Source organism: Streptomyces sp. NPDC001787 (assembly GCF_040297465.1).
In the GTDB taxonomy this organism is placed as follows: domain Bacteria; phylum Actinomycetota; class Actinomycetes; order Streptomycetales; family Streptomycetaceae; genus Streptomyces.
Genome location: NZ_JBEOZE010000044.1, coordinates 1 through 56,960, shown reverse-complemented (window position 1 = coordinate 56,960; position 56,960 = coordinate 1). Strand labels below are relative to the sequence as shown.

Annotated in this window: 52 protein-coding genes and 3 pseudogenes (1 of these 55 running past the window's edge); 16 read left to right on the top strand and 39 right to left on the bottom strand. The window is 69.6% G+C overall.

Annotation, left to right across the window (positions count from 1 at the left end):
- From ABT170_RS37200 to ABT170_RS37155, 10 genes are all read right to left on the bottom strand, one after another.
- Positions 1–945, bottom strand: partial view of a Scr1 family TA system antitoxin-like transcriptional regulator gene (locus ABT170_RS37200; RefSeq protein ID WP_351875055.1) — the 5' portion only. It extends 96 nt beyond the left edge of the window; 945 of the gene's 1,041 nt are visible here — the first part of the coding sequence; the start codon lies at positions 943–945; its stop codon lies off the left edge, out of view.
- Positions 946–1,140: 195 nt separating this feature from the next.
- Entirely contained in the window at positions 1,141–1,992 is an 852-nt protein-coding gene (locus ABT170_RS37195; protein ID WP_351875100.1) for an SAM-dependent methyltransferase, read from the bottom strand.
- Between the two features lie 150 nt (positions 1,993–2,142).
- Entirely contained in the window at positions 2,143–2,940 is a 798-nt protein-coding gene (locus ABT170_RS37190) for a helix-turn-helix domain-containing protein (RefSeq protein WP_351875052.1), read from the bottom strand.
- Positions 2,937–3,389, bottom strand: a complete 453-nt coding sequence (locus tag ABT170_RS37185; RefSeq protein WP_351875049.1) for a GntR family transcriptional regulator — start codon at positions 3,387–3,389, stop codon at positions 2,937–2,939. The genes ABT170_RS37190 and ABT170_RS37185 overlap by 4 nt, the downstream gene beginning before the upstream one ends.
- A 131-nt stretch (positions 3,390–3,520) precedes the next feature.
- Positions 3,521–4,810, bottom strand: a complete 1,290-nt coding sequence (locus ABT170_RS37180) for an acyl-CoA dehydrogenase family protein (RefSeq protein WP_351875046.1) — start codon at positions 4,808–4,810, stop codon at positions 3,521–3,523.
- Between the two features lie 53 nt (positions 4,811–4,863).
- Complete coding sequence (locus ABT170_RS37175) at positions 4,864–5,412, bottom strand: GAF domain-containing protein (protein WP_351875043.1); 549 nt, start codon at positions 5,410–5,412, stop codon at positions 4,864–4,866.
- Positions 5,409–6,026, bottom strand: coding sequence for a GTP-binding protein (locus tag ABT170_RS37170; RefSeq protein ID WP_351875040.1), 618 nt, complete (start codon positions 6,024–6,026; stop codon positions 5,409–5,411). Before ABT170_RS37170 ends, ABT170_RS37175 begins: the two co-directional genes overlap by 4 nt.
- The gene (locus ABT170_RS37165; protein ID WP_351875037.1) at positions 6,016–6,396 is read right to left on the bottom strand and encodes a DUF742 domain-containing protein; all 381 of its coding nucleotides are present in this window, start codon (positions 6,394–6,396) and stop codon (positions 6,016–6,018) included. Before ABT170_RS37165 ends, ABT170_RS37170 begins: the two co-directional genes overlap by 11 nt.
- 1 nt (position 6,397) lies before the next feature.
- On the bottom strand, positions 6,398–6,901 hold the full coding sequence (locus tag ABT170_RS37160; RefSeq protein ID WP_351875034.1) for a roadblock/LC7 domain-containing protein: 504 nt from the start codon (positions 6,899–6,901) through the stop codon (positions 6,398–6,400).
- Positions 6,902–6,965: 64 nt separating this feature from the next.
- Positions 6,966–8,417, bottom strand: a complete 1,452-nt coding sequence (locus ABT170_RS37155; protein WP_351875031.1) for an ATP-binding protein — start codon at positions 8,415–8,417, stop codon at positions 6,966–6,968.
- Between the two features lie 205 nt (positions 8,418–8,622).
- On the opposite strand from ABT170_RS37155, the pseudogene ABT170_RS37150 reads away from it, so the two are divergent.
- Together ABT170_RS37150 and ABT170_RS37145 are read left to right on the top strand one after the other, a co-directional pair.
- Positions 8,623–9,069 (top strand): annotated as a pseudogene (locus tag ABT170_RS37150) (NsdA family TPR-like regulatory protein); the annotation flags it as partial.
- 144 nt (positions 9,070–9,213) lie between these two features.
- Positions 9,214–9,636, top strand: coding sequence for a TrmO family methyltransferase domain-containing protein (locus ABT170_RS37145; protein WP_351875097.1), 423 nt, complete (start codon positions 9,214–9,216; stop codon positions 9,634–9,636).
- Between the two features lie 857 nt (positions 9,637–10,493).
- On the opposite strand, the gene ABT170_RS37140 is transcribed toward ABT170_RS37145, so the two are convergent.
- Complete coding sequence (locus tag ABT170_RS37140; RefSeq protein ID WP_351875025.1) at positions 10,494–11,267, bottom strand: TauD/TfdA family dioxygenase; 774 nt, start codon at positions 11,265–11,267, stop codon at positions 10,494–10,496.
- Positions 11,268–11,444: 177 nt separating this feature from the next.
- On the opposite strand from ABT170_RS37140, the gene ABT170_RS37135 reads away from it, so the two are divergent.
- The 8 genes from ABT170_RS37135 (at position 11,445) to ABT170_RS37100 (ending at position 21,307) form a co-directional block, all read left to right on the top strand.
- Entirely contained in the window at positions 11,445–11,885 is a 441-nt protein-coding gene (locus ABT170_RS37135) for an NUDIX hydrolase (protein WP_351875022.1), read from the top strand.
- Positions 11,886–12,029: 144 nt separating this feature from the next.
- Positions 12,030–13,073 (top strand): hypothetical protein, encoded by a 1,044-nt coding sequence (locus ABT170_RS37130; RefSeq protein ID WP_502970625.1) that lies wholly within the window; start codon positions 12,030–12,032, stop codon positions 13,071–13,073.
- Positions 13,074–13,446: 373 nt separating this feature from the next.
- On the top strand, positions 13,447–14,940 hold the full coding sequence (locus ABT170_RS37125) for a helix-turn-helix domain-containing protein (protein ID WP_351875016.1): 1,494 nt from the start codon (positions 13,447–13,449) through the stop codon (positions 14,938–14,940).
- Complete coding sequence (locus ABT170_RS37120; protein ID WP_351875013.1) at positions 14,937–15,638, top strand: HAD family hydrolase; 702 nt, start codon at positions 14,937–14,939, stop codon at positions 15,636–15,638. Before ABT170_RS37125 ends, ABT170_RS37120 begins: the two co-directional genes overlap by 4 nt.
- 229 nt (positions 15,639–15,867) lie before the next feature.
- Positions 15,868–17,145: a helix-turn-helix domain-containing protein gene (locus tag ABT170_RS37115; RefSeq protein ID WP_351875011.1), complete on the top strand. Its 1,278-nt coding sequence runs from the start codon at positions 15,868–15,870 to the stop codon at positions 17,143–17,145.
- A complete protein-coding gene (locus ABT170_RS37110) occupies positions 17,142–18,011 on the top strand; it encodes a phosphotransferase family protein (RefSeq protein ID WP_351875008.1) in 870 nt (289 codons plus the stop codon). The genes ABT170_RS37115 and ABT170_RS37110 overlap by 4 nt, the downstream gene beginning before the upstream one ends.
- 602 nt (positions 18,012–18,613) lie before the next feature.
- Positions 18,614–19,555, top strand: coding sequence for an rRNA adenine N-6-methyltransferase family protein (locus ABT170_RS37105; protein WP_351875006.1), 942 nt, complete (start codon positions 18,614–18,616; stop codon positions 19,553–19,555).
- A gap of 150 nt (positions 19,556–19,705) precedes the next feature.
- A complete protein-coding gene (locus ABT170_RS37100) occupies positions 19,706–21,307 on the top strand; it encodes an ISL3 family transposase (RefSeq protein ID WP_351875003.1) in 1,602 nt (533 codons plus the stop codon).
- Between the two features lie 54 nt (positions 21,308–21,361).
- Here ABT170_RS37100 and ABT170_RS37095 read toward each other — a convergent pair whose 3' ends face one another.
- The gene (locus tag ABT170_RS37095; protein WP_329940808.1) at positions 21,362–21,886 is read right to left on the bottom strand and encodes a DUF1877 domain-containing protein; all 525 of its coding nucleotides are present in this window, start codon (positions 21,884–21,886) and stop codon (positions 21,362–21,364) included.
- Between the two features lie 74 nt (positions 21,887–21,960).
- Here ABT170_RS37095 and ABT170_RS37090 point away from each other — a divergent pair.
- Positions 21,961–22,713 (top strand): annotated as a pseudogene (locus ABT170_RS37090) (IS701 family transposase); the annotation flags it as partial.
- Between the two features lie 175 nt (positions 22,714–22,888).
- Here the strand turns inward: ABT170_RS37090 and ABT170_RS37085 are convergent.
- The gene (locus ABT170_RS37085) at positions 22,889–23,926 is read right to left on the bottom strand and encodes a PhlD (RefSeq protein ID WP_351874994.1); all 1,038 of its coding nucleotides are present in this window, start codon (positions 23,924–23,926) and stop codon (positions 22,889–22,891) included.
- 290 nt (positions 23,927–24,216) lie between these two features.
- A complete protein-coding gene (locus ABT170_RS37080) occupies positions 24,217–24,924 on the bottom strand; it encodes a prepilin peptidase (protein ID WP_351874991.1) in 708 nt (235 codons plus the stop codon).
- 298 nt (positions 24,925–25,222) lie between these two features.
- Between ABT170_RS37080 and ABT170_RS37075 the strand changes: the two genes are divergently transcribed.
- Positions 25,223–26,572 carry a DUF2637 domain-containing protein gene (locus tag ABT170_RS37075; protein ID WP_351874988.1) on the top strand — a complete coding sequence of 450 codons (1,350 nt, stop codon included), beginning with the start codon at positions 25,223–25,225 and terminating at the stop codon, positions 26,570–26,572.
- Between the two features lie 36 nt (positions 26,573–26,608).
- Here the strand turns inward: ABT170_RS37075 and ABT170_RS37070 are convergent, their stop codons facing one another.
- The 3 genes from ABT170_RS37070 to ABT170_RS37060 form a co-directional block, all read right to left on the bottom strand.
- Positions 26,609–26,998 carry a hypothetical protein gene (locus tag ABT170_RS37070; RefSeq protein ID WP_351874985.1) on the bottom strand — a complete coding sequence of 130 codons (390 nt, stop codon included), beginning with the start codon at positions 26,996–26,998 and terminating at the stop codon, positions 26,609–26,611.
- A gap of 223 nt (positions 26,999–27,221) precedes the next feature.
- On the bottom strand, positions 27,222–28,463 hold the full coding sequence (locus ABT170_RS37065) for a competence protein CoiA family protein (RefSeq protein ID WP_351874982.1): 1,242 nt from the start codon (positions 28,461–28,463) through the stop codon (positions 27,222–27,224).
- Between the two features lie 150 nt (positions 28,464–28,613).
- Positions 28,614–32,390, bottom strand: coding sequence for a hypothetical protein (locus tag ABT170_RS37060; RefSeq protein WP_351874979.1), 3,777 nt, complete (start codon positions 32,388–32,390; stop codon positions 28,614–28,616).
- Between the two features lie 256 nt (positions 32,391–32,646).
- Between ABT170_RS37060 and ABT170_RS37055 the strand changes: the two genes are divergently transcribed.
- On the top strand, positions 32,647–32,787 hold the full coding sequence (locus ABT170_RS37055; protein ID WP_351874976.1) for a hypothetical protein: 141 nt from the start codon (positions 32,647–32,649) through the stop codon (positions 32,785–32,787).
- A gap of 39 nt (positions 32,788–32,826) precedes the next feature.
- On the opposite strand, the gene ABT170_RS37050 is transcribed toward ABT170_RS37055, so the two are convergent.
- The 19 genes and pseudogenes from ABT170_RS37050 to ABT170_RS36960 form a co-directional block, all read right to left on the bottom strand.
- A complete protein-coding gene (locus tag ABT170_RS37050) occupies positions 32,827–33,156 on the bottom strand; it encodes a hypothetical protein (RefSeq protein WP_351874973.1) in 330 nt (109 codons plus the stop codon).
- A gap of 497 nt (positions 33,157–33,653) precedes the next feature.
- Positions 33,654–34,274 (bottom strand): hypothetical protein, encoded by a 621-nt coding sequence (locus ABT170_RS37045; RefSeq protein ID WP_351874970.1) that lies wholly within the window; start codon positions 34,272–34,274, stop codon positions 33,654–33,656.
- Between the two features lie 83 nt (positions 34,275–34,357).
- Positions 34,358–34,957, bottom strand: a pseudogene (gene rpoA, locus ABT170_RS37040) (DNA-directed RNA polymerase subunit alpha); the annotation flags it as partial.
- 338 nt (positions 34,958–35,295) lie between these two features.
- Entirely contained in the window at positions 35,296–36,108 is an 813-nt protein-coding gene (locus ABT170_RS37035) for a CPBP family intramembrane glutamic endopeptidase (RefSeq protein ID WP_351874967.1), read from the bottom strand.
- Between the two features lie 511 nt (positions 36,109–36,619).
- Complete coding sequence (locus tag ABT170_RS37030; protein ID WP_351874964.1) at positions 36,620–40,318, bottom strand: LysM peptidoglycan-binding domain-containing protein; 3,699 nt, start codon at positions 40,316–40,318, stop codon at positions 36,620–36,622.
- An 8-nt stretch (positions 40,319–40,326) separates the two neighbouring features.
- Positions 40,327–40,782 carry a pilus assembly protein TadG-related protein gene (locus ABT170_RS37025; protein WP_351874961.1) on the bottom strand — a complete coding sequence of 152 codons (456 nt, stop codon included), beginning with the start codon at positions 40,780–40,782 and terminating at the stop codon, positions 40,327–40,329.
- Positions 40,779–41,213 carry a TadE/TadG family type IV pilus assembly protein gene (locus tag ABT170_RS37020; RefSeq protein WP_351874958.1) on the bottom strand — a complete coding sequence of 145 codons (435 nt, stop codon included), beginning with the start codon at positions 41,211–41,213 and terminating at the stop codon, positions 40,779–40,781. Before ABT170_RS37020 ends, ABT170_RS37025 begins: the two co-directional genes overlap by 4 nt.
- The gene (locus ABT170_RS37015) at positions 41,210–41,614 is read right to left on the bottom strand and encodes a TadE/TadG family type IV pilus assembly protein (RefSeq protein ID WP_351874955.1); all 405 of its coding nucleotides are present in this window, start codon (positions 41,612–41,614) and stop codon (positions 41,210–41,212) included. Before ABT170_RS37015 ends, ABT170_RS37020 begins: the two co-directional genes overlap by 4 nt.
- Entirely contained in the window at positions 41,614–41,844 is a 231-nt protein-coding gene (locus tag ABT170_RS37010; protein ID WP_351874952.1) for a hypothetical protein, read from the bottom strand. The genes ABT170_RS37015 and ABT170_RS37010 overlap by 1 nt, the downstream gene beginning before the upstream one ends.
- Before the next feature lie 19 nt (positions 41,845–41,863).
- Entirely contained in the window at positions 41,864–42,763 is a 900-nt protein-coding gene (locus ABT170_RS37005) for a type II secretion system F family protein (RefSeq protein ID WP_351874949.1), read from the bottom strand.
- Positions 42,760–43,659, bottom strand: coding sequence for a type II secretion system F family protein (locus ABT170_RS37000; RefSeq protein WP_351874946.1), 900 nt, complete (start codon positions 43,657–43,659; stop codon positions 42,760–42,762). Before ABT170_RS37000 ends, ABT170_RS37005 begins: the two co-directional genes overlap by 4 nt.
- A gap of 2 nt (positions 43,660–43,661) precedes the next feature.
- On the bottom strand, positions 43,662–45,191 hold the full coding sequence (locus ABT170_RS36995; protein WP_351874943.1) for a TadA family conjugal transfer-associated ATPase: 1,530 nt from the start codon (positions 45,189–45,191) through the stop codon (positions 43,662–43,664).
- Positions 45,175–46,044, bottom strand: coding sequence for a CpaE/TadZ family protein (locus ABT170_RS36990; RefSeq protein WP_351874941.1), 870 nt, complete (start codon positions 46,042–46,044; stop codon positions 45,175–45,177). The genes ABT170_RS36995 and ABT170_RS36990 overlap by 17 nt, the downstream gene beginning before the upstream one ends.
- A gap of 1 nt (position 46,045) precedes the next feature.
- Positions 46,046–46,732 carry a CpaB family protein gene (locus ABT170_RS36985; RefSeq protein WP_351874938.1) on the bottom strand — a complete coding sequence of 229 codons (687 nt, stop codon included), beginning with the start codon at positions 46,730–46,732 and terminating at the stop codon, positions 46,046–46,048.
- A gap of 28 nt (positions 46,733–46,760) precedes the next feature.
- Positions 46,761–47,759: a hypothetical protein gene (locus ABT170_RS36980; protein ID WP_351874936.1), complete on the bottom strand. Its 999-nt coding sequence runs from the start codon at positions 47,757–47,759 to the stop codon at positions 46,761–46,763.
- Complete coding sequence (locus tag ABT170_RS36975; RefSeq protein WP_351874933.1) at positions 47,753–48,349, bottom strand: hypothetical protein; 597 nt, start codon at positions 48,347–48,349, stop codon at positions 47,753–47,755. Before ABT170_RS36975 ends, ABT170_RS36980 begins: the two co-directional genes overlap by 7 nt.
- Positions 48,350–48,437: 88 nt before the next feature.
- Positions 48,438–48,956, bottom strand: a complete 519-nt coding sequence (locus ABT170_RS36970; RefSeq protein WP_351874930.1) for a helix-turn-helix domain-containing protein — start codon at positions 48,954–48,956, stop codon at positions 48,438–48,440.
- A 266-nt stretch (positions 48,957–49,222) separates the two neighbouring features.
- Positions 49,223–49,621 carry a hypothetical protein gene (locus ABT170_RS36965; RefSeq protein ID WP_351874927.1) on the bottom strand — a complete coding sequence of 133 codons (399 nt, stop codon included), beginning with the start codon at positions 49,619–49,621 and terminating at the stop codon, positions 49,223–49,225.
- 172 nt (positions 49,622–49,793) lie between these two features.
- A complete protein-coding gene (locus ABT170_RS36960; protein ID WP_351875094.1) occupies positions 49,794–50,513 on the bottom strand; it encodes an NUDIX domain-containing protein in 720 nt (239 codons plus the stop codon).
- Between the two features lie 359 nt (positions 50,514–50,872).
- Between ABT170_RS36960 and ABT170_RS36955 the strand changes: the two genes are divergently transcribed.
- Positions 50,873–51,364 carry a hypothetical protein gene (locus ABT170_RS36955; protein ID WP_351874924.1) on the top strand — a complete coding sequence of 164 codons (492 nt, stop codon included), beginning with the start codon at positions 50,873–50,875 and terminating at the stop codon, positions 51,362–51,364.
- Between the two features lie 83 nt (positions 51,365–51,447).
- Here ABT170_RS36955 and ABT170_RS36950 read toward each other — a convergent pair whose 3' ends face one another.
- Complete coding sequence (locus ABT170_RS36950; protein ID WP_351874921.1) at positions 51,448–53,154, bottom strand: DUF4209 domain-containing protein; 1,707 nt, start codon at positions 53,152–53,154, stop codon at positions 51,448–51,450.
- A 297-nt stretch (positions 53,155–53,451) separates the two neighbouring features.
- On the opposite strand from ABT170_RS36950, the gene ABT170_RS36945 reads away from it, so the two are divergent.
- Positions 53,452–54,015 carry an outer membrane protein assembly factor BamB family protein gene (locus ABT170_RS36945; RefSeq protein WP_351874918.1) on the top strand — a complete coding sequence of 188 codons (564 nt, stop codon included), beginning with the start codon at positions 53,452–53,454 and terminating at the stop codon, positions 54,013–54,015.
- Positions 54,016–54,176: 161 nt separating this feature from the next.
- Complete coding sequence (locus tag ABT170_RS36940; RefSeq protein WP_351874916.1) at positions 54,177–54,761, top strand: outer membrane protein assembly factor BamB family protein; 585 nt, start codon at positions 54,177–54,179, stop codon at positions 54,759–54,761.
- A 161-nt stretch (positions 54,762–54,922) separates the two neighbouring features.
- On the opposite strand, the gene ABT170_RS36935 is transcribed toward ABT170_RS36940, so the two are convergent.
- Together ABT170_RS36935 and ABT170_RS36930 are read right to left on the bottom strand one after the other, a co-directional pair.
- Positions 54,923–55,642 carry a hypothetical protein gene (locus ABT170_RS36935; RefSeq protein WP_351874913.1) on the bottom strand — a complete coding sequence of 240 codons (720 nt, stop codon included), beginning with the start codon at positions 55,640–55,642 and terminating at the stop codon, positions 54,923–54,925.
- Entirely contained in the window at positions 55,639–56,610 is a 972-nt protein-coding gene (locus ABT170_RS36930; protein WP_351874910.1) for a hypothetical protein, read from the bottom strand. The genes ABT170_RS36935 and ABT170_RS36930 overlap by 4 nt, the downstream gene beginning before the upstream one ends.
- Positions 56,611–56,960 lie beyond the last annotated feature (350 nt).

Below are 56,960 nucleotides of genomic sequence, written 5' to 3'. Positions count from 1 at the left end.
CATGGCCTGCAGCTGGGCCGCCAGCCTCGCACCGTCCAGGGTGTCCGAGGAGTGGTAGGTCACCGCAGACGTGTCCTCCACCCCGTACACCACGCCCTGGAGCGCCATGATCTCGTGCACCACACCCGGGATCTGTCCCGCAGCAGTGCGCGGGACGATGCGGATGTCGGCCCAGCCGTCCTCGACGAGATCCCACAGATGGGAGAACTGGCGGGCAATCACGTCGGGCCGGCCATGGGGGTCGTGCGTCAGTACGTCCTCGCCCAGGAACGTCACCGGCACGGTGCGCCGCTCCCGGCGCGCTCTCTCCCACGCCTTCCTCCACGGGGCAGCGATGTACCGGCCGCCCCCGGACGCGGCGTCCAGGGCGACCAGCTCGTCCGTGCGGAGCGGCAGAGGGAGGCTGCGGGGGTGCGAACTGCGGGAGAGGGCACCGCATTCCAGGGCGGACAGCCGGCCCCCCTGCCCGGCCGCACTGTCAACGGCACGGCCCGGGGAGAACAGCAGCTCCCGGCGCTCCTCGTCCGTGACGGCCGGAGCCCTGTAACTCGCAAGAAGCTCGGAGAGCACGCCGAAGGCGGCCCCCACGGAAGGCTTACCTGCCTCCAGGGCCTCGACATCGGCCGGCCGGCACCCGGCGAGCCGCGCCGCGTCCTGAACGGTCCGGCCGAGCAGGACCCGCAGTTCGTGCAGATGCACCCCGACGATCAGGGCCCCGGGGGCCGCACCCGATGTGCGGCGAAGGGAGTCGCTCAGCAGGAGCTGGGCCGAGTCGAAGGGCCGGCCGGGCAGCCGCTCGGAGCCGAGGCCGCCCGTATGCCCGGCCGTCGGCGCGGCAGGGCCGGAGGAGCCGGCGAAGACACGGCCGGCGGCCTGGGGCGTGGTCCCGGCGGTGGGCACGCGCGGCGCGGGTGCCTGACCCGCCTTCGGTAAGGGATTGCGCATTTCTATCCATTTCGGGTGCGCTGTGCGCAGATTGAAGTGAGGAGCGCTGCGGAAGTCCTGGTGCGCCCGGCCCGTGGGCGCGTCGGCGTGGCGACCGGCCGGGTCAGCGGCGGGAGGGCATCTCCGCCGCCGTTGCGGGGCGGGCGCCGCGGCACATCGCGTGGATGTCGTCCGGGGCGGGGGAGGGCTGAGTGCTCACGTGCCCGTCCTCAGCTGTGCCGGTCCCGTAGCGGCGGCCTCTTGTTTGACGGCAATACCGGCCAATGCGCCGGAGTGCCATTCCGGATGGCGGATGTAGGCCCCTTGCTCGTGCCACCGACCGGTGGCTGACAGCCCCTGCCCCTGCTGGACGAAGTCGCCGAACAGATACGAGATCTCGTCATGGGAACGGGCGCGAATGCGCAAACCGTGGCTGCCGTAGGCGCCCTCAACGCCGGCCATCGTGGCGCGGTCGTGCCAGAAATCGGTGAGGTGAGTGATGGACAGAGTGCTGCGGGCCGGCATCCACTCGCGGAGGATGGCCATCGCCCGGTACACAGCCGGGTCATCCGGGCACCACGGCAGCACGTCGTGCGCGAGCACCGCGACCGGCGCGCTCAAGTCGAACGCCCCGCGCACGGCCTCGCAGGTCAGGAGTTGGTCCATAGCCGTGAGATCGGCATGGACGACGGTGACCCCGTCTTCGTCCAGCTCCGTTCTCGCGTGCCCGTACACCCCGGGATCACTGTCCACGTAGACAACCGGATCGCCGGTCTGAGCCGTCTTGGTGATCTCGTGCAGGTAGACCCGCCCGGGGTAGCCGCAGCCCAGGTCGAGGACCTGACGCACCCCACGAGCGAGGGACCACCTGAGCGACCGGTGAGCGAAATCAAGGTTGATCAGAGCAGCCTTCTTGATCCACTCCGCCCTCTGGCAGACGGCGTAGGCGGCCCTGCGGTCGGCTTCGTAGAATTCGGAGCCGCCGAGCATGTACTCAGTCATACGGGCCGATGTGGCGGTGCGGTAAAAGTCACTGCTGGACCCGTCTCGGCGTCCCAGGATGCTCACGGAGGTCACGCGGCGGCCCCCTTCGCGGTCAGGCGGGCCGCGCCGCGGCCGGGAGACTCGGAGGCGGGGCAGGCGGGTTGGTGATGGCACATGCTGATCCCTCGTGCGGCAGGACAAGTTGCGGTGGGCAGGGTGAGGACGGTGATCCCGTCAGGCGGGTCGGCTCCGGTAGGGCGGCGGATGCCTGAGCTGGCCGAGATGGAGGTCCTGCCGGGGCCGGGGCAGTGCCTCCGGCCGTCCCCAACTCACCCGGAACGGGCCGCCCGCGCGCTCGGGAGGCGTGACGCGGAGCGGGGTGTAGCCCTCACGGCAGGAGAGGAACCGTGCGGCGGCAGCGGCTTCGGCCTCGGTGTCCACGTCGAGGTACCGGCCGGGGTGGAACCGCCGGGCCGGCAGCGCCAGCCCGTGGCCGCTGGCCAGCGGCACGATCACGTGGCCCCCGAACTCCGGCTCGGCCGGCCGCTGGGCGCGCATCCGCGCCACGTCGGAGGCGAACGCGGTGGAGCCGAGCACCTGGCGCTCCCAGGCCCGGCGGACCAGGGCGGGAAGCGTCGCGGCACCCAGTGCCGCCTGGGCCTTCCGCGAGAGATAGGCGGCCTGGGACGGGGTCAGCCCGCCTTCCTGGGCGATCTTCCCCCTCGTGCCGTCCGCGGCGACCATCCGGACCACATAGTCCTGCTCGGCCTTCAGCACGATGGGCTGGAGGGGATCGGGGGCCGGCAGGGCGCCGAGGGTGTAGGCACGGTCGACGAGCTGCGGCCGGGTCGCGGCCTCCAGCCCGAGGTACGCAATGATGCGGTGGACCCGGTACTGGACATGCTGGGTGCTGGCCAGCCCGAGCAGGTCGGCGGTCTCCTGGGCCCCGTGGCCCTCGGCGAGCAGCGCGAGGACGCGCCGCTCCAGGTCCGGCAGGAGCGTCCGGGACGATGCGGTGCGCGACGCGCTCACGAAGCCCTCTCCATGGTGGTGACGACCGCATGGCCGCTGGCACGGATTTCCACCAGTCCTCGCGCGGCCAGGTCCGCGAGCGCCAGGTCGACGTGCCCCTCGGGCACCCGGAGTTCCTTCGCCAGCGCGGGCCGGCGGATACGGGTGCCCGGAGTCAGCTCGTCACGGCGGATCCGCCGTTCGATTCCGGCGGCCACCGAGACGACGGACGGGCAGGGCGGCAGTGTCTGCAGGAGTGCCACCAGCATGTCCTTGGCCTGGCCCACCAGCACGCACATATGGGTGTAGTCAGGGTTGACGGAGCGTTCGGGCGGCGTCAGAGCCGTGATCCATGCCACCCAGCGCGCCCGGTCCGCACCGGAGTCGGTGAGGTCATGCCGGGAACGTGCCAGGTTGAGCCACGGCCCGCTCGTCGCGTAGACGGCGTTGCAGATTCTCTCGATGGCCATCGGTACCCGTGCACGCCGGAGGGGCAGCCTCTGGAGCACGCCGAGGTCCTGCTTCAGCAACGCCTCTGTCTGCGCGACATCCGGATCCGGGGCCGCCGGCCTGCGGATCGGAAAGGGGAGAAGGGACACGGTCACTCCGAGGGTGAGGGGCGGTGGGCGAGGAAGCCGGCGTCCGTGTCCGGGCGCCGTCGGCGCGCGTCCTCCCGGACCGCACCGGATGTGTCCCGCTGCGCGGGCAGGTGGGTGAGGTGTGCGAGACGGCGCGACCACTGAGGGCCCCCGGTGCCCAGCGCCGCCTGCGCCAGGCGCAGGACCTGGATGTCACCGGTTCCGGCGGGCGGGTACAGGCACAGGGCGTCGCGCATGAAACGTCCCAGCGGGTGGTCCTGCTCCAGGCAGGCCGCACCGTGGATCTCCATGGCCGTCCGGGCGGCGTCGATGGCGGAGGAGACGTTGACGAGCTTGGAGTTCATCAGCATGCCGTCGTCGCCCCGGCCCTCGTCCAGCAGACGTACCGCGTCGTGGGCGAGGAGCTCGGCCGTCAGGAGTCCGGCGTGCATGAGCCCGATCTTGTCCCGGACAGTGGCCAGGCTGGAGAGCGGCCGGCCGTAGCGCTGACGTTCGGCGGCGAACCGGACGGTCGTGGACACGATTTCCCGGTGCAGCCCGAGCGCGACCGCGGCCAGGTTGGGCCGCCCGTACAGGATGCTGGAGGACTGGGCGATGTCATGGCCGTCGCCTTCTTCGCCGATGCGGTTGGCCTCCGGTATCCGGCAGTTGTCGAGGGTGATCTCGCCGAAGCTGAAGCCGTGCAGGCCGAACGCCGGGCGGTGCGGGGTGAGGGTGAGGCCGGGCCGGTCGGCTTCGACGAGGAAGGCCGTCAGGCCGCGGTCGCCTTCTCCCGTCCGGACGACGACGCCGTGGACCCCGGCCACGTGGCTGTTGCCGACATAGACCTTGCGGCCGTCGAGGACGTATCCGGACCGTCCGTACCGCCGGCCGGTGGAGGCGATGGCGAGGATGTGGCTGCCGGCGCCTTGTTCGGTCACCGCGATGGTGGGCAGGCAGGACCCGGCAGCGACCTGCGGCAGCCAGGTCTCCTTCTGACGGGCGCTGCCGAAATGGATGATCTTCGCGGCGCCGAGCATGGATGCCTGCAGAGCGGCGCCCATCGCTCCGCTGACCCGTGAGATCTCGGAGATGATGACGGTCTTGGCGAGGTGCCCGGCACCCATGCCGCCGTACTCGGGGGAGATCGTGGCACCGAGCCACCCCTGCCGGGCGAGGAGCCCGGTGAGGTCACGCTCCACGGACGCGGCACTCTCCATTGCCGTGACGCGAGGGGCGACCTCAAGGGCCGCGAATGCGCGGACGGTGTCCCGCAGGAGCTCGTGCTCCGGCGTCAAGTGTGTGCTGGACATTCTTTCCCCTTTCCTCATGGCGGTCACAGACGGTCGGCGGCTCTCGCGGCCGCTCAGGGCGACAGACGGGGCCGCCGGAGAATGCTGTTCATCAGCGCGTCGCGGTGGGCCGTGATGAGGGCGTACAGGGCATCGCCCTCGGAGCGGTCGCGGGGTTCCGGAGAGATGAAGCACACCGTGCCCAGCGTCGTTCCGCTTTCGGGGTCGAGGAGCGGGGCGCCCACGTAGGTACGGATTCCGAGCTTGTCGACGACCGGATTGCTCGCGAAGTGGGCCGAGGCCATCACATCCGGCAGCGTCAGCGGCATGGTGCGATGGAGAACGTCGGGGCACCAGCCGTGGTCCAGCGCCATCGTCCGCTCCGACACGCGGTGGTACTGCGGGTCGGAAGTGCTGTAGAGACCGGCGAAGTACTGCTGCCCCGTAATGAAGTTGACCATCGCGTAGGGAGCGCCGGCGGCCTGCGCGAGTGCCGCCGCGAACCGGTCGAACTCCTCGTCGGGGCGTGTGCCGATTCCGAGCTCGCGCAGCCGCGCGCGCCTGCGTTCGAGGTCCGTGTCCACCAGGGGCAGACGGAGCCCCGACCTCCTGTCGAACCTCATGTGCGATCTCCTCGCTCTCTCCGGAAGGCAGTGGGCGGGCCGGACCTGTGATGTGCCAGCGCGTGACCGACCAGCGTCTTGAGGACGTCGGCGACGGACCGGCGGTCCCGGGCGTCGCAGAGCAGGACCGGCACTGAACCGTCGAGCCCCAGGGCGTCGCCGACTTCCTGCGGTGTGTAGCGGAAGGGGGCGTCCGCGAACTCGTTCACGGCAACGACGAACGGCACACCGTGCCTGTCGAAGTGGTCGAGCGCGGCGTAGCTGTCGGCGAGACGCCGGGTGTCGGCCAGGACGACAGCGCCGCTCGTGCCCACCGTCAGGTCGTCCCAGAGGAACCAGAACCTCTCCTGCCCGGGCGTGCCGAAGAGCATAAGGATCATCTGGGGCGAGCGCAGGGTGATCCTGCCGACGTCGAACGCCACCGTGGTCGTCGTCTTCGCCGCCACGCCCTCCAGGCTGTCCGTCCCGTTGCTGATGACGGTGAGCCGCTCCTCCGCCATGAGCGGGGAGAACTCGCTCACCGCCCCGACCATGGTCGTCTTCCCCGCTCCGAAACCGCCCGCGATCATCAGCTTGATCACCGGCGGGGCCGCAGCGGCCGGTTCAGGACGCATCGGCGAAGTAGGTATGCAGGCCGACAAGGCAGCGCTCCAGCAAATGGTCGTGGTCTCCGGCGGCCCCTGCGGCGGGCAGGGCCAGATGTCCGGAGTCGATGAGGTCGGACAGGATGATCTTCGTGATGTGGACGGGCCTGGCGAGGAGACCGGCGATCTCCGCCACGGGCCGCACCTCCTCGCGGCACAGCCGGAGCGCCTCCGATGCTTCGGGCGCCATGTTCCAGCCGTCCGAGCGCGTGTCCGTCGCCGTCAGCAGAGTCTCCAGACGCAGCGGGTACTTCGGCTCGGTCCGTCCGCCGGTCAGTGCGTAGAGCCGTTCCCGTTCCGGTTCGGCCTGGGCCCATGGCGGGATCCGAGGAGGTTCCATCTCACTGCTCCCCTCCGGTGGGGGCTTCGCTCCCGCGCACGGGGGTTCTCAGATGACCTGCCACGCTGGTGATCAGCTTGGCCATCTCATGGCCGACCAGCGCCGCATCCGCCCCCTCCGTGGCGAGCACGCCCACGAGGGTGCTCACGGTCGCCGGCTGAAACGGAACGGCCGGCGGAACGTCCTCCGTGTCGCGAGTGCTCATCACGAAGAAGTAGGCCTGGGAGAACTGCACGACCACCTGCTGCAACGGGCCGGGATCGCCGGTGTACAGCTTCCCGGCTCCCTTGCCGAGGGAGAACACCCCTGTCATGATCGCGCACAGCTTGTCGGCGGCAGCATCATCCTCGACGCCGGCCCGGGCGACCTCCAGCCCGTCACTTGAGGCGAGCAGCGCACCCTCGACACCAGGTACGCGGCGCAGGAACTCCTCCAGCAGCCAGCTCAGGTCACGGGGCAAAGCGGCGGCCGTCACCGGCTGCTGCGGAACGTCTGTGTAGGTCATCAGTGCTCCTGGATCGTGCCGCGGCAACACGGCCGGGCGGTTGAGGGGGGATGGGGCGCAGCGTTCAGGTCGTCCGGTCACCCGGAACGACGGGGTCGTCGAACCCGGAGCGCGCTCCCTCGGCGAAGGTGGCCATGAGCCCGGGATCGACCCCGGACTTCCCGGACGTGTTCCCGGTGGCGCGGCGCGGCGTCGGGGCCGGGGCCGGGGCCTGCGGAGCGTGTCCCTGCCGTCGGGGCAGGGCCGGTTTGCCTGCCGGGACGGCCCCGGCAACGGGGAGAGGAGTGGCGGGCCGGGCGGCAGCGGTTCCGGGGACGGCCGGGTGGTGGAAGGCCACGGCCACGGCCGCGTCATGCGACGGGTCAGCTATGCGGCGCACGGGGGCGGTTCCGGTCCGTGCCGCCTTTGCCGGTGCGGAGACGGTCAGCGGCACCGGGGTGACGAGGAGCTCGCCGGGCAGGACGACACGTACGGTATTGCCGCCGAGCGAGTTCGGCAGAAGTTCCACCGTGACGCCGAAACGCTTCGCGATATGCCCCACGACAAGCAGCCCCAGTCGGCCGTCCTTCAGCCTCTGCCCCAGATCCGCGGCCTCGGGAGCTGAAAGGACCTGGTTCCACTCGCTGCGGACCCTTTCAGCCATGGGAAGTCCGCGGTCCTCGACATCGATGACCAGCCCTGCGGGTACCTCGGAGGCCCTCATCATGACCAGGGTCTCCGGAGGTGAGAACCGGGTGGCGTTCTCCAGCAGCTCGGCCAGGAGGTGGATGATCTCGGCCGCGGCGAATCCCGGCACGGCCAGGTCCCGCGACGGGAAGGCGGACTTGACCCGGCTGTAGAGCTCGATCTCCGCGCCCGCTTGCCGCAGCACGGTCGGAACACTCACCGGCTTCTGAATGGTCCGAGAGGGCTGACCGCCCAGCACCGACAGGGACTGCGACTGCCGGCGCATCAGGATGACGAGGTGTTCGAGATCGAAGTATCCGTGCAGCGCGCCGGGATTCCCCTCGTCATCCACCAGATCAGCGATCGTGGTCAGAGCCCGGTTCTGCAGTGACTGCAGACGCCGTGCGATGTAGACCAGAGCTGCGATCTGGAGCTGGGACTGGGAAGCCGACCGCTGGGCCTGCGCCGCCGATCCCAGAGCGTTCCGTGCATCCCTGAACGCCTCCTGCAGGATGACGACCGTCTGCTGACCGCGGTCCGCGGCCGCGGTGAGCCGGCCGTCGGACCGAGCCGCAGACCGGTCCCCGTCCGGGAAGCTGGCCAGTACCCCGTCGAGTTCCCGGCGCCCGTCGGTGACAACCTGCTCCACCTCACGCAGCAGACCGTCCTGGTTCTTGCGCGCTTCCTCGGCGGCGGCATCGGACTGCTGCCGAAGACCGCGCTCGAACCGTGCGGCACGACGGGCACCCCACGCAGCCGCTCCCGCACTCCCGGCGACTCCGACGGCGACCGCCCAGCCCGCAGGGACTGAGCCGAATGCCTCCGCGCCCCACGCGCCCCCCAGGAACATGCCTGAGACGCAGACCGGAACCACTGACAGCCCACGCGATCCGGCTGAACGGCGGCCGGGAGAAGTGGCACGACGTCGGCGGCCGTGGCCCTTGGCATGTGGACGGAAATGCACGTCAGGCATGGAGTTCCTTGGAAGGAAGTACCGGCAGGCACCGGTCTGAACGATCGGAGAATGAAGGAGAAGGCCGGCCGGGGCGACGGCCTCGGCCCGCGACCCACGGGGGGAGGCGCACGGACCGAAGCGACTCCGCGCGGAGGACGACCTCACCAACAGCAGCGGGGACGAGCCCGAACGGGTGGAATTCTTCGGCCGAGCCGCACTCGCCCACGAAACCGCCCGCACCCTCCGCGTGACCGGCAACCAGCAGTTCAAACGCAGCGTGAAGCTCCGCGAAGCAACCACCTACAGCCGCACCCACGCCGTCACCCTCGGCTACCTCGGCGAGATCCAGGTCCGACGGGGCCATATCGAGGCCGCATGCAGCACCTGGAACCGATCCCTTGATTCCATGGCCGGCGTGCGTTCCGCCCGTGCCCTGGACACCGTGACCACGATCCGCCGGAGCCTTGCCGATCACCGCCTGCGCAACGTCCCGGCAGCATTGGAGCTCGACGCCCGCGCTCAGAAGATGCTGACCCCAGTAGCCTGACGCCCGCAGACTCCCGGCCCACCGGTCCCGGCCCTTGCCGGTCACACCACAGGGGCACCAGGTCCGTTGAACGACGAGGAGACACCGCCCGTGCTCGCCGATCCGATACCCGTTGTCCCGATCGCCACTGTCGTCGGCGGGCACATGACCGTGCACGACGACTACCAGGGCGGCGTCACCTCGATCATCCGATTCAGTCCCGACTACCCGCTGGACGCCCTTCAGCGGCTCGACGACTTCAGCCACCTGATCGTGACGTGGCACTTCCACCTTGCCTCGCCCGACGACGTCGCGTTCCACGCCCGCAGCCCCCGCAACGACCCACGCTGGCCAGCCACCGGAACGCACGCTCACCGCAACCACCGGCGCCCCAACCAGCTCGCTGTCAGCTTCCCCCGGCTTCTCAAGATCCACGGACGCGACCTGCACGTCACCGACCTCGACGCCGTCCACGGGACCCCAGTCATCGACCTCGGACCGTACTTCCAGCAGATGGGCCCCAGGGGCCCGGTCCGCGAGCCCGAATGGCCCGCCGAAATGCTGGAGAAGTACTGGGCGGAGCGGTAGACCCTCCTTCGTCGCAAGTGCCCGTAATCCGCGCGCCGACAGCAGCGCCGCCGACGCACCACCGCGTCCGCGAACTGCCGTCCAGCGGACGGAGAAGCAACGGTCAGACATGAGCATCCTCAAACAAGACGGAGTACAGAGATCAAGGGGAGGGTGAATGACCACCGGGGCCGGAGAAGCAGGCCGCAGCCGACGGGGGACGGCGTACGGACCACATGCATCGGCCCCGGTGGCCAGTCTCAGGAACTACTCAGAGCTCGGGGCCGCAGGCCGGGTTGCCCGCGGCGTAGCGGCACCTGCGCAGGAGCGTGGTGATGTGTGGACAGGGACGGAGGATTCCCGCCGGGGCCAGAGTGAGGTGCTGCCGAACAGCCGCAGGGCGTTGCTGATAATCGGGGCGAGTGCGGGGCCTGCAGGGAGCTGGCAGGGGGTCTCGGACTGGATGTTCCAGGGCGGTGTGTCCCATCGGTGGCCGGTCGAGGGCGGCAGGACCAGCCGTCCACCAGAGCCAGCCTCGACCGACACACCCTCCAGTTCGGAGAGGGGACCACCGGTTCCCGCCTTGACGAGCAGGATCACGTGGTCGTGGTTCTCGATCAGGCACGGCACGGGTCCCACATCGCGTCGCCCGAGCAGGACCATCGTCTCCATGCCGACCGCATGGGGCACCCTGATGGCGTCGAAGGCTGAGCAGGGAGTGCTCAGCTCGGTGTCAGGACGCGCCACCAGGTCGGCGGCGGCCCGATGGGGCGAAACGAACGTCGAACCAGCGATCAGTGGCCATCCCAGGACCCGCGTGTACGCCTCAACGACGGCTGGTGTATCCAGAGTTGTCGGCGGCCACTGCGCCACGGCGTTCACCCGATCTCCCCGCTGCAGTCGGCAATGAAGCCCGGGCCGAGAGTAAACAGCGGCATCCCGAGTGCCCGCACGTGCAGTCGTGTGCCTTCGAAGGCGGCCCGGGCATGGAGATAGCGCTGATTGTCGACGATGTAGCCCTGCCCGGGTGACAGAGCGAAGGCGCGCTGGTGAGCTGTGATGGCGGCCTTCAGATCCGGCAGGAACCGTTCCACCAGCGGGTTGAACTGGGCAAGTTGGTCCTGACGGAACCGGAGGGACACGCGGCTGCCGGGAAGGCGGGTGAAGATCTGTGTCGGGATCCCACCACCGTCGCCGTAGAAAGCGGTTCCGGCCCGGCTCAGGTGTTCCAGGGAATCCGGGGCAACCGCATTCAGGTGCTGGTGGACCGCTTGCCCATCGGTGAGGAGAACCTCACCGCCCGCCGCCGCCGGCGCCAGGCAGACGAGCAGCATGAGCCGTGGCGGCTCAGGGACGCTGGAGCGCTCGGTGTGGGCGGCGAGACCGCCTCTGCCCAGTCCTGCCAACCCCGGACGATGGGCTCGCGACCCGATGTCCCGGATTGTGGTGAGGCCGTCCGGGTCGCTGTCGGGATGCGGCATCAGCGTCATGACACGCAGAGCAAACGCCCGAATGGCTTCCCGTGTCGTCAGTCCACTCACCATGGCCATCCCGCGCTCGCGAATCAGCGCGGGGATCAAGCCGTCCACCGCTCTTTCCCGCTGATGGACGGGGCAGGCTTCTTGCCGGAATGTGCGTGCACGGGTCAGCATCGATGTGCTCCTTCGGGAATCGGACACGGCTCGATCAGAGTCCGGACTGCACCGCCCGGTAAAGCGACAGATTGTCGACCCGGACAATTCGGGGTATCCGCTTCGGGAATGACGACCGGCTGCTACGTTCCGAACAACCGGTCCGCCCGGCCCGCCCTTCGCACCTTTGGATCCTGCATGCCATACCAACCATCGCTGTGGCCGGTCTCGGTCAAGGCTGTCGCCCTGGACCAGCAGGCACGCGTGATTCTCCTGTTCAACGAACGTGGGGAGTGGGAGCTGCCCGGTGGCCGTCTCGAAATCGGCCCACCCTCCGGAACCAGTCCCGCCGACCGCAGCCCCCACCAGGCCGTGGAGCGGGAGCTGAAGGAAGAGACAGGCTGGACGGTCAAGGCCGGAGATGTCCTCGACACCTGGATCTATGAACCGCTGCCCGGCCGCCGGGTGCTGATCGTCACCTACGACTGCACCGTCCTCACGCCGGAAGCGACCCCAGCAGTCAGCCACGAGCACTCCCGCGTCGGCCTTTTCACCGAGCACGAAGTTCCTGGTCTGACCATGCCCGACGGATACAAGCGGTCCATCGCAACCGTCTACGCCGCCCGGGCCATGAGGTAACCGGACATGGCCGAACACGACGCCCACGGCACGCGGAACACGCGGCCCCGGTCCCAGCACGCCACATGGCGCTGGGCCTCCCCGGAGGCTCAAACCGTCCTCGCCACCCGTGACCTCGCAGCCATCCTCCGATTCCATCGACGCGTGCACGGACACAGCCAGTCGGAGACAGGCGCGCTCATCGGCTACGACAAGACCTACGTCTCCGCGATTGAACTCGGGAAGCGCCGACTCACCGACACCGCCGTACTGCGACACATCGCCGACAGGCTCTCCCTGCCGCCGCACGTCCTGGGGATTACTGATCTCGCAGACACCGATTTCCGGGCCATGCTCCAGTTCGGACAGTCCACCGTGCGCCTCGCCGAGATCGCCCGACAAGCCGGACACGCTTCGCAGGCCGTCGCCGAACTGTGGCCGCTCGTCGCCCGGCTGGAAGCCCGCGCACGAGACGGACACGCCGAACGCGAGGCACTTCGCCTGCTGGCCGACGCCCGGCTGGGACTCGGCACAGCCCTCGGAAACGTCCTTCCCGAGGAACGCCTCGCCACTGCCGCGCACTGGACCGCCAAGAGTCTCAACGTCGTGGCCCACTTCGACGACCCCGCCCTGACGACCACCGCACTGCGCATGCACGGAAACGAACTGCGCAAGGCCGGGCTCGTCGGCGCTGCCGTCAACCGCCTCGTACGGGCTGCGAATCTCGCCCCCAGCCGTGCGAGCCGCGCAGCCGTCCTCCCGCTCCTCGCCCGGGCCGCCGGCGCCCTCGGGAACGCCCCGCTCTTCGACAACACCGTCCGCGAAGCCAAGACGCTGCTCGACCAGGTCGACCACACCAGCCTCGTCAACCCCGTAGCGCTGTACGAGATCGAACTCCGAGGCCTGATCGGCACCGGCCGAGCACGTGCGGCCATAGAACGCGCCGAGCGAACGCCGCCCACGCCGACCACGGCCGTCGCCCCTCAGTGGCATGTCATCCAGCTCATCACCATTGGCAAGGTCCGCCTTCTCGGCGGAGACACCCGAGGGGCAGCAGAGCTGCTCACCAGGGCGGTGACCGAGGCGAGGGCCCAACGGCTTCCACACCAGCTGCAACGCATCATCAGAACCGGCGGCCAGGGTCTGACCGAGGTCAATGACACGGCCTCGCGGACTCTGTCGCAGCTCCGGACCGAGATGGCCGCATAGTTCTCGCATACCTTGAAGCGTGTCTTCTGTAACGGCCCCGAACGCAAGTGGCACACCGCCGGAGTGCCTCGGCTGGCACAGGATCACCTCGGGAACAATCAGCTCCGGCAGAAGCGCTCGCCCGGCACCGAGATTCCCGGAACACAGGACGGGCCCGAAGCGCGATGGCGTGCGCCGAGCAGAGACCCGATACGAGATGTGTGCGGTCACGGTGCCCCCTACGGACTGAGTCCTCCCGAACGAACGTGGGACGAGTCTGAGGGGTTGGCGAGTCCCGCCGGTATCGCCGTAGCGATATCGCCGTAGCGATATCGCGTTCGCGTTAGGCTTAGATCAGGGGCAGTTGGGCGATGGCGAGGCGACGGGTGCCGATATGACGATGCCGAACCGGCAGTGCGGCAAATGCGGGAGCCGACTGAGTCAGTACAACTCCGAGGCACTGTGCGCCGCTTGCACGCGGCTGGGAGAAGCCCCTCAGGTAGCCGACAGGGCCTGGCGTGACGAACGGGTGCTGCGGGCTCTCTCAGCCTGGGAATTCGGAGAGGTGCTGGGTCTGCTGCGGCGGCGCTCCGGGCTGTCGCAGATGGATGTGTGTCTGTTGACGGGCCTGACCCAGTCATACGTTTCCGATCTGGAGCGTGGACGCAAGCAACTCACCGGACGGGACGCGATCATCGACGTCCTAACCGGCCTCGCTCTGCCGGCTGACCTCCGCGCCCGGCTCCTGGACCCGCTCGGCGGGCCAGCGTTTTACACTCAAATGGGAGAGCTTGCCCCAGACTTGCCGTGGACTGCGGATCGTATGGTGCTTTCAATCGAAGTGGCCATCGGAGGTGCCATGAAGCGTCGCAGTGTGCTGGCCGCCCTGGGAGGGGCCGGACTCACCCACTATGTTTTGCAGTCAGCGATCGCCCCGGCGGAGGCCATGGCCTCCGTCTCGGCCGACGGCATCAAGGTGACCCCGCACCTGATCGAGTCTCTCCAGGCCACTACCAACGCGCTGCGGGAAATCGACGCCAGTAGTGGCAGCGGCTCCCTTGCCGCCACTGCCACCACCCATCTGAAGACGCTGCTCAACCTGTTGAGGAACGGAACCTACACCGATGCAATCAGCCGACGGCTTGCCGCCGTCACCGCAGACACCGCGATGCAGGCCGGCTGGTACACCTTCGACAGCGGCGCTCACGGAGACGCTCACGGCCTCTTCCTCGGCGCTCTGAGGGCCGCGCACGCCTCCGGCGACACCCGGCTTCGCGCCGGAGCTCTGGCCTACCTCGCCATCCACGGCTACTCCGTCGGTGACCCCCGCGACGCGGTCACCGCCGCGCGAACTGCCCGCCAGGTGATCAACAACCAGGACTCGCCCGCCCTCCACGCGATGCTGCTGACCAGGCAAGCCCGGGGCCACGCGCGGCTGCACGAAGACCGGCACGCCCTGGCCGCTCTGGACGAAGCATGGGAGCTGTGCGGGCGCGGCCCCGGCGAAAACGATCCGCACTGGCTGTACTGGATTAACGAGGGTGAGATCCTCGGCCAGCGGGGCAGTTGCTACCTCGACCTCGGCCGCCCGGCCGAAGCCGCTGCCGCATTCGCCGACGCACGGGAGGTACTCAGTCGTGACGAGACCCGTACCCGCGCGCAGTTCCTGTCGAGGGCCGCGACTGCGCAAATGCGGGCGGGCGACGCCGAGGCCGGATGCGCGACCGGCCAGGAAGTTCTGACGCTCGCCGGGCGGGTCCGCTCCGCCCGGCTCGATGAACAGCTGCAGTCCATGCTGAGCGAAGTTCGTCATTTCGGCGACAGTGCCATCGCGCGCGATCTCCTCGACCAGGGCCGGACCGTGCTGCGGGAGCGGACCGCTGCGTGAAGACTCTCGTGCTCTGGGACATCGACCGAACCCTGCTGTACGTGGGGGATACCGACCGGCTCGTCTACCGTGAGGTCTTCCAAGACGTCGTCGGCCGGCCCGCGCAGAGACTGCCGGAGAAGGGCACTGGCGTGACGATGCCAGTGGCAGTACGCGAACTTCTCCTCGTCAACGACACCCCCGCCCACGACATACCCCGCTTGACCCAGCAGATCGTGGAGCGGCTCCCGCACCAGCTGGAACTCCACCGCGAGGAACTGACAGCGGAGGGCACACTGCTGCCCGGCGCAGTTGACGCGCTTACCGCCGTGCAGCAAGCTCCCCGTCTCATCTCCTCCGTCGTCACCGGCAACCTAAAGGCCAGCGCGGAAATCAAGCTGGCAGCCTTCGGCCTCAGCGAACTGACCGACACCGAGATCGGCGGCTTCGCCTCCGACGACTCGTACCGCCCCGCCCTCGTCAGGCTCGCCCAGCAGCGCGCCGAGGCGGCCCACGGCCAAGTGTTCGCCCGCGAGAGCACCGTCATCATCGGGGACTCCCTCCAGGATGTCCGTACCGGACGCGAAGGCGGAGCCAGGGTCATTGCCGTTGCCTCAGGCACCACCATGGCTTCCGCCCTTGCGGACGCGGGCGCCGATCACGTCATCCCAGACCTGACCGACCCCGACCATCTCCTCACCCTGATCACCGGGGCCTGAGCCCCAGGCCTCGACCTCACCCGTTGCATACGCAGGGCTACAAACGATACTTCTGATCCACGCAAGGACCAGAAGGACAGAAGGACGGGCTGTGACACCCGTGCGCCAGTGCCGCACATGCTCATGCAGAATCAGTAGATACAACACGGACGATTACTGTGCACCGTGTCTCCGAAGCGGCCCCGCTGATCCGCCTCCGAGACCGACGGTCCACCCCGCCATCTGGGAAGTGGTTGCCATCCGGGAGGCAGCAGCTGCCCTCGACTTCGGCCAACTCAGCCGACTGGTCCGGACCCACACTGGTTTCACCCAGCAAGAACTGGCCACCATTACCGGCGTCAGCCAGAACTTCCTCTCCCAACTGGAGAACGGCCAACGACGGCTCTCCGACGCCCAGAAAGCGGCACGGTTCCTGGACGGCCTCGGAGCCCCGCACGGGCTGCACTCCTCTCCGCCCCTGGACGATCCCCAAACTCGTAACCAACACCGTGATCCTCATGAAACGATCCGCCGCGCGGCCACCGAGTCCCTGGACTTCGCCGACTTCATCACCTCCACCAACACCGACGACGACCTCCTCGCATTCCTCTATGACACCCTCGCCCGCATCGCGACCGACTACGTCCACAAACCTGTCCTGCCGCTCCTGGACGACATCGTCGCCATCCGCGACCGCGTCTTCGCTCTTCTGCGCGGACGGCAGAAGCCCCAGCACACACGCGACCTCTACTTCCTCGCGGGAACCAGCTGCCTTCTCCTCGCCCATGCCTCACAGAACCTGGGGGACTCGACTGCGGCCCTGGCCCAGATCCGCACTGCGAACGCCTGCGCCCACCAGGCCGACCACCGACCCTTGCGCGCTTGGACTGCTGGCACCGCAGCCCTCATCGCCGAATGGTCACCCCGGGGGGAAAGAGCCCTGGAGCTGATCGACCAAGCGGCCGCTCTCGCCCCGGCCGGGCAGTCCCGCATCCGGATCGCCGCGATCGAAGCCCGCACCTCCGCCCGCAACGGCGACAAACGCCGAGCCACCGCAGCACTGCTCCGCATGCAGATGGCCCAGGAGGAAGTCCCGGAGGCTGACGGTCTCGCCGTTTTCGGCGGCATCCTCACCTTCCCCCAGGCCAAACAGGACTACTACACGGGAGCCACACACAACCTTCTCGGAAGCCACGACGAAGCTGAGTGCTACGCGGCCCGGGCCATCGACCAGTACGTCCACGGCCCATCAGAGGCCCGCTCCTACGGGGACGAAGCCCTCGCCACCGTCGATGTCATCATCGCCCGCCTCGCACAGGGGGACATCGAGGCCGCGCTCCCAGCGCTGCGCATGATCCTCAGCCTCCCCGTCGAACGCCGAATCCAGCAGCTTGGACACAGCGTCCAGAAGGTCACCGAACTCCTTCGAACACCTACTCTGCTCCCCAAACCGACAACGCGGGAAGTCCTTGAACTTGCGCACAACTACCAGGTCCTCGGAACCAGCGCGTTACCGTCTGAGCGATGACCACCATCCATTCAGCAACCGAAGCAGCCGTCCGAACCGCCTGCCGACAGCTGGGCGTTCCCACCACCGGCCTGACCTTGCTTCGGAGCCACGCCACCAACGTCTATCTCCTGCCTGACGCACACGCGGTCGCCCGCGTCAGACCCGCCGCAGAAGCCACATCGGTCACACGAACCTTCCGGCTGCAACAATGGCTGAACAGCCAGGGATACCCGGCCGTCGAACCCCTCGCACACCCCGTGCATGCAACCCCTTTCATCGTGACCTTCTGGGTCTACTACCCACAACAGTCCACCGCGCCCCCGGCCAGCGCACTCGGTGGTCTTCTCCGTGAGCTCCATCAACTTCCGCAGCCACCAGTAGACCTGCCCCCCTACGAACCCCTCGCATCCCTCTCACAAGCCGTAGGAATGAGCAGCGTCCTCGGAGCCGGCGACCGAAGCTGGCTCACTGAAGCCATCGACGACACCCTTTATGCATATCGAAACCTCGACTTCCCCCTCGGGACCGGCTTCATCCACGGGGACGCCTACCCAGGAAACACTCTCTGGGACGGCACCAGGGTTCGGCTCGGCGACTGGGACGAAGCCTCGACCGGGCCCCGTGAACTCGACCTTGCCAACACGATCCAGGGTGCACGGTTCGGCCGTACCGCAGAACAGATAGGCGAGTTCACCAACCAGTACGGCTACGACCCCACAGACTGGCCTGGACTTCCCGTACTGGTCAGGATGCGCGACCTACACACCCTGAGCTCCTTTATCCGCCGTGCCGATCAGGACGACAACGCCGCGGCCGACGAGCTGAACCGCCGGCTCAGTACGCTTCAGACAGGCGACCGAGCAGCCCGTTGGGACAGGCACTGATCCCATCTCCTACGCCGCCCACCACGCGGCCCGAAACTCCGAATGGCAGAGGCACGCTCAGGGAATTCTGTAACGCCAACCCCGAAGGAAGCTCTCACAGCCACCATCCGCGCTGCGCGCCACGGGCCCAACCCGCGGCAGGTCTGCAGCCCACTCACCGCCCATCAGTTCAGCACCCGGTGAGCCCCGCGTCCACCGCGGCTTCACAAGCATCTGCCCGATCGGTCCCCCCCAGAGGACCGAAACCCGAACCGGTTTCCCGGAGTGCGGGGCCGGATCACCAGGTGGTCAGGTCAATGGTGTGGGCGCAGTGCGGGTCGGTGTCGGTCGCCCAGGGCTCCTTCTCGCGGACGAGTGCCGGGATTGCGGTGAGCAGGACCGCCGGAGGGTGATTGCCGTGCCAGGCACGGGGCAGACCTATACGGCGATTGCCCAGCGTCTTCGGAGGGGTTCATATGCGATTGCATGCTACGGAGGTTGTCATGACCGGCGACGACCGGCAGTCCGGTGACGGCCAGGTCGGCGGCCCCTACTCCTCCCCAGGGGATCCGGGAAACCCCATGCCGGACCCCGACAGTTCCGGCGACGAGGACTAGCCGCCCGTGACAACGCCGACAGCGGAAAGCCTGCGTCGCGCGTGCGCCGACGAAATGAGCCGCAACCCCCGAGGGTTCGGCGACTGCGACTGGCTCCGCGAGGCATTCCTGACCGTTCCGCGGGAGCACTTCGTCCCGGACCAGGTGTGGTGGCCCACAGCAGGGGACGACGGCCTGCACACCCTTCTCGACCGGACAGTGCGACCGCAGGAGTGGCTGACACGGGTCTACGCCCCGGGAGTTCCACTGATCACACAGATGGACGACGGCGCCGTCCCGCCCACCGGCAGGGCGACAGGATCATTCACCTCCAGCGTCTCGGCCCCCGGCGTCATCATCGAACTCCTGCGACACCTCGCCCCCGAACCAGGCGACCGAATCATGGAAATCGGAACAGGAACCGGCTACACCACCGCACTACTGGCGACCCGCACCGGCGCCTCTCAGGTGGTCACGATCGAGATCGACACCCACCTCGCCGCCCGAGCCACCCAACGACTCGCCATGCTGAACCTGCACCCACTCGTCATCACCGGAGACGGCGAACTCGGCCACGAAACCGCCGAACCCTACGACCGCATCGTCGCCACCGCCTCAGTCCGCCAGATCCCCCACACCTGGATCAGCCAACTGCGCCCCGGCGGATCCCTGGTTCTCCCCCTCGACACCCCGTTCGGCTGGGACCTGCTGCTACGCCTGGAGAGCGACGGCCGGGGTAGGGCATACGGGCGATTCCTGGAACGGGTCGAGTTCATGCGCGTGCGCGGCCAGCGCAAGCGGGTGCCCTACGCAGATCTTGGCTGGCCGTCCGGGGCGGACCCCGAACAGTGGGACAAGCTGCACGTCATGGTTGGACCGGAGGGGCAACGGATCACTCTGCCGAAGGCCGGGCCGGGCATCGGGCAGGAACTCGGCCACCGGCCAGCGTCTCCCACAGCCGCAGGCTGAACGAGGCTGGTCTCGATCAGGCTGGTGGGGCAGGTGGGCAGGCTGTTCTCAGCGATGTCGGCGTACGGGGCAATCTGGACCGGCGGGTACGCGTGAACGGGCTCTGTCGCTGATCTTGTGACGTTTGAGCTGTGCGATCGTTTTGGATAGGTGTGCGGCTCAGGGGGTTTACAGGAGGTTCTGCCGCATCTGGCGGATGTGGTGGTCGATTCGGTGCACCGGGATGCGGGCGTGGTTGTGCTGCGCGTGCGGTCTCACACGCGTTCGGCGCGGTGTCCGGGGTGCGGAAGGCCGTCAGGCCGAATACACGGCAGGTATGAAAGACGTCTCGCGGACGCGCCATTGGGCGGGCTGTCGGTGATGATCGTGGTGCTGATACGGCGGTTCAAGTGCTTGACGACCGAGTGCCCAGCGGCCACGTTCGCCGAGCAGATTCCGGGACTGACCCGGCCGCATGCCCGGTACACGCCCGTACTACGAGACCTGCTCGGCCGGATCGCTCAGGTGCTGGCCGGACGTCCCGGTGCCCGGCTCGCCCGAAGGCTGGGCATGGTGACGGCGAAAGACACTTTGTTGCGGTTGCTGCGGACCACCGCGCTGACCAGCCCGGGGCCCGTCCGGGTCCTGGGCATCGACGACTTCGCCCTGCTCAAGGGCCACATCTATGCCACGCTGCTGGTCGATCTGGAAGCCCGTCGGCCGATCGATGTGCTGCCCGGCCGCGAGGCCGCGCCGGTGGCCCGCTGGCTGGCCGACCACCCCGAGGTGCAGATCATCTGCCGGGATCGTGCCTCCGCTTACGCGGAAGCCGCCAGGACGGCCGCCCCTCAGGCCGTCCAAGTCGCCGACGTCTGGCACCTGTGGAACAACCTGGCCAAGGCCGTGGAAAAGACCGTCACCAGCCACTACGGCTGCCTCCGCACTGCCCACCAAACCAGGCACCACCCCGGAGAACCGCAGCCACCGGCAGAACCGGACGGCATGCTCGACGTCCGCGGCCGGCCCCGCCGCATTGTCGCCACCATCCGCGAACGCCACCGCGTAGTCCAGGAGCTCCTCGCCCAGGGCCGGTCCCTTCGCGGGATCAGCCGCGACCTGGACTTGGACTACTACGCCGTCCGGCGATACGCCCGGACCGCCGACGTCGACGAGCTGCTGGTGAAGGTCACCCAGCGCCGGACCCTGCTGGACGACTACAAGCCTTACATCCACCTGCGCTTCACCCAGGGATGCCGCAATGCCAGCCAGCTTCACCGGGAGATACGGGACCAAGGCTTCCCCGGTGACAGGAGCGTGGTCAACTCCTACGTCCGCCCGCTGAAGCAGGGCACCATCACAACACCACCGCCCCCGGCGCTGCCGAAACCCAGAAAAGCCCTGCGCTGGATCATGACCCACCCCGAGCACCTTCACCCCGACCAGGCCGTGGGCCTGAAGGATGTCCGGGCGGCCTGCCCTGAACTCGACGCCGCCGTCGATCACGTCCGAGCCTTTGGAGCGCTCATGCACGACCACCGTGGTGAAGACCTCCACGAATGGATCGAACTGGTCAGACAGCACGACCTGCCTGCTCTGCGGCAGTTCGCCGACGGACTCCTCCACGACCGGGACGCGGTCATCGCCGGTCTGTCGAGCACCTGGAGCTCCGGCCAAGTCGAAGGCCAAGTGACCAGGGTCAAGCTGATCAAACGGAAGGGCTACGGCCGCGCCAACCTCGACCTGCTCCGCCGACGCATACTCCTTGCAGACTGACTCACCCCGACCATCAGCCAGGTCAGCGATCGATCACCGGTCGCCCCGGAGAGGTCAGTCCCACCACGAGACGATGACGAGGCCTCGCTTCGAAGCACCTTCGTAGAACTCGCGAAGCGCGTCGAAATGAACCCTTAGATATGTTCCGGGCCCGTGGGTAAGGCTTTCTGCGCCGTGGCCGATCAGCATCCGCGCCATGTGGTCGTCGGACGGCAGCGCCGCCAGTGCGGCGCGGAAGTCGACGTCTCCAAGCAGATCGGAGACTCGCTCAACCTCTATTGCTTCAAGGCCAGTCGGCGTAGGACCGAATAATCCGATGGCATGAGGGTGAGCATTGAGGAAGCCGACATCCAGTACCACGCCGCCGTCAGTGGCCTGTCTGAGCGCGGCGAGGCGTGAATCGTCGATTCCGGCGATCTCGCAGACGCGGATCAGCATGGCGGGAGCCCAGTCCAGGTCGAGGCTGTCAGCCGCTGGCGGGTCCCACTGGTGGTCACCATCGGATGACTCCGCGGCACGCGTTCGACAAGAGGCGAGATACTCCGCAGAGACTCGCGCAAGCTGCTGGGTAATGGCCATGACAAGCAGTATCCCGGTGTGGTCCACCCCTTTTGTCGGCCGTCCTAGCGTCACAAGATCAGCGACAGAGCCACCGCGAACGCTGTCGGGCCGCCCGTGTCCCCGACGACCGCGTCTTCGCCACCAAGGGCGAACTGGCGAGGACCATCATCCTGCGGGCCCTCGCCTCACCCCTGCCCATCGGCTGGGTCACCGCGGACTCCGCCTACGGCCAGGACTCCCACTTCCGCCGCTTCCTCGAAGACCACCAGCTCTCCTACGTCGTGGCCGTGCCCAAGTCCCAGCAGGTCCACGGCCCGCGCATCGACCATCTCATCGGCCAGGCCCCGCCCGAAGCCTGGCAGCGGCTGTCCGCAGGAAGCGGCGCGAAGGGCGAGCGTTTCTACGACTGGGCCGCGGCCCGCCTGCCCGCCGTGTGGGAGTTCGACGGCGACGAGCCCACCCGGCAGCGCTGGATGCTGGCCCGCCGCAGCATCGCCAAGCCCGACGAACTCGCCTACTACCTCGCCAGCGCACCCCTGGAAGCCACCCTCGCCGACCTCGTACGCATCGCCGGCTGCCGCTGGAAGGTCGAGGAATGCTTCCAGAGCGCGAAGAACGAATGCGGCCTGGACCAGTACGAAGTCCGCCGCTACGTGGGCTGGTACCGGCACATCACACTCGCCATGCTCGCGCACGCCTTCCTCGCCGTCCTGGCCGGCCAGGAACGAGAAAAGGGGGCACTGAGCGGGACACGCCCGACCTCGTGGACCTCACACCGGCCGAGATTCGACGTCTGCTGGCAGTTGGACCCCACCGCCGTGCTCCGGACCGCGACCACGCGATGACGTGGTCCCACTGGCGTCGCCGCCACCAAGCACGCGCCCGCCGTTGCCACTACACACGGCGCGGTCACACCTTCGTGGGACCGCCCGGCAAAGACCGTCCCACCCCCGATCCAGCCCGCTACACTCCCCACACCCAAGCGCTGACCAGCGCTAATGAAGAAGTCCGGCTGGAGTACTAGACCGCCCGCAGGTACAGCCCCGCCGACGTGAACCCGGGCCCGTAGGCCACCGCCACACCCGGACCGTGGGCCGCACCGTCGGCCATGGTGCGGGCTAGCACGTCCAACAAGGCCACTCCGCCGAGGTTGCCTCCCGCGAGGGAGTCCCGGGCGTGCCGCCCCGCCTTCTCCTCGTCCAGGCCGAGGCCGGTGAGGGTCCCGGAAATGATCCCGGGCCCGCCCGGGTGCACCGCTGCCCACTCCACCGGCCGATTGCCCAGCCACCCCGTCAGGTGCGGCAGCACCCGCGCGGGAGCCTTCACGGCTTCCTTGCCCGAGTCGAAGAAGACACCCTCCTCATGGACGACACCCCAGTAGGCGTCCGAGCTGTCCGGCAGGACCAGCTCCCACACGTCCTCCACCACCAGGTCGCCCGCGCTGGCCGACTCGACGGCGGAGACGACTACCGCCCCCGCCGCGTCCCCGAACAAGCCCCCGTACAAGGCGCCCTGCATGGTCGGTGGCCTGGCCTCCGGGTTGTAGAGCGTGGACAGGTCCTCGGCAGCGACCACCAGCGCCCGCCCGCCAGGGCGGCCGCGCAGGGACCTGGTGGCGTGGACGAGGCCGTGGCCGCCGCCGACGCACGCGGCGGTCGCCAGGCCTATCCGCTCCAACTCCGGCCGCAGCCCGAGCCGACCCACCAGGTCGACGTCCAGGCCCGGAATCGTCCAGGACGTCGTGTGGCTCGTGATCAGCACGTCGACATCCCGCGGGCTCAGCCCCGCCTCGTCCAGCGCGGCTTGGGCCGCCGTCACCGCACGGTCGCGGGATGCCTCGTAGGCCGCCCGTGACCGCACGCCCACACCCGCCATGCCTGCGGTCTTCTCCAAAGGTGCCGACCACGGCCGCTCCACCACCCCGGTACTGCGCAGCATGCGCAGCCACACCGACAACTTCGGATGCCCGTACCTGGCCTTCAAGTCCTCCACCAGGTCGTCCGTACTCATCCAGTTCGGAGCCCGCACCACCACCGGCCGACCGATCACCACTGCCATGCCCAACCCCCTGCACTCGTCCATCGCCTCGTCACCGTACGCACACCAGGAGGGCCTGCATGAAGCTGCCGTACTCAAAGCTGCTAACCCGATGCTCCTAGCCCCTCCGAGACTAGAACGTGCGCCGCCAACCTTGCAGCCGGAGTGTGAACGCTCAGCAACGCTCCGCACCGGCTGACGGTGCGTTGCGAGGCCATGCCAAACCTTGCTGTCCGAAGGTGCATACGGCGGTCTCTGCCCTCCCGGATCACCAGGCCACAAGCTCGGTAGCAGTACGGGCCCATCCGTGGTTACGACAAGCAGAGCGATACGCCGAGGGCACCGATGATCATGTAGGGGCCGAAGGCTATTCGGCCGCGAGTGCGTCCCTGAATCAGGTTCACTGCGGCGCCGACGGCGAACATCGTAAAGGTCCCCTGGAAGACGCTGGTCCAGCTGTGCCAGCCGAGCAGGGCTCCAAGGGTGGGGGCGAGTTTCACGTCGCCGAGTCCCATGCCGCCGAAGGTCATGAGTGCGAAAGCGGTACCGAGCGCGGCCGCGGCGGCGAGAGAGCGTGAAAGGCTGCCGTGTTCTCCGGCGGCGCTGGCAGCTGCCAGCAGGGTGGTCGTCCCGGCGAATGCCGGGATGGTGAGGACGTTGGGGAGCCGGTGCACCTTGGCGTCGATCAGGATGAGCGCGGTGCCGCAGGTGGCAACCCAGTAGTGCGCCGCGGCTATCCATCCTGTCAGGCCACTTGCGGCGATGAGGGCGAAGGCGAGGGCGGTCATGCCCTCGGGGAGACCGCAGTCGGTGGACCAGGAGGTCCGGCACACCGCGCATCGGCCACGGGGCAGGGCGAGCAGCCGTACTGCTTTTCGGACCGGTGCGTCACAGGCGGGACAGGAGTGCCGGAGCGGTGCGTTGGAGGGAACGGTCCAGGCGAACAGCAGGAGGCGCGTGGCAGTGCCGGCCACGAGGCCGACGAGCAGGGCGACCGTAGTCGTCAGCGCGAGCATCATGGCGGCCCCCGGGCGGTGTTGCTCCGTCCCCGGCATATGCCGAGATCTTGGAGCCTAGCCGAGTGGCGCTGTCGGTTCGACCCTCTATCGGCCTGACCGTGAAGACAACGACCAGGTCACAGGGTGCGCCCTGGGCCAGAAGGCGGTGGATGGAGCGGGCCGGCGCTCCTACCGTTCAGATTCGGAAGCGCGATCGCCGAGAACTGTGGAGGGACGGAATGTCACACGGTCGCCGCTGAGCACACCTCTATGGCCAATGGCGCTGCGCGCACTGGCACGACGAAGGGGGCATGGGTCCATGACGACGACCGCTGATCTCGGCAAGGCGGCACCGGCCGGGCAACACGGACGCCGCCGGGTCGTCTGGACCCGCGGGCGTCGGGTGACGTTCGGGACTATCGGGTTCGGCTCGCTCCTGATCGCCTTGACGGGCTTCGTCGGCTCCTACACGGCAGTACGCGATCTGGCGGTGGAGAAAGATTTTGGGTGGTTCGCAACTCTTTTTCCGCTTGGCATAGATATCGGCATTATTGTGATGCTGAGCCTTGATCTCGCCCTCACCTGGGTGGACTTGCGATACCCGCTGCTGCGGCACATCGCGTGGCTGCTGACCATCGCCACAGTGGCGTTCAACGCAATGGCGGCTTATCCGGACATACTTGCCTCGACCATGCATGCGACGATTCCGCTGCTGTTCATCGCGATCACCGAGGCAGTTCGGCACGCGGTCGAGACTGCGACGGCCCGTGACGCGGGGCGCGAGGACTTCGCGCTCTCACTGGGCCGCTGGGTACTCGCCCCATGGTCAACATGGCTGATCTGGCGCAGCAGGAAGCTCTGGCCAAGCACGATTCCCTCGTACGAGATAGCGCTTGAGCTATACCAGGAGAAGCTGGAGTACCGCCAGGAGCTGCGCGACGCGTACGGATGGCATTGGCGCAGGAAGGCGAGGCGTGAAGAGCTCCGGCCACTGCGCCGCAGCCGCCTTGGGTACGCTGTCCGTCCTGCGGGGGTGCCGGCGCCGACACAGGTGCCTGTGCAGCCAGCTGTTCACATGCTTGTGCCGACCGCCGCACATTCTCCCGAGGGTCTCCCTGGCCGGGCCCTTTCGGGTCCTATGGAGTCCGGCGCTGCGCAGACGCTGGAGAGTCCCGTCGGCTCCTCCCGTTCACAGCCGCCGGGAGAGCCCGCGGCAGCCGTCACGGAGCCCGAACTGGAGACCGCTCTCGACCATCCCGGCGAAGACCTGCTCGCGGACGACACTGCCACGTCTGAGGAAACTGAGGATTCCGCGGACGAACTGGATGCCGACACGAACAGCAGTGACGCGGTGGACGACGAAGAAGAGGCCGACGAAGACGCGGACGAGGAGGACGACGGCCCGGTCGATCCCCTGCCGGCGATCGACCTGGGAACCGCCCCGGAGAATGAGAGCAAGCGGCAGCGGGCCGAACGGATCTACCTCGCCCACCAGTACGCGGGTGTAGAACTCACACGCAAGAACCTCACCCGGTGGGCCGGATATCAGAGGGCGGGCTCAGGCCGCACCGCCTATGTCGAGCTGGAGCGGAAGTACGGGCCGATCGTCGTGCGGGACGAGGGAATGGATCACTCGGTGCGTGATGAGTTGACGCCCGCGCATTCCTGACCGCGGGCCGGTGAGAGCTTGGCGGGCGAGCCCTGTTCAGTCGTCGTCAGGGGCACTTCCGAGCCATGCCACCGGCCTGTCGGCCGCAGTCTTCCCCCAGTGTGGGTCTCCGCCGGATTCGTGCCCCTTGTCCAACCGGCAGATCCGGCCGTGGCGCCCGTGCTTGCCTGGGCAGATCTGGCTGAGCAGCTCGGAGCCAGCCTCACGCAGTGCCTGATTCCAGCGCTCTGCCTGCGCCCGGTACATGCCGCTCATCAAGGTGCCGAGATGCTCTTCCTGGTCCTCGACCTCTTGGCGGAGTTCCCGCACCGCGGGATCGGACATCTCGAACTCGATCCGCGCGTGCGAATCGCTGTCCCGGGGCCGGTCCTGCTGCCGCAGGACCTCCTCATCGCCCGGAGTCGAGGGCCTGCCCTGGCTCTCCACCCGTTATTGCCTCTCTCGTTGGGAGCCGGGCGCGTTCGGGCCCCGGGCTCGGTTGCTCTCGCCGCCCAGGCAGGGCTGGCGCCGCGAACGGGGTCATCACACGATGCCCGGCGACGACCGGGCGTACGGCCACGATCGCCGGCCGCGCTCTTCCATACGACCGCCTGGGCGCCGGTGCCGCTCCATCTGACCAACGTGTCGGCCGCTCAGGCCGGGCGACGGTTCATGAACCTCCGCGCCGCGAAGCGAAGCGGAACAGGCGCTGCCATCGTCGTGCCGGGGGCTGGGCGGGAGGTGACGCGGGTGCAGGAGCGGTCGCCAAGAACGGTGAGTGCGCGGGAACGGGTGGGATCACCGGGCCCGTCGGCCCGCCGGCCTCGTGTGCTGCGGAGTTGGTCTTCCCGGATTCCACCGCTGTCGGCTCGGGCTCCGCCTGGGATGACGCGGAGAACGGTGTCACCGGAGCGGGATCTTGGGCCCGGATGTCCTTTGCGGGCGCCGGATCGGGCTCGGTGCCCGATTCTGCCGCGGGCGGGGCGTGCACGGCGGCGTACGTCTCGCGGGCGCGCTGGTTTCTCCAGTTGAACCGGCTTTCCTGCGCGGTGTAGATCTCGTCCATCACGTGGTGCGCGTCGGCGGGCCGGAAGGTGCCCCGGGTGCGCGTGAGGGAGGCGAACGCGATGGGCACCAAGCCCCAGGTGTGGGCGTCGGGTGCGGGGCGCGGCTTGCTGATCCTCCAGTCTTCTCGCGGATCGGAGCGCCACCGCGGCCAGTTTGTCCAGTCCTGCCCGCTCTGGACCGGGTGCTGGAAGCAGCGGATGCCGTAGGGGACGAGGACCACTTTCCCGTCGAGCCAGTACACGTGGCCGCCGGCCGCGAGGATGGTCTCCTGCTGCTCGTTGGGGGCCACTTGCTCGTGCAGGACGTCCTTGCCGCGCAGCCACACGGGGTGCGCATCGAGCGCGTTGAACTGGGCGAGGTCGCGTTTGAGGAACCACACGTGCTGCGCGCCGCCATGCTCGTCGCGCACTGCCCGGATTCTGCGCCGGATCGTCTCCGCCCCGGGCAGCTTCTGTGTCGGGGCTTCGAAGATCACGGTGGTGGTGCCGCACTGGGCGATGACCGCGGGGGGCATCCCGGACGGGTCCGCCGGGTCCTCGCCGGGGGAGGTGGTGGTGCAGTGCGCGATCCCGGCCAGCGCACGGATCTGCTCGCGGAGGCGGATGACGACTTCGTCAGCGGCGTCGAGCAGCGCCTCTTCCTCCGGCCTGCTGCAGCCTTCTCCACCGCGATGGGCGAAGTACGGCTGAACCTTCGCGCCGGGCAGGGTGGCCTTGAGGATCAGCCATTCTCCGCAGACCCGGCACCGGTAGCGGCCGTCGGCTATGCCGGGTGGCAAGCCCTCGATGTCGTCGTCGGCGCATACGGTCTTCTTCGCTTCGGTGTCCCAGGCGCTCCTACCCATGCGGCTGATCATGTCCGGCGTCGGGGCCCGGCCGCCAGGGGGCCGCCCGTCCGGCGGGTGGCCCCCTGCAACGGGTCCCATCCGGCGGGAATCCCGTGGGCACCGCCTCCCGCCCTGCGGGCCGCGTTCGGGTGGCGCGGCGATCCTGGGTCAGCTGGCCGGTTCGGTGGCAGGGATCCAGCCGGGCTCGGGGTCGTCGGGGTCGTCCAGCACCGCGGTGAGACGCTCGGCGGTGATGTAGGGGACGCGGGGGTCGGCGAGGAATCCGGCCGGCTCGATGGTGCGGGTGACCATCAAGGGCAGGACGCGCCAGCCCTGTTCGCCGCTGACGCCGCAGGCCGCTGCCGCCTGGCGGGGGTGGGCGGCGATGGTGGCGGTCTTGGCCAGGAGCTTGTCGCGGTAGCGGGTCGTGAACTTCTGGATGTGCTGGAGCAGCGCGTGGGGGGCGACGGCCCCGGTGGGGTTCTTCGCCTCGATCACCCACAGTCGCCCGGTTGCCGGATCGGCGACGAGCAGATCAATCTCTCCACTCAGGCCACAGATGCCGAGGGCGGCGGCCGTCTTCTCCAGGAGGTTGAAGCGGTGCGGCAGCCCGACGGCTCCGGCCGCCTCGCTGATGTCGCGCTCGAGGTGCTGGTCGAGTTGCTGGCGGTGGCGCAGGAGCGCCTGCGTGACGGGGGCGGGAAGGTCAGGGTGAGGGAGCCAGCCGTCGTCGAGATAGGCGGCGTACGCCTCGCGGGCGGCGCAGGCGAGCCAGGGCAGGACGAGCAGTGTCTGGCCGGCGTTGATCAGGGGGTGCATCAAGGGCCGTGATCGGCGCTCGACTTCGGTGTAGGCGTGCGGGCCCGTGCCAGCGGCGTTGCCCGGGTGCAGCCTGAGCCGTTCAACGGCCGCGCGCAGATGGTCGGCGGGCAGCTCGGACCAGGCGGCGCTCTCGGCGACCAGGTCCTCGGTGGTGACGGCGGCTGTTCCCTCCGGTCCGGTGGCCCAGTCGGCTGCGGTGGAAAGGACGGCGCCGAGCGAGGCGAGACCGCAGCCCCAGTGCTGATGAAGCAGCTGGTCGGCTTGCGCGAGCTGGCTGCCGGCGGGCAGGTCGGGCGCGGTGAAGGCGGACTCGGTACGCGCAGCCTGGGCGGCGAGTACGGAGGCGGCGTCGGTGGGTTCAGGCTTCGTCGCGACGGCCTGGGCGATCCAGCGCTGCTGCCGGGCGCAGTGGTAGGCGTCGGCGTCGAAGCCCACATGCTCGCTGTTCCCGGTGTCCCGCGACGGGACGGTCTCCGTTTCGGCGGGGCCCGGGCCGGAGGTGAGGGTGAAGGTGCCGCTGGGGTCGATCTCCAGGTGGAGGTCGTGCAGGCGGCGTGCGGCGGTGACCGCGGTGATGCCGCTGTGCAGCACAAGCTCGGCCAGCGCCACGAGCTCGGCGACAGCGAGGACGTCGACGGGCCGGCCGCCGGCGGGCGGGCCGGCCAGTGCCTGCTGCAGCAGTAGGTGCAGGGCGGAGGTGGCCCTGGCCCCGTCGACCTGGCGCCGCCCGGCCTCGGCAATCCAGTTCGCCGCCCAGGGGGCGGCGAGGTTCACCGCGCTCTGCTGGTCCGAGCGGGTGCGATCAGCCCAGCCGGCGTTCAGCTGCCGAGCCAACTCGCCCACTAGAGCGGGCTGGTAGGCGCGGACCTGCTCGTCGAGTTCACTTTCCAGCGCATGCAGCAGCTGCTCGGCGGGGCCGCCCCGGTGGTAGGCGTCGGAACCGCGCCAGCTGCCGGCCGGCACGCTGGCGCGCCGTACGGCGGCGGCCGCGGTGCGCAGGGCCCGGGCGTGCACGTGCCTAGAGTGCGGCAGGGTGAAGGCGGGGGCCGTGGCGGGCCACGCGTTGGTGGCGACGGCTACGCGCAGCACCGGGTACGCGGTGTCCCAGGACGAGGTGAAGGCTTCCGTGTCGATGCCCGGTCCGGCGCCGCGGCTGCGGCGGACCTGCCCGATCAGGTGGTGCAGGAGCCGGCCCAGGATGCGGTGCCCCTGGCGGCCGTCGCCGCTGAACGCAGCGAGCAGCGGCGGGTCGATGTCGATGCCGATCCGTCCGGCCTCCGGATCCGCCCCCGCTCGCAGCAGCAGCCACTCCTCCATCCCCGGACCGCCGTTCCCGCTCGCGTCGTCTCCGGCAGGGCCGGGCGTCGCGGTGTCCGCATCCGGGCCCGCCTGCCGGTGGGGCTGGTGTGCAACGGTCACCTGCACGACGAGTGGCGCACCGCCGGGAAGTACGGCGTGGGCGGCGGCCGGCGCGATGGTGGTGAGCGCGGTGCGCAGCGAGTCGGCCAGTCCGGCGATCCCGGCCATGTCCAGGAGGGCGCCCGGCTCGCGGGAGGGGACGGCGATGACCGCCAGCGGAGGGAGAGTAGCCGCCCGCACCACCACCGGGCCGGCCGACGTGACGTCCTCAAGGTCGGCGTACACGCCGGATGCGCCCGTCTCCGGTTCGCTCAGCCGTGTGTACCGGAAGTCCTCGGCGAGCGGGAGTCCGGCGGCGGCCAGGACCTCGTCGACGCCCGCGCGCGCGGCGGCCCGTTCCCAGACCTCGTCGCGTACGGCCTCGGGGACCATGGCGACGTCGTCGCTGTCGGGGCCGGGCGCCAGCAGCGTCCCGCCGCGGTGCCAGGCCGACCACGCGTCGAGCGCGTCACGGTAGAAGACTCCGCGCACGCCAGGATGCTCGGTCAGTTCCAGGACGAACAGCGCCAGGGCCGCAACGTCGCCCTCGGCGTCGTGCAGGATCTCCGCCACCTCTTCCACGTGGAGGAAGAGGGTGTCCCGGATCAGCTCGGGCCCAAGGAACCGTGGGCCGCCGTAGACCACGAGCCGACCGCGGCCAGCGGGGACGTCGGCGTCCGCGAGTGCGGCCCGGCCTTCCTCGACGCGGCCGGCCAGAGCGCCGTCCGCGAGAGCGCTGACGACGGCGATGTCGTAGCGATGGCTCGGCGAGGAGAGCAGGCACACCGGCCCCGGCCGCCGGGGAACGGCTTCCAGACCCAGCAGTTGAGCGAGCCGGACGACCGTCAGCTCCTGCATGCATTCCTCGGCCGCCTCCAGGCCCGCCGGAGGCAGGAAGGTGAGCAGACGGGCCACGGCCGGGGCGGCGGCCTCCGTCGCGGCGCCGGCCGGTACGGGCAGACACCGTCCGTGCGCGGTCACCGCGACGATCGGCCCGAGCAGCGGCACCTCGGGGTGGTAGCGCAGCGGCAGATCCTCGACGCGGCACGTCAGCCACTGCAGTGCCCGCCCGGCGCGCTCCGGGCATCGAGCGGCCTGCACAAGCTGTACGGGGTCCGCACAGGCGATCGCGGCGGCCGCGCGGACCTCGGCGGGCGTAACCCCGTAGGACACTTTGCCGCCTTCCTCACTGTCCGGGACGGCCGCGGGCTCGGGCCAGGCCGCGCAGAGCGCGGCGAGGCTCCGGTCACTCAGGCGCAGCACCAGCTCGAGGACGTCCTCCGCCCCGAATCCGAGAACCTCGCGCAGAGGCTCGTCGACAGCCACCGCGGTCATCTTCAGGACGCGCAGAACCAGCAGGGGGTGCGCGAGCTGCCCGGGGTGGACCAGCAGACGGTCCCCGCCCATGGTGAACCGCACTCGGTCACGGACATCCCCCGGATCCCGGTCCGTCACGACGCCACGCCCCGGCGCCGCCCGCACAGAGGCCTCCACCAGTACGGGCAGGTCGGCGGCACAGGCCGGGAGGCCACCGCGGGCCGGGGTGCGCAGGACGCGGGTGAACAGCAGCAACAGATGATCATGAAAGCGGGCGCTGTCCGGAGAGACAAGCGCCGCTTGGAGGAGCACGATCAGCGAGTCGGTCGAGAACCGGGCCATGGCCCGGTCGAGGACCTTCCACTCCACGCGGCGGTGCTGTGCGGAGGTGACGTGCCTGGCGCTCATCGTGCGTCCGTTCCCCGAACCGGCTGACTCAGAGAGACAGCCTCGCAGGCAACTCCCCGATCCCGCCCCTGGTTTGCTCCGAAGACGACCATGGGGTACCGGCCGGAGTTGTCCCGCAGCCCGCCATCACCCGGTGTGCGGGCACGAAACGGCCCCGGCCGCTATGCACGGGGGGACGCGGCGGCCAGGGCGCGTTGTCGCCTGCCTAGCGACCAAATCGTGTGAAGAAGGCGTCATTGGAGCGGATTGGGTCGAGGTGCCGAAAACTGATGCCGAGTCCAGCATCCCCGATGACATCCGCCAGGCACCTGCGCGCTCCACTTCACCCCTGCTCAGCGGCACCACCGGCGTCGACTACGACCCGGCACCCAGGTTCGAGACACCCGCGCCCGGTTGATGCCGGCCGGTGCCGCCCCCCCACACCCTGGTGTCGCGTCTACGCGGCCTGCCGCGCGCCGCCGGCCGGGCGGGCGAGGTAGGCGGCAAGGGACCGCTCCAGTTCCAGGTTCACGTCCGTCGGGTCACCGGTGACGGGCGGCTCCAGCACGTAGCCGTGAGGCGGGCACCAATCGCTCCTCGGCTCTTCCAGGCCCGGGAGCTGCTCGGCCGTCGGCGCCCCGCCCCACAGGTGCGCCACCTCGGCGGCGACTTGCTCGGGCAGGGTCATCAGGGGGCAGGCCAGGTCGCTCAGACAGCTGCCGAGGGACTCGCCGTGGGCCGCTTCGAGGAAGGTGAACCACCCGCGGGTGTCCGTCCACCCGACCACCCATCGCCGCGGCTGTCCTTCATCGGCTTCGCGGTCCGCATAGTCCTCGCCGAGCGTGATGTAGATCCGGCGGTCTTCGTCGACCTGCCTTTCTGCTCAGGCGACCTGGCGGCCGGGAGTTCGACGAGGACGCGCTGGCGCATCGCCGCGATGAAGGGGGTGCGGGCGCGGACGTCACCGAGGGCGCGCTGCTCGTACGCGGAAGCGCTGCCAAGGCCGTGCCACGGGCCGGGCCCAGGACAGCAGGATGAGCCGCATCCGCAGTCGCGGGCCACGCCCGCCGTCAGGATCCCGGACCGCAGCCCGATGACCTCGACCGCCCCGTGGGCCGGCCGAGTGCTCCTCAATGCCGGTCACGTCGACGCAGTACCACTGCGCTTCTTCGTGACGGCCGTCGGGAGCGGCCCAGCAGACTCCCAGCCGCATGCGACGTCCCGGGGCCGTGACACCGGGAAGAATCCGGTGCAGCTGTTCAAGTGCCACCGGGGGACGGTCGCTCAGGACGAGGCAGCCCGTCGTCTTGAACGGCTCGTCGGTGTCCAGGGCGAAGGTGTCGAACACTTCTCCGGGCGCAGAACCTCCCCACTCATCTTCTGGTTGACCTCGTGATCGGGGTGTTCATAACCCGTCTCGTCCCCCCACGGCAGATAGGCCTCCGCGGCTGCGGTGAGAGTTTCGTCCATGATCGAGTAGTCGAACTCGGACGGGGCGAGACGGGCGAAGGCGGACAGCGGGATGCCGTACCAGTCCTCCTCGCTCTCCTCGGCATCGAAGGGATCCTCAGCCATGCACTGGGCGGATTCGGCCCGCTCGGCGGCGCGATTGCAGGTGATGGTTATCGCCAGGTCCTCACCGTGCGTACGGGGGACCGGCAGCGCACCTGCACGGACGTCGGCGGCCAAGTCCGCGAACGCCCGGGCTACTTGGAGCCGGAATGTCTGGTCCTGCCGGTCGGCGCAGCGGGGCAGACGCATGAAGAGGATGTCCTCGGGGTCCTCGTCGTCCGGGATCAGCGGCACGTAGGGCTCGTCCGTCCACTCCAGGGCCTCGTGGTAGCCGATGTCAGCGAGCTCTTCGGCGACGCCCGCCCACAGCAAGGCACCTGCCGGCGAGAGCATGTCGGCCCGCGGTCCGCGTGGGCGATCGCCCGCCCTCTCATTCAGTGCCGCCCAGGCGTCGCCCTCCACCAGGCTCAGAAGGACCGGCGTACCAGCGCAGTCTCGACGTCGACGATGAGCTTGTCGAAGTCGGTGCGCTGCTCGACTCGGGTCGCCTCGACCTTGTAGGTGACCTTGAGAACGGGCGAGTAGATCGAGTCGACCGGGATGCGCCCGATCTCCTGACCGACCTGCTTGTTCTGGACGGCGGAGACATAGCCGCGACCGCGCTCGACGGTCAGCTCCATCTCGAGCTTGCCCTTGCCGTTCAGCGTTGCGAGGACCAGGTGCGGGTTGTGCACCTCGACACCGGCCGGCGGCGCGATGTCAGCAGCGGTGACCAGGCCGGGACCCTGCTTTCGCAGGTACATCACGACCGGCTCGTCGTGCGCCGAAGAAAGGTCCAGCTGTTTGATGTTGAGGATGAGGTCGGTGACCTCCTCCTTGACGCCCGGCACGGTGGTGAACTCGTGCAGGACACCGTCGATACGGATGGACGTGACGGCCGCACCCGGGATCGAGGAGAGGAGCGTACGGCGCAGGGAGTTGCCGAGCGTGTAGCCGAAGCCCGGTTCCAGTGGCTCAAGGGTGAACCGGGAGCGGAACTCGTCCACGACCTCTTCGGTCAGCGAGGGGCGGAGCAATCAGCATGCGGTGGTGCCTCCAGATTTCGGCGCCCACTATGTGACGCCATAGACACCGCACGGTATCGGCAATGGCGACCGTGCCCGGGAATCCGCCGTCACCGATCGGGCCTGGGCGGCATTTACCCCGGGAAGCTGCCGGACCGGATGGTCAAGGGTGGGGCCCCGCCAGTCCGGCAGCACCTCGCCGCCGGCCGCCGCTCTGCCTGCCGTGGGGTGGGCCCGACGCCTTCGATGACGAGCGGCCCCGGCTGCGCTCGGCCCCGGCTCTGATCGGACACCTCTTGTCGCCAGAGGGCCGACTCTCCCGGGTCGGAGTTCTACGGCCCAGTAGTGCGTCATCCCCAAGCGAAGGCCCACGCATCATAGAGCCCATGTGCGGCCAGGGCCGGGAAGAGCGACCGCTGCCACAGAGTGACAGCCGTGGTGATCACCGCGTTGGCCACCGCGTGCGCGACGTTGACGCTCCCCCCGATGGTGTGCCCGGCCGCGAACACAACCGCCGAAGCTGCGATGGCGGTGCCCATCAGTGACCACCGCACCCACCGGCGCCCCGTCCAACTGCCGCGATGCTGCGCCGCGAGGAGGGCCAGCAACAGCGCCAACAAAGGTCCCCGAAAAGCAAGTTCCTCCAGCGGAGCGGGGGCGATGAGCCCGTACATGAACCGGATCGGCGTCGAGGTCTGCGCAACGGCGATGAGTCGCGGGTCCTCGTCGGCGGGAACTGACGTCAGGCCCGGAAAGAGAGCCAGGAGCTTCGCCATCGCCCACAAGGCCACCGCGGCGGCGGCCCCTACAGCCGCCCACCGCAGCGTCTGCCGCATCGACACCGGCGCCCGTAGTCCCATGCCGTCGACGAGCCGGCCACCGGCGACCCGCACCGATATCGTCCCCGCGCCGAACGACGCGAAGACCGCCGTAGCCACAAGCCCTGCCGCCGCACCGATCGACGTGAGGAAACTCCGCGGGCTTTCACCGCCCCACGGCACGAACCCCGGTAGGAAGGTGAACACCTCCTGCACCGCCGCCGCAGTCATCAGCGCGGCGCCCCACACGACGACGCACGCCACCAGGTCACCAGCCCGTTCGCCGATCGAGCTCGACCGGTCCGCTCGGTCGTCGACCACGGATTCCGTGCCGTTGGCGTCCACCTGACCCCCAAATACTTGTGACCACACAGCTTGCCGCAGAGATCGCGGTCCCTGCTCGCCGCGCGCTTTCCGGGTGGTCACCAGCCGATGGTCAGGCGGCGCTCGGGCCGAGTGACACGGTGGCCGGGTGCGAGACGGGCGTCAGGTGTGGCAGCGGGACAACTGACAGCTACTGAGCGTTGCCGCTGCTCATGATCGTCCGGATTTGCTCGGACGGTGCTCACGCGGAATTGCTCACGAAACCGCGGATCCTGGACCGGTTGTAGGTTCCGCGGGTTCGTGGGCACGCGTGATCCTCTGGCCTGCGGCGTCCGAGTCCGTGAGCAATACCGATGCCTCGTTTCAAGACGCGATCATGAGCAATCCGGGCCCTCAGCAACGGACTTCGCGCCCGATCGACCCGGCAAGCCGCAGGTCGCGAGATCCATTGCTCACCGAACCGCGCAATTGTTCATTCATTGCCCATTCCACGGGTCCGTTGTCCATCGAGACGCGGAACCTACACCGGTTCTCACGCACTCGCCGCCGCCAGCAGCGAATTGAGAAGTGCCACCGTCTCGGGGGAGTTGTCGAGCCCGGTCTCGGTCGCGATCCTGTTGAGCTGATGGGCGGTGCGCTCGATGCCGGCCCGGTCGCCGGTCTCGCTGTAGATCTGGAACAGGTCGCGGTACAGCAGTTCGGCCTGGATGTCGCAGGTCAGTCCGACGGATGCGGCGTTCGCCGCGGCCCGGAAGTCGCGGGCGGCAGTACGGCGCACGGCGAGCTCGTGGGCGACGTCCACGGTGGCGGAGATCATCTCCTGGATGTCGTGCTCGGCCCACACGTAGCGGCTCTGGTCGATGCCGGAGAACGGCCTGCCACGGACGAGGGCCAGGGCGTGGGCGAGCGCGGTGTCGGCGTCCTCACCCTGGCGGTGCATGCCCTGGCGGTAGAGGTCCTTGAACTGGTGCCAGTCGGCGGTGACGTCCTCGCTGAACGTGTAGACGCCGTTGTTGATGGGCGGCAGGTAGAAGCTGTCGGGAGCGTCGGCGGGGAGGCGGGGATCGCGTCCGAACCAGGCCCGCAGCTTGCTGATGAGGGCGTTCCGGGTGCCCGCGAGCATCCGCTGGCCTGGCCAGATTGCTTCGTCGAGTTCGCGCCGGCCGTGGCCGGGGTGCAGGACGAGCCATGTTGCGATCTCGGTGAGTGTGTTGCGCCGGTAGGACTCGACGCGGCCGAGGGCTCCGGCCACGTCGACCGAGCCCAGGACGCGGATCTGCGGGGCGGCGGGTGGGTCGGGCGGCGTGTTCAGCGCGGCGAGCACGCTGGAGGTGACGGCGGTGACCCGGGCCAGGGGCGGTTCCGGAGCCTGCACGGTGGCCGGCACGGGTGCGAAGGCGTCGTCTTCTTCCCCATCGCCGACGGCGGCGTCGGCAAGGGCGCGGGCGGGGTCAGCGGAGTCGGGTTCTTCGGTGTCGGAATCGGTGACGTCCTGCGGTACGTCGAAGGGGGAGTGGCCGTGCCGCTCGTCGAGGACTTCGGCGAAGACGTCGTCGAAGTCCACCGGGGCCTCGCCGTCAGGGTCATCAGGAAGCGTCGGCTTGTTCATGACTACCGGGGCGGGCGCGTCCGGGTCGCTGACGGCGGCGCTCAGGGCGCTGTTCTCTTCCGCAGCCCACGGGTCCTCGGACGGGTACGAAGCCGCTTCGGCCGGGAAGTCGTCGTCCGTCGGCGGGCTCTGCAGAATCGCGGGCCCGTTCTGCGGGTCGATCCCGATGCCGGCGGCCTCCGGTGACAGGCCGTTGTCGGGGTCCGGTTCCGGCCCGTAGTCCGCGAATCCGTCGGCAGCGTCGCCGGCCGCCTGCGGGGCCAGTGCGGTGAGGTCGGGCAGAGCTACGGCGGAGTTGCCCGCGGAAGTGGTGGTGACGTGGACTTGGACGGGTGGCACCGGCGGGCTGCCGGCGGTGGCCTGCGGGGTGAGACCCGAGTCGTCGGGCCCATCCGGTTCGTTGGGGAGCGGCCCGTTCGGTTCTGCGGTCCATGCGGGGGCGGGGGCGTCGGCGGTGCTGTTGGCTGTGGCCAGCAGTTCCAGCAGCGGGGCGTACGCCTCGGCTTCCAGGCGCTGCAGGGTGACGGTCAGGTCCAGGCCCGGCAGTTCGACTTCGGCGCCGGGGGTGGCCGGCACCAGCCAGGTGCCGGGTAGCTCCAGGGCGCTCTCGGTGGCGGTGATCACGGCGAGTGCGGTGCGTGGGCGGGAGGAGAGCAGGTCGGCCAGGCCCTCGGCGTGCTGTCCGGTGGGGGCCGTCGGGCACATGAGGACCTGGGGGGTCCAGGTGTCACCGCCGTCGGTGGCCAGGCGGGCGGAGAGCAGGCTGTCCGCGCCGGCCGTGTCCAGGGCGCCGCGCTGGAGGGCGTCGTGCGCGTGCAGTTCGTCGAGCGCGGTTGCGAGGGCTTCATGGTGATGGACGCGGGCGGGGAAGACGTTTTCGAGCTCGGCGCCGAGTCCGGACAGCAGCAGGGAGGTGTCGTCGGTGAGCGCGGAGGAGGCGAGCTCGACCGCCAGTCCGAGCATGATCGCGGCCACATCCTGGGCGCTGCCTTGGAGTTGGAGGAGACCGATGCTTTCCAGGTTGACCAGAACCGGGTCGCCATCGGGGGTCTCCCCGATGCTGACCAGCCCCGGGTAGGGGGCGTTGATGTCGCGGGCTTCGTCGGTGGACAGCAGTGCGGCGCCTCGGCCGGGGCACCACCACAGCGAGGGGTTGGACTCGCTTTCGGTGAAAGGGGCGATGGCCGGGGCCGGAGCTGAGAGGTGCAGTTCGAGGCCGCGGGCATCGAGCCGGGCTGCTTCGATTTCGGGCAGGGGCCGGCCGGTCCGGGCGCAGTTCGCGGCCAGCGTGCGCAGGGCCTGGTGGAGCAGGTCGAGGCCGTCGGCGAACGAGGTGTTGCGCAGTTCCTGCTCGAGGTTGGCGCTGGGCGTGTTCTGGGCGGGCATCGGGATGCGCCGCTTGTGGCGGCGGCGGCGCTGCTGGTGGGCTCGGCGCGCGCCGAGCGCGGCCAGGACGGCGGCGGCGAACAGGCTCGTGACGGCGGCCGCGGTGACGGCGATGCTCGGGCCGTCGTCCTGGGGCGCGGGCTCGGCCGCTGGCGTGGACTGCTCGGGGGCAGGGTCGGCGGGGGAGGAGGGCATGGGGTCCCGGTTGGTGTCGGAGCCGGCGGCATCGTGGTCGGGGGGTTCGGGTTGCCGGGACGGGTCCTTCGTGTCGGCGTCCTGGTCTGTCTGGGGGTCCTGTTCATCAGTGGGGTGTTTGTCGGCGGGCTTGTCCTGTGAGGGGGCGGAGCCGGTCTGGGGCAGGGCCAGCTTCCAGCCGGGGAAGATCGTGTCGGGGTCGGTGAACGTGCGGCCGTCGTCCTGCTTGTGGCCCTGGTTGAGGCGGGCGATGTCCATGTAGTCGGCGGCGTCCCCGAGCTCGTTCTCGGCGATCTCGGAGAGTGTTTCCCCGGTGCGCACGGTGTGTTCGCTGTGACGGGCGTCGGAGGGCTCCGCTTGCTGGTCCTGCTGCTTCCAGTCCTTGGGCATGAGCAGTTTCCAGCCTGGTTGAAGGACGCCGCGCGCGGAGAAGGTCGTGCCGTCGGTCATGGTGCGGCCGTCGTTGGCCTGGGCGATTTCCGTCCAGCGCCCGGCGTCCCCGAGTTCCTGCAGGGCGATCTTGGTGAGGCTGTCCCGGGGCTGGACGGTGTAGCTGGTGGAGGTGGCGGCCGCGGGAGCGGACTGGGGTGCGCTGGAGGGCACGGACTGCGGTGCTGCGGTGGAGACGGCCGGCGCGTGCGCGGGTGCGCCGTTCGATGGTGCGGCCATGGCGGCCTGGGCGGGCAGCAGGAGCAGGACACCGCCGACGAGGGTGGCCGCCAGCCGCTGGACACCCATGGAGGGCATGGTCAGGCTCGGCCGGCCGCGCAGCTGGGCGGGGATTTCCATCAAGGTGCACAGGGCGAAGACAGCCCAGCCGATCCAGCCGCCCGCCATGACCACGGCGAAGAACGGTGCGCCGAGGTTGCGGGACGTCATCAGGGCGGTGATCTCGTCGAGGGAGACCCCGTGGGGCAGGAGCACGCTGGTGAGGAACCACAGCAGGGCGGGCACGCCGACCAGCAGCGCGAGCAGGGCCAGCAGGCTGGCCAGGCCGCGCAACAGGTTGACGGTGAGACTGCGGGATCGGCGGGGTGTCATAACGGGGTTCACTCCTCAGGTGCGCCGACGCCGTGGAGCAGTTCGGCCGAGGCGTGGCCTTGGACGTCCAGCGAGGGCTGGCCGAGGATCTGCAGGAAGACGGTGGGACGTTGGGTGGTGACGTCGACGGTGATGGTGGTGCCGTTGCCATCGACGGTGACCGTGCCGTCCACACTGGCGGCACTCAGGTAGCGGCGGGCTTCGGCGGAGGCTTTGCCCGGATCCAGGACGACGGCGTCGCCGGGGACCGCCTGGGCGGGGTCGATGGCCTGCGCCCCGGCGCGCGCCGCTTCGGCGGCGATCGCGTCGGCGTGCTCGATGTCGCGGAGCTTGCCGCCCAGGTCGTAGGTGATTCCGAGCATGACCAGCAGCGGGATCACCATGAGGATCCACCACAGCGACAGAGAGCCGCGGTCGGTGCGCATCGGGGCGAGGAGCGTGCGAAGACGCGGCAGGTGGTTCATCGCTGGCGGTACCTGTCGATGACGGAGGTAAAGGACGATTCGACCGTCTTGGAGCCGAATCCGGGTCCCAGGTCGGCAAGTTGCACCGTGCACCGCACGCGCGAGGTGACCGCCCCGTACTGGCCCAGCGGCGCGGAGAACCCGGAGGTGTCGACGGTGACCGACGTGCTGGAGCAGTGCAGCTTGCTGTCGTCGAACGCCGACTGCGCTGCCGCCCTCGCCCGCGGGTAGGCCTCGCCCGCGGTACGCGCGAGGGAGGCCTCGCGGGCAGCGTCGGCGGCCGCGGCATCGACCGCGTTGCTTGAGGTGATGATGCGTCCGGCGACCATGGCCAGCGCGAAGAACAGCAGGGCGGCCGGCACCCACATGACGAACTCGACTGCGATGCGGCCCTCGTCGTCGGCCAGCTTCCGGCGCACGGGTGCGCTCACGGGTTGGACCACCTTTCCACCGGGCCGGTGGCGTGCTCTCTCACGGTGATGTTCAGGCCGAGCACGGACTGGGCCTTTCCGGTCACGGTGAACTCGATGCGCTCGGCGCCGCTGGTGACGCTGACCCGCGGGCTGAGCAGACTGTCCGGGGCCCGGGCGAACAGGGCGTCGGCGCGCGCGAGGCCCTCGTCGGTGGAGCTGCCGTAGCCGCGGGCACCGGCGATCGCCTCGCGTGCGGCGGTAGTCGCCAGGGTCTTGGCGTAGTAGATGTTGCAGGCCTCCGCGAGCAGGAGAGCGATCAGGAGTGCCGCCGGAAAGATCATCAGAGCCTCCAGTGACGCGTCACCGTCGTCCTTGCGCAGCCGTCTCGCCACGCGGCGCAGCCACGCAGATCGGGGCATCACAGCCCCGTCATTCCATCGAGCTTGGCCTGGCCCAGGACCTTGAACGCGGCTATGGCGATGGCGGCGAACGCCACGACCCCCACGATCCACATGATCATGCTGATGTTGTTATCGCCCCGTTCGCCGTCCTCACGCAGTTCGTCCAGGTGCTGGTGGAGGGACGTGGTGAGACGGAGCACGGCGGCGTGGACGGTGACGGCGATGCGCAGGTTCAGGTCGTTGATCACGGTGGTGCTCCCTTGCTGTTCAGACGGAGAAGATGCGCGCTACGGCCGGGAAACCGAAGAAGACGAGCAGCACCATGGACAGCAGGGTCACGGGCACTACGAGGCTTTCGGAGGCGGCGTTGGCGCGGGCCTGGTCGTCGGCGGCCTGTTCGTCGGCGAGGCTTTCGGCCCGACTGCGCAGGGTGGTGTAGATGGCGGCACCGTCGGTGCCGGCGCTGCTGACGATGTCGGCGATGTCGGCGGCGGCCGGTACGTCGAGTTCGTCGGCGATCTGCCGCAGTGCCTCCCAGGCGGGCGCCCGGTCGAGGCGGGCGCGCAGCAGGGCGGCGCGCAGGCGCTGGAAGGGCCAGCCGCTGCCGACTTCGGCGGGCCGTTCCAGGGTGTCCTGGGCGCCGGCGCTGGATACCCGTTCCATGGCGGCGAGTTCGGCGTACGCCATGATCGCCTGGGTGGCCTCGGCTCGGGCGCGGGTGGCGCGCTTGGCGAGTTGGGCGTCGGGAACGAACCACATTGCTGCGCCGGTCAGCAGGCCGACCAGGCTGGACAGGATGATGGGGAACTGGATGCCGGCCATTGCGACGATCAGCGTGAACAGGGAGGGCAGGAGAAGCCCGACGGCGAAGTGCAGCAGCTTCGCCCCGAACAGCTCCCCGACCGATTCGCCGACGAGGTTCAGGTTCTTGACGGGGATGGTGATGCCGGGCAGGTGACGCACCCGTTCGGCGACGGCGTCACCAGCGCGGGTCAGGGCAGGGGGCTCGTCACCGGACGTGTGGGACCGGGGAGCGGCGGCGGTTCCGTGCAGGCGCTCCAGGGCGGGGCCGAGGGCGGGGCCGGACGGGAAGAGCTCGCGTACGAGCAGGAACAGGCCGGCGCCCATGCCGGCGCCGATGAGCAGGGCAAGGGCGAGCGGGGTCACTTGGCCACCTCCGTCTGGTCGACCGGCTGGGCGGAGGATGCGGCGGGGGCGCCGGTGCCCATGAAGCCCGGCAGCGTGACGGTGGTCCCCAGCCGGTTCATCCACCAGAACAGAGCGACGACCGCGGCCATCAGCACCAGCATGACTATCATTCCCAAGGGGGTTCCGTATGGTGCGACCTGCTCCTTGTTGAAGGAGGTGGCGATGACGACGACGACGGTGATGGCGCAGATCCAGCGGACCGTGGTGCGGTGCTTGGCCCGTTCGGCCTCGGTGTCGCGCCGGCGGCGGACGATGTCCTTGGTGCGGCTTCCCAGGTCGGACAGGACGTCGGCCAGGCCCGGACCGCGGTCGCGGATGCGCAGCAGCAGGGCCGCGGCGACGAGGTCGGCCCGCGGATCGCCAAGGGCCCGGGCGAACGCGGTCAGGGCCTCGCGCGGCTCCATCCGCGAGTGCAGCCGTACCGCCAGGTCGGCGATCTCCCGCTCGATCGGCTTGGGCGCGGTGCGCACCGATGTGGCGATCGCGTCCTCGATGCCGATGCCCGTCTTCACCAGGTCGGACAGCCGCTTGGTCCACTGGGCGAGCGCCTCAAGGCGCTCGATCTGCTCGGTGGCGTTCTTGTTGGGGCTGAGCAGCCAGGGCAGGAAGAACACGGCGAGGGCCATGATGAAGGCGGAGGGCAGCCAGCCGGTGACGGCCCAGATCAGCATGCCGCCCGCGGCCGCGCCTCCGATCTGAAGGCGCAGGATGCGGCGGGCCCGGGGCGGCCGGGCCTGGCGGACCTTCACCGGGCGGGCACTGGTCGGTGCGGGGGTGCCCCGCACCCCGGCGATCAGGAGGAGCAGGCCCATCACGGAGCCGGCGGTGGCGAATCCGGCGATCAGCATTCCCATGCTCAGGCCACCTTGCCGTTCGGTCGGGACGTCCAGGCCCCGATGTTCTGGTAGGTGGAGAGCCACTCCGGGTTGAATCCGGCGCGGAGCAGGTCGTCGAGGCAGGCCGGCTGGATGCCCGTGGGCACGGCCCGGCCGTCGGGACCCGGGGTGAAGATGCGGTTGAAGGCCGGGGCCCCGGTGAGTTCGCTGAACTCGCTGGTGACTTCCAGGACCTGGTTGACGAAACGTTCCTTCCGTCCGCCGTGCTCGGTCTGGTCGTCCATGTGGATGTGTACGACGAAGTCGAGCGCCATGCCGGAGGTGAGGTAGGCGAGTTCCTGGGTCATGCCACCGCCGTGCTGGATGCACAGCTGGGCGATCCGCGCGAACACCGCGTCAGCGCGCTTGACGTGGATGGTGCACATCGAGCCGCCCTCGCCGGCGCTCATGGCCTGCAGCATCGGCACGATCTCCCGTGAGCGGACCTCGCCGACGATCATGCGGCGCAGCATCATGCGCAGCGACGGCGCGATCAGGTCGGCCAGTTCGATCTCACCGGCGTCCCGCCCGTCGACCCGCTCGCCGTTGCCCTCCCGCGCCTCCATCGGCACGACCTGCTGCAGGTGGCCGACCTCGTGGAGAAAGAGCTCGTACTCGGTCTCCAGGGTCCCGACCCGCTCCTGGGGGTCGATCTCCCGGGCGAGGGCGATGAGCATGGTTGTCTTCCCCACCCCCTGCGTTCCGCTGATCATGATGTTCTTGCGGGCGGTCATCGCGGCGCGCAGGAAGTACATCAGGCTCGCGTCGATGGTGCCGAACTCGACGAGCTTTTCCAGGCTGGCGTCGCGCACCCGCTGCTTGCGGATGACGACGTAGGGGCGCGGGGTGACTTCGGTCAGGGCCTGAAGGCGCGAGGTGTCCGACAGGCGCAGGGCCAGGGTGGGGGAGGCCTTGGACAGGCTGCGCTCACCGGCGCCGTGGCGCCGGGCGAGCATCTGCAGCAGCTCGACGAGTTCCTCGTCGGACTCGGCGATCGGCGCGACCTTGCGGTTGGGCTGGCTCGCGTAGTCCACCCACACGTCGTCGCACCCGTTGATGAGGATGTTCTCGACGCTGTCGTCGTCCAGATAGGGCTGGAGCCGGCCGTGGGCGAACTGCAGGTCGAAGAGGGCCTGGGCCAGGCCCGTTTCGTCCGCGGAGGTCGGAGAGATCTGCCGAGATGCGGAGAAATCGGCTGCCCAGCGGGCCACGAGGTCCTGGATGAGTTCCCAGCCGCACTGCTCGGCCTCCTCGCCCGTCATCTCCTTGCCGGCCGATTCCTTGTAGGCCTGGTACTCCGGCGCCATTCGCGTGCTGAGTTCGTCGCGCAGCGCGCGCACGGTGCCCCAGTCCCACAACGCCGCGCGCCCCGCAGCCGTGGGCGCGCCGGGGAGCACAACGGGGCCGGAGGCCACGGGAGTGGAGTCGCCGCGGCGCGGGGCGGCGGGAGAGAACTGCCCGTGGCCGGAGGAGTCCGGCCCGGGGAAGAGCGGCCTACCTCGCTGTGTCATGAGTGGCTCCCTTCGTGGTCAGGCGGCGCAGGAGGGTGGTGGGGCGTTGCTCGGCCGGGGCGTGCAGGCGCAGTTGCTCCTGTACGGCCAGGGCCTGGAGGGTGCGGGACATCTCGGCGGCTTTGCGCATCAGCGGCGTGTTCGCGAAGCCGCGCCCGCCGTCCCCGCCGTGGGTCAGCACGCGGGCGGTCTTCTCGTCAAAGGGCAGCTCTGCGAAGACCGGCAACTGCAGCTCCTCGGCGATGTCGCGCGGCCGGAACTGTCCTTCGCCGATCACCACCAGTCCGATGCGGCTGCTGTCGCGTCCGTGCATCTGCAGCGCGGCGCGCAGGGCGTCCACCCGGGGCTTGGCCGCGTGTGCGGCGCGCAGCGTGCCGCGGACGACGACCAGCGTCAGGTCCGCGCTGCGGGCCAGGGCGCTGGCCGCGCCTGCGGCACCGGAGCGGCCCAGGTCGACCAGGAGGTCGTATCCGGGTTCGCGCTGTTCGAGGTCGCTGAACAACTGGCTGAGGCGGGGCCACGTCTGGTGCAGTCCCACGGCCTGGGCCGGGCTGATCAACCCGGGGAGCAGCAGCCGGTTGGCGTCTGCCTCCGGCTCGGACAGGTTGAGCAGTTGCTGCCAGAACACCTCCTCCAGATGGCCGCGGCGGTCGGCGGTCTGCAGGTGGTGCAGGCCGCGGTCGCCGAAGACGCGCGACTCGAGGTAGCCGGCGGCCACCGACCCGCCGTCGGGGTCGCATTCGGCCAGCACCACTCGCCGCCCGTTCGGCAGAGGCCACGTGAGCAGGGCCGAGAGCGCGGTGGCGGTGACGCCGGGCCCGCCGCTGGCGCCGCAGAACGCGATGACAGTCATCTCAGCCCTCCACCGGAACGATCACCAGGGAAACCTCGCCGGAGGCGGCCCAGGTGGCCAGCCGAATCCCGTCGAGCGCGCTGACCGCGAGATCGACCACACGGTCGCCGCTGTTGTCCGCGCTTCCCACCTCGATGACGGTGGCCTGCAGGGTCTGGCCGGCCGTCTTGTCGTCGTCCGCGGCTCCCGTCGCCGACTCCTTGGGTGTGTGGATCACCTTGACCGTCTGCCCGGGAGTCAGCCGGGTCGCCGGAAGCCGTGAGGACGCCAGCGACACCCCCACGAGCTGCTCACCGGCTTTGACCAGCGGCTCGTCGGTGACCGACGAGCGGGTCATCAGGCTGCCGCGTGACAGGCCCACCGTGGTGCGCTTCCCGATCAGCTTGTTCAGGTCCGCGGCCGGCACCGGCTTGAGCGCCGGGTCGGTGGCGATCTGCGCCTCGATGAGGTCCTCGGCCTTGAGCTCCGCGCCCATAGGCACATCCCGGGCGACGGCGACGACCGGCTCACGGTGACTGGTCACCGTGTACAGCCAGCCGCCGGCGCCTCCGCATACACAGATCACGGCCACACCGAGCGCGATCCAGCTGGACCTGCGGCGGCGGACGACGGGTTGGCGTACCAGCGGCTGCGGGGCGGGTGCCGGTCGTGTGGTGTCGGGGTCTGACGGGCTGGGTGCGGTGCTCATGGACGGCTTCCTTCAGGGTGCGGGAGCATCAGGGCTTGGCGACGGCCTGGGCCTCGCCGATGGTGATCTGGGCGGGCTCGGCGACCCGCGTGGTGGTGATGTCGCCCTCCTGGCCGCCGCCGGCCCAGTGGACGGTCCAGGTCGTGATGGCCGTGACGGTGAAGGCCTTGTCCGGCTGGGAACTGGACGTCTTGGTGTAGCGGTAGCCGCAGTCAGGACTGGGCTGCCCGCCGAAGCGCTTCTCGTACGGCGTTCCTGCTGTGGTGCACTCCTTGGAGCCGCCGTCGCCCATCGTGTACGCGATCTTCTTCACGTTGGCGGTAGCAGTGACCGTGATCCCTGGTGCGGATGCGCTGGCGGTCATCGGGCCCCAGGTTCGAGGGGTCTTGTTGTTCCAGATCCACACCGGCATGCCGACCAGGCCGGCCTTTCCCGCCTTGGGGGCGCTGCCGATGTCGGCGCCCAGGAGCCGCATCTTCTTGATTGCTTCCTGGGCGAGTTCCTCGGCTGTCGGGCCGCCGCCGAAGCCCGGCGGGTTCAGGCTCCAGGTGGAGCCGCCCATGAGTTCACGGCCGGCGCCGGGGCAGGTCACGTTGTAGACCTTGCCCTTGGCGCGCGCAGCATCGTCGCCGGGTGCCGCGGTGCCCCACTCCCAGTCGGCGGCGTCCTTGGCCGGCTGCGGCTCCAGGATCTCCCAGTAGCACTGGCCAGCCGGGTTGAACCAGCCCATTTCGGGGTCGTGACAGGGGACTTCGCCGATGTCGTCCCACTCGATGAAGCACTTCGCGCTGCCCCCGGTGCCCCCGCCGCCCGGCTTGCCGCCAGGCTTGTCCGGCTTATCAGGCTTGTCCTGGCTGCCGCCACCACCTGCGTTGAGGTCGCAGTCGGGGACCAGATCGGGGCACTCGACGCCTCCGCCGGGCTTGTCGCCGTCGACTGCGGCCACCCCGGCAGTCAGGCCCAGGTGGAACGGCACGAGGACTGCGGCGGCCGTGAGGAGAGTCCCGCGGCCGCGCAGGCTCAGCATGTCGACCCCTTGTCGATGGTGGAGTCGGTGATCATCCACTTCCCGCTGCCGTACTGAGCCTTGGAGGTCTGCACCTTGCGCCGGCTGTCGCCGGCGAGCTCGGACTTCTTGCCCGTCTTGCTGTTCTGAGGAACGAAGTGAGTGCTGTCCACGCAGTCGACGATCGTCGCGCTCTTCGAGTCGCCGCCCAGCGAGAGCGTGACCTTCGGGTCGTCCTTCAGCTTCGGCTCGCCCTTCACCACCAGGTCGTTGTTCTGGTAGTAGAAGGCCGCTGCCCGCACCTTCGCCAAGGCCTTGTCTGCGGCGTACTTCTCCAGCTGAGCGCCCTTGAACGAGCCGCTGCCGTAGATCTTGACCTGCTCCGTCCACATGCCGCGGTAGGCGGCCAGCACCTGCTTCCGGGCCTCCTCCTCCGGGCCGGCCGAGGGCGATGTGCTGGTGGCAGCCGGGGCGGACGGCGTCTTCCGTGCCGGGGCGTCCGAACCGCCGCCGCAGCCCGCCAGGAGCATCACGGCGCACAACCCTGCCGCCGTGGCGCCCGCGCGCGTCGTGACGGTCTTCGGAACGTTTACCTCGAAAGACGGTGCCATGGGCATATTCCCCTCAATTGTGGTCGTGGAAGTGCGCCGTGCGGCACACCCGGCACTGACCGGATCTACGCGATGGGGCGCGTGCGAGCTAAGGAGCGTACGTGGTCAACAGGGGCCTCGGCATGGTCATTTCGCGCTGGCGCATCCTGGGAGCAGGAGCCGAGAGAGCTGTACGGCGTGTGTGGACGGCCGAGCGGGCCACCACCTCGTACGGTCTGTGGAGCGCGTCGGCCGCCCGTGCCAGGACCGGAGCCTCCGCTGCCGCGAGACCCCGCTCGGTCCGGGACCAACGGGCCTGCGGCAGCCCCAGCATCCGTGCCAGATCCCGCTGCCGGATCCCGGCCTCGACCCGCAGACGGGCCAGATCCGCAGCGTCGACCGGCACGAGCAGCGCGCGGACCTCGACGCGCAGCGCCCTCGCCAGTGCCGTCAGCGTGCTCAGCTGGGGGGTACGGCGCCCGAGTTCGTACAGGCTGATGTGTGCCGCGCTCAGGCTGGGCTCGTCCCGGGAAGCCGCCTGCGCCAGGCCCTCCCGGGACAGCTGCGCAGCCGTGCGTTCGCTCAGCAGTGAGACCGGAGCGAAGTCGGTCACCCCGCGACCGGCCACCGGCACGTCCTTCCTGGGCGCGCCCGGCCCCCTGCAGCGCGCTCCTGATCGCTGCGGCCAGTTCGGACGCATGTGAACACATATGACACCCCCTCGGCACGTAACAGACCAGCTCTCAACCACCGCCGTCTGTCGTGAATCTGAGCGGTGATCACCCCGAATCTGACACCGGACTCCATACCCGTCAAGATGCTTTTGTGATGGTTCTTCCGTTTTGACTCTTCGGGTCTGTGCACGGCACCGACGTCCGCTGAGCAGCACGGATGTCACTCCGGCGCCGCGGCCGTCCGGGCCCGCTTGCGGCGCGCCACGTTCTGCTTCACCGCGGCACTCGTCGCGGCCGCCCGCCGGTGCGCCGCCTCGATGACGGAGAACGAGGCAAGGGCCGCATACAGGCATGCGGCAATGCCCGTGCAAAACGCTCCGACAGCGGCGGGCAGCACCAGGAGGCGCCCCCACGGGGCTGGCAGGTAGATCGTCGTCAGCAGCGTGCCGACGAGACTGACGGCCAGCAGCGTGAAGAGCATGGCCCGGCACACGGCGCGCGCCGTGCTCAGCTCGGCGAGCGGCTTTCCCCCGCCGGCTCCGCGCCACAGCAACCGGCGCAGGCGAGCGAATCGGAGTCGCCGGACGGGAGCCGGTCCGGCGTGTTCTGACTTGTCCATACGAGACTCCTTGGCATTGGCGGGAACGTGCCGACCGCATAGAGGTGTGCGCGGCGGCCTCCGTGTGACATCCGGGAGGGGGAAATCTGCATGCCCCGGACGAGGACCTGCTCCCGAGAGCAGGCGCTTGCGCCGGCGGCGCGCACCGGGCCACTGGTGGCCCTGGCCTGAATCACGCCGCCAGCACCGCACCGGCGCCTTTCGACCGCGGGTGCTCCGCCCGTGATGGGCACGGGCGGAGCACCTGATCGGCGGTGCCGTCAGAGGGGCCCGGGCTGTACCTACACCGGCACGGTCCCGGCGCGCTCTCCAACCGGTGCGCGGTGACGGGACTGGACCAGCGCGAGCGCCGCCAGGTCACGCCGCAGGTGATCCGGCCCTCGGACAGCCACCGGGGCAGTTCCTCGGGCGTGACCCAGACGGGTTCGGTGAGGGACTCCATGGCTTCGGGCTGGGCGGGCTGCGCCGTCGCGGCGTCCACCTGCGCGACGAAGACGTGGATCGGGGAGGCGAGGATGCCGGTGTCCGCATGGATGACACCCAGCGGGCGGACGGTCTGGCTGACCAGCCCTGTTTCCTCGCGTAGTTCGCGGGCGGCGGCCGCTGCGAGTCCCTCGTCGCCCTCGGCGCCGCCCCGCGGGAACTCCAGGGACGCGGCGTGGACGGGGTACCGGTAGGAGGTCACGAGGGCGTATCCGCCAGGGCCGACGGGCACGACTACGACACCCTCCTGGTTCCACTGCCATCGCAGGTACTGGCCGGTAGAACCGGAGGGGGCGATCACGTCGTCGTTGAACAGGGTGCCGAAGCGGTTACGGAAAACGGCCACTTCCCGGACACGCCGGATGGGTGGCGGAGCGATGAGGGACTGCACGGACCTCGGTCCGGTCATGGTGGTCACTGGCCTCCTTCGGGGATCTCCAACGCCCATAGAGGTGTGGAAATCAGGCGGCGTGTGACATCGATGGAGCATGTTTCTCACGAGGTGGTGGTGGCCGGCGTGACGCGTCGCAGTGAAGGTGGGGCGATTTCCGCCGGTGGCTGACGGCTGCCCTGCGATGCATGGCCCTCCCCTGTTCCAGAGATGAGCGGTCTGGCTCCCCCGTCCGGAGCGCTGACTGCGGCACCGCGTCGGTTCGAGGCAGCACCTAACCGCCCGGCACGCTCGCATTCTCTGAACAGCAGCAGGCCAACCTGCTTAATGTGCCTACCACTTGTCCCAATCGCCGATCCGACCTGACGGAGCTTGTGTTGCCTACCGACCCTGAGCGCGAGCGCGCCGAAATCCTGCTGCCGGCCATGGCCCGCGCCCTGGGGCGCATCCGGTACCTCGCCCACGACGTGCCCGACATCGCCGACGTGCTCGACACCATGGACCGGTCCATAGCTGATGGCACCGCCATCCCGGTAGACCAGGTTCCGGAGGCGACTGGAACGGCCAAGTCCCCGAGCGAGAGCGAGCGCGCCCTGGACGCGCTCCTGTCCCGGGCGTTGCTCAACATGCCGGACGGCCTGACGGCAGGCCTGCCCGGCAGCGATGTCGACGCAGCAGTGGAGCAGGAGTTCCAGACCGCCTGGCAGAAGGCCGCCGAGGCCGTCGCCACCGGTGAGCTGAGCCAAGCCACCTCGATACTCCAGCACACCTCGTACCCCTCACTCGCGCGCATCGAGAACGGGCTGGCGAACTGGGCCCACTGCTTGGAGGCGGCCAAGTTCCGACGGAACCCACCCGAGCGCACGTGACCCCTCTGGGGTCGCGACCACCGCCTGGTCGGACCGGTCCCCGGTGAGTACACGACTGGGAGATCGCCAGTCCCGGAACCCGTCTAGGGTGCGGGCCGGGCCATCGGCGCGAGCGTTCGATAGCCGTGTGCGTGGCTGAGCAGGTAAATCGCTGCCTGGAGGATGAGCGCGACGCGGTGCTTGGGTGGGGTATCGATCAAGCCGTGGCAGACGTTGTTGCGCAGGTTCATGCCGCGGTCGGGGTCGATGAGGAGAAGCTCCAGGGCTCGGCTCCAATCCGCAGGATACCCGGCGGCCGGCATGCTGCGAATGAGCCCGCCCAGCTGGTCGACGGTACCGGGTGTCTGGCCCTTGGCCACAGACACGATCGGAACTCGGGGGCGCAGGAGCTGCCTGAGGATCTGCTCGACCTGGGGCAGGGCGATGCACGCGGACGCGTCGAACTCCCCCAGCCAGAAGTACCGGAAAGCGTGGGCGAGGGTTCGGGCGCGCGGCTCGGGCAGCACAGTGCCGTGGGCCAGGGCGGCGATCAGCTCGGCCTCGGCGGGTACGAAACGCTCCTGGATGTGGTCGAGCTGATCGGCGGTGAAAATTCCGAGGGCGTCCAACACGCGGACCTGCAGTTCGACGGTGTGGTCGTCGTCGGCGGCGGCGGGCGGGGTGACCTGGACAGGCCCCACGGTGTTGATGCGCGTGCGCGGAATCCGCAGCAGCCCCTCCTGCTCGCGCGCGTCGTCGGCGCGCTCGCGCATCGCCGGATGGACGTCTTCCGTGGTTCGCCACAGGGCATCTCGCAGGTCTGCGGCGGCGTCGATGTGCGCGCGCGTCATCTCGAACAGGGCACGCGGGATCTTGAGTTCGCGACCAATGCGAGTCCATCCCAGAGAGTTTGGGTCGGTGTGCTGCAGGGCCATCTCAGCACGCACCCGCAGCTCCGGCAGGCCCAGATCGCGTGCTTCGGTCGCGGCCCGGGTCAGCAGATGCAGGCGGCGGAACCCGGTGTTGACGTCGGCATCGGCGGCGTCGAGGAACGCGTTGACGATCGCGGTGTCGATGTCAGTTCGGCGGGGCCCGGATGTCACCTCTCCCCGCAGCAGCTTGAGGAAGTCGACCTGGGCGTACACATCGCTGGCGTAACGATGCGCGGCGCGTTCCGCGAGGCCCGTGATGTCGTAATCCTGGGTGCGCAGCCCTTGCAGAAGACTGTCCACCACCCTCGGTTCGTCCTCGGGGTCGCCCAGGACACGTTCCGCCAGAGCGACCATGCTTTCGGTGGCGTGCTTCCGCAGGTCGGACTGGTTGAAGGTTCGGGCGAGCTCTCCGGCCCAGCGCAGACACTCGGTCGCGAGTGCCAGCCCGGGGACACGTTCGGGGGCGGCGAGCAGAAGCGGCGCCGCGCCCAGATACCCGGAGGCGGCGCCCCGGATGCGATCGGGCTTGTGGCCGTGTCCTGCGACCAACAGCAGATGATGGAGCCGGCCCCGGACAAACGGGTCGCTCACGGCATCGGCGTACATGCTCCAGATCTTGAGCTGGTCGGCTGTGACCTCGGGCAGACTCACAGACCAAGGCCTGCGCGGGCCGCCGAAGAACGTCCCGGTGAAGCCCTGTGCCTTCCCGGTCCCAGGAAGGCGGAGGCGCAGCGCAGCGAGCAGGGCGGCGCGCTGCTCGACGGCCGTGTTCGTGTCGATGTCCGCGGCCGCCAGCACGAGGGCCATGGCCTCATAGGAGACGGCATCCTTCGCCGCTTCCATGAGCGCGCCGAGAACGTCCGGGTCGACCTGCGGCATAGGAGTCTCGCTTCCGTCGTCGCCAGTATGGGCACGACTCCAGACCGGGCCCCACCGTTTTTCTCAGGCCGGTTCTGCAGCGGCCATGCGGAGCACGCGAACTTCCCGTTCACGCCCACCACCCGCGGGGCACCGAACTCGTCGGCTTCGGGCCCGGCAGGAGCTTGGTCCAGCCGCATGGGTGGCGGCGCCGACCGACGTGCTGCGCCGGTCGGTCGTCTGCCGGGGCGGGAGCGCGCTGTCGACATCGCCCGTGAATGTAGCCCGCGGTCCGCGGCCGTCGCTTAGCCTGCCCCGATGCGTACACCGGGGGGACAGCAGGAAATCGGCCGCCGCCAGGCCCTGAAGTTGGCGACCGGTGCGGTGGGTGGGCTCGCCATCACCACCTCCGCGTGCACCGTCCTCGGCGGTGCTCCGGAGGAGGCCAAACCGCCGATCCGCAAGCCGCTGTGGACCTTCGTCCTGCCGGACAAGGACGGCATTGGCCAGGTCCTGGACGGCCCGCCGGTGCGTCACGACGGCGTGCTCTACGTCAGGTCGAAGGAGGACGGGCTGTACGCGATCGACGCGGTCACCGGCCGCCGGCGCTGGCACGCGCCGTTGGCCGGCGCCCTCCCCGGCGCACCGGCCGTGTTCGTCGCTACGGACGGCGGCGCCGTGCAGGCGCTGCGCACCGCGGACGGCGAGCAGATGTGGCACCAGGCCCCGGGACGCCGCCTGAGCAAGCCCGGTGCGGGGGCTGTGTGGGTCAGCGGCTCCGTCGCCCTGGTCAGCTTTCTGCCGTTCACCTATGACGATGATCCTGACCCGCCGTCCAGTGTCCTGTACGCACTCGACACGAGGAACGGGGACCTGCTGTGACGCGCCGACGCCTCGCTCCTTGAAGTGCGTGACGGCCTTGCGTACGTCACCCCGCCGGATGAGAGCCTGACGGCGCTCGACCCACGCACCGGCGTGGTCCGCTGGTCGGCGCCCCTGGAGAAGCCGGGGGCCGGTGCACTCTGGACGCCTTCGCCGCGGGGTTGCTCTTCGGGCGTAACGGCAACGTCGGCATCGGCTCGAAGCTGGTGGCGTACGACCCGCGCACCGGTGCCGTCCGCTGGACGGCACCGGCGGCGCACGCCTCGGTGCCGGTGGCGTCGGGCGACACCGTCTATATCAGCGCGCCGGGCCGCGGCAGGGGCGACGAGCAGCGGCTGCAGGCCTTCGACGCCACGTCGGGCAAGCGCCGCTGGACCGCGCCGGCCTTCTCGACCACGCTCAACGAAAGTCCAACCATCGCCGCTGACAGGGACGGTGCGTATCTGAGCTGGAGCGAGGACAGCAGCTTCGACGAGGACCGCACGACGCTGCGAGCGTATGCCGCGCGCACCGGGCATGAGCGTTGGCGAAGTGAGCGCCCCGACTCCTCCTACGCGGCGGACGCAGCCCCCGGGAATCGCCTGTTCATCAGCTACCTGGAGGACTGGTACTGCCACGACACCCGCACCGGCAAGGCCCGCTGGCGCGTGAGCGCGGGAGAGAGCACCTCGGGGCCTCCGCCGCTCGCCGCCGATGGGCTGCTGTACTTCGCGAACGACAGAGGCATACACGCCCTCCGTCTCTGAACCCGCCACTGCCCGCGCTACGCACCTTCAGCAGATGGTGAAAACGCTCCACCGTCGACGAGGAACGGGACAACCGACCTGCGACCTCGCCGTGAACTCAAGAACAGCCCTGCCAAACTGCGCCCCCGCCGGCCACGCCGTCCGGGCATGAACGGCGGAGCTCAGGAGAGGAGCTGGCGCAGCCCGCTCATGACGCCGGCGTCGGCGCCTTCGAGGATGAGCGCCAGTTGCGGGAACAGAAGCAGGGCTGCCACCTCGGCGGGTGCGTAGAACCAGGCATCGTCCGCAGGGAGCCCGGCGAGCGGGGGCGCCTGCAGGGTCAGCCGGCCGTGCCGGTCGGTGTAGATCGCTGGGGCAGTCGGGAAGTCGACGGTGCCCGCCCGGCTGATGGCCCGGACGAGCCGCCCTCCGCGTCCGCAGCTCAACGCAGTTGTCTTTCCCGCGGAGATCTGCCGTTGGAGGGTGTCGTGAGCGAACCCGTGGGCGGGAAACGGGTACACCCGCATCCGCTGGAACAGATCGGCGTTCACCGACTTGGTGACGTCCGGGGCACTGTCGAGGAGCGCGACCGGCTTCACCGCGATGCTTGCGCCCGACTTCGTAAGGACGTCATCGCTCTCCAGGGCCCGCCGCATCACACCGACCAGGTCCGCGCGCACCGCGGACTCGGAGGCTTTCGTGCCCGACGCCTGCGTCCACTTCACCGGGTCGACATTGACGGTGATCTGAGCGGAGGCCTGGACGCCGAACAGAACGGAGTTCACTCTCCCGAGATCGCTGACGGCCTGGTCATCACCGCACGCTCTCGGGCGGGGCCCCTCGTCGTGCCGCTGCTCGGCCCGGTGAGGGGCCGCGGCCGCGTACTGCGGCGTGGTGATCACTTAAGGGTCCCCTCGAAGATGAGGCGGGCGCCGCGCTGCTCCGCCTCGATGGTCACGGCGCCCGGAACGGTACGCGAGGGCACCGAGACGCGGACGGTCTCCGTGGCAGTGCGGCGCGGTGCGATGGGCGCGTCCCCGTAGCCGAGTCCGGCGGACGCGGTGTCCGCAGTGGCGAGGTCGGTGCCGACCAGGACCCGCAGCGTCACCCCCATGCCTGAACGGGGCTCGTCGTCAGCGTTGCGCACCGACAGCTCGAGAGTCGCCTCACGTCGGCCGCCCTTGTCCGCGGCCAGCTGCAGCGGGGAGACCCTCACGCCGTCCGGCGACCACTGGCCGAGCTCGATGGCCGAGTCGGCGGCCGCGGTGGCCGCGGGTGTGGGCGCGGTGCCGGCCCGGGAGCCAGGCAGGAGCCCCTCGAAGAACACGGCGTCGGCCTCGGCCAGGCCGGCCTGAGTGGCCTCGAGCGTGACGGTGGCCCGCTGGCCTGCACTCTGCGGTGGAACGGCCACCCCCAGGTCGGCGGTGAACGTCGCTCCCGGCTTGACCTTGGTGCCGGCGTCCGGCTCGGGGAAGCCGGCCAGGGACTTGTCGGTGAACGGCACTGTTGCGAGCCCGAGCTCGCCCACGCGGACGGTCGCCGCGGTCTCGGGCAGCAGAGCGATGTCGGTACCGGTGTTGGTGAGGTCCACCTGCACACGAGCGGCGGACCAGCCGGCGGGCACGGAGTCGCCGGCCGGCGGGGTTGCCGCCTGCAGCGGACGTACGGTCGCCTTCCACGCGCCGTCGGCGAGCTGCTGCTCCGTACCGAGGGGCGCGATCCCGTCGGGGAGGCCCGCCGGGCTGGACGCGGCCTGCCGCGGGGCCCCGGCGGGGCCTGCGGACGCCGGCGCATCGTCCTGGCTGCATCCGGTGAGGACGAAGGCCAGGAGCGCCGCGGCGCACGTGCCGACCAGAGGGGCGGTCTTCATTGCAAACTCCGTTGATGAGGGCTGAATTGTGGCAGCAGTAGGGATCATGCCAAAGCATGGGATCCGCTCGACAGGCCCATTCGCCCTGCATCAGTCCGCGCCCGGAGATGTGGCCGGATTTAGCCTAGGGGGCGCGGGCAGGGAGGGGGAGCCCGTCGGACGGGGTGCCGGAGGACTGACTGGAGATGGTGACTCCTGCGGTGCGAGTGATCCGGTTCCGTGAACGGCTGCGGGGGGAGGCTGCGCAGCTGCGCAGCCTCCCCCCCCCCCCCCGGCGGGGGTTGGGGGGGGTGCGGGGGTGGGGGGGGGGGGCACGCAGTATAACAAGATGCCGGCGGCAAGCGAGACCA

Bases quoted from the DNA above. Each gene is read 5' to 3' on its own strand.
- ABT170_RS37075 (WP_351874988.1), top strand. From the start codon at position 25,223: ATGACGACGACCGCTGATCTCGGCAAGGCGGCACCGGCCGGGCAACAC.
- ABT170_RS37045 (WP_351874970.1), bottom strand. From the start codon at position 34,274: ATGCTCTCGCCGGCAGGTGCCTTGCTGTGGGCGGGCGTCGCCGAAGAG.
- ABT170_RS36945 (WP_351874918.1), top strand. From the start codon at position 53,452: ATGCGTACACCGGGGGGACAGCAGGAAATCGGCCGCCGCCAGGCCCTG.
- ABT170_RS36930 (WP_351874910.1), bottom strand. From the start codon at position 56,610: ATGAAGACCGCCCCTCTGGTCGGCACGTGCGCCGCGGCGCTCCTGGCC.
- ABT170_RS37080 (WP_351874991.1), bottom strand. From the start codon at position 24,924: ATGATGCTCGCGCTGACGACTACGGTCGCCCTGCTCGTCGGCCTCGTG.
- ABT170_RS37065 (WP_351874982.1), bottom strand. From the start codon at position 28,463: ATGGGTAGGAGCGCCTGGGACACCGAAGCGAAGAAGACCGTATGCGCC.
- ABT170_RS36960 (WP_351875094.1), bottom strand. From the start codon at position 50,513: ATGACCGGACCGAGGTCCGTGCAGTCCCTCATCGCTCCGCCACCCATC.
- ABT170_RS36950 (WP_351874921.1), bottom strand. From the start codon at position 53,154: ATGCCGCAGGTCGACCCGGACGTTCTCGGCGCGCTCATGGAAGCGGCG.
- ABT170_RS37185 (WP_351875049.1), bottom strand. From the start codon at position 3,389: ATGGCCATCGAGAGAATCTGCAACGCCGTCTACGCGACGAGCGGGCCG.
- ABT170_RS37025 (WP_351874961.1), bottom strand. From the start codon at position 40,782: ATGAACCACCTGCCGCGTCTTCGCACGCTCCTCGCCCCGATGCGCACC.
- ABT170_RS37095 (WP_329940808.1), bottom strand. From the start codon at position 21,886: ATGGCCATTACCCAGCAGCTTGCGCGAGTCTCTGCGGAGTATCTCGCC.
- ABT170_RS36995 (WP_351874943.1), bottom strand. From the start codon at position 45,191: ATGACACAGCGAGGTAGGCCGCTCTTCCCCGGGCCGGACTCCTCCGGC.
- ABT170_RS37000 (WP_351874946.1), bottom strand. From the start codon at position 43,659: ATGGGAATGCTGATCGCCGGATTCGCCACCGCCGGCTCCGTGATGGGC.
- ABT170_RS36990 (WP_351874941.1), bottom strand. From the start codon at position 46,044: ATGACTGTCATCGCGTTCTGCGGCGCCAGCGGCGGGCCCGGCGTCACC.
- ABT170_RS37170 (WP_351875040.1), bottom strand. From the start codon at position 6,026: ATGCGTCCTGAACCGGCCGCTGCGGCCCCGCCGGTGATCAAGCTGATG.
- ABT170_RS37085 (WP_351874994.1), bottom strand. From the start codon at position 23,926: ATGGCAGTGGTGATCGGTCGGCCGGTGGTGGTGCGGGCTCCGAACTGG.
- ABT170_RS37140 (WP_351875025.1), bottom strand. From the start codon at position 11,267: ATGCTGACCCGTGCACGCACATTCCGGCAAGAAGCCTGCCCCGTCCAT.
- ABT170_RS37015 (WP_351874955.1), bottom strand. From the start codon at position 41,614: ATGCCCCGATCTGCGTGGCTGCGCCGCGTGGCGAGACGGCTGCGCAAG.
- ABT170_RS37030 (WP_351874964.1), bottom strand. From the start codon at position 40,318: ATGACACCCCGCCGATCCCGCAGTCTCACCGTCAACCTGTTGCGCGGC.
- ABT170_RS37155 (WP_351875031.1), bottom strand. From the start codon at position 8,417: ATGTTCCTGGGGGGCGCGTGGGGCGCGGAGGCATTCGGCTCAGTCCCT.
- ABT170_RS36980 (WP_351874936.1), bottom strand. From the start codon at position 47,759: ATGCTGAGCCTGCGCGGCCGCGGGACTCTCCTCACGGCCGCCGCAGTC.
- ABT170_RS37060 (WP_351874979.1), bottom strand. From the start codon at position 32,390: ATGAGCGCCAGGCACGTCACCTCCGCACAGCACCGCCGCGTGGAGTGG.
- ABT170_RS37165 (WP_351875037.1), bottom strand. From the start codon at position 6,396: ATGGAACCTCCTCGGATCCCGCCATGGGCCCAGGCCGAACCGGAACGG.
- ABT170_RS37175 (WP_351875043.1), bottom strand. From the start codon at position 5,412: ATGAGGTTCGACAGGAGGTCGGGGCTCCGTCTGCCCCTGGTGGACACG.
- ABT170_RS37125 (WP_351875016.1), top strand. From the start codon at position 13,447: ATGACGATGCCGAACCGGCAGTGCGGCAAATGCGGGAGCCGACTGAGT.
- ABT170_RS37135 (WP_351875022.1), top strand. From the start codon at position 11,445: ATGCCATACCAACCATCGCTGTGGCCGGTCTCGGTCAAGGCTGTCGCC.
- ABT170_RS37180 (WP_351875046.1), bottom strand. From the start codon at position 4,810: ATGTCCAGCACACACTTGACGCCGGAGCACGAGCTCCTGCGGGACACC.
- ABT170_RS36985 (WP_351874938.1), bottom strand. From the start codon at position 46,732: ATGAGCACCGCACCCAGCCCGTCAGACCCCGACACCACACGACCGGCA.
- ABT170_RS36975 (WP_351874933.1), bottom strand. From the start codon at position 48,349: ATGGCACCGTCTTTCGAGGTAAACGTTCCGAAGACCGTCACGACGCGC.
- ABT170_RS37145 (WP_351875097.1), top strand. From the start codon at position 9,214: ATGACCGTGCACGACGACTACCAGGGCGGCGTCACCTCGATCATCCGA.
- ABT170_RS37160 (WP_351875034.1), bottom strand. From the start codon at position 6,901: ATGACCTACACAGACGTTCCGCAGCAGCCGGTGACGGCCGCCGCTTTG.
- ABT170_RS37110 (WP_351875008.1), top strand. From the start codon at position 17,142: ATGACCACCATCCATTCAGCAACCGAAGCAGCCGTCCGAACCGCCTGC.
- ABT170_RS36965 (WP_351874927.1), bottom strand. From the start codon at position 49,621: ATGGACAAGTCAGAACACGCCGGACCGGCTCCCGTCCGGCGACTCCGA.